38 protein-coding genes are annotated in these 42,264 nt (G+C 44.2%); 19 read left to right on the forward strand and 19 right to left on the reverse strand.

What is annotated here, in order from left to right; all coding sequences use genetic code 11:
* Positions 1-41 precede the first annotated feature (41 nt).
* The 3 genes from ED312_RS18950 to ED312_RS18960 all read right to left on the reverse strand — a co-directional run bounded on the left by ED312_RS18950 (position 42) and on the right by ED312_RS18960 (position 2,900).
* Positions 42-551: a DUF4833 domain-containing protein gene (locus ED312_RS18950; RefSeq protein WP_170164558.1), complete on the reverse strand. Its 510-nt coding sequence runs from the start codon at positions 549-551 to the stop codon at positions 42-44.
* Positions 552-723: 172 nt separating this feature from the next.
* Positions 724-1,854 carry a GNAT family N-acetyltransferase gene (locus ED312_RS18955; RefSeq protein WP_123217606.1) on the reverse strand — a complete coding sequence of 377 codons (1,131 nt, stop codon included), beginning with the start codon at positions 1,852-1,854 and terminating at the stop codon, positions 724-726.
* On the reverse strand, positions 1,851-2,900 hold the full coding sequence (locus tag ED312_RS18960) for a transporter (RefSeq protein WP_123217607.1): 1,050 nt from the start codon (positions 2,898-2,900) through the stop codon (positions 1,851-1,853). Before ED312_RS18960 ends, ED312_RS18955 begins: the two co-directional genes overlap by 4 nt.
* A 432-nt stretch (positions 2,901-3,332) precedes the next feature.
* Between ED312_RS18960 and ED312_RS18965 the strand changes: the two genes are divergently transcribed.
* The 4 genes from ED312_RS18965 (at position 3,333) to ED312_RS18980 (ending at position 9,098) form a co-directional block, all read left to right on the forward strand.
* Positions 3,333-3,614, forward strand: coding sequence for a DUF4834 family protein (locus ED312_RS18965; RefSeq protein ID WP_123217608.1), 282 nt, complete (start codon positions 3,333-3,335; stop codon positions 3,612-3,614).
* 20 nt (positions 3,615-3,634) lie between these two features.
* On the forward strand, positions 3,635-6,079 hold the full coding sequence (locus tag ED312_RS18970) for a YfhO family protein (RefSeq protein ID WP_240643142.1): 2,445 nt from the start codon (positions 3,635-3,637) through the stop codon (positions 6,077-6,079).
* Positions 6,080-6,256: 177 nt separating this feature from the next.
* On the forward strand, positions 6,257-7,516 hold the full coding sequence (locus ED312_RS18975; RefSeq protein WP_240643143.1) for a glycosyltransferase family 4 protein: 1,260 nt from the start codon (positions 6,257-6,259) through the stop codon (positions 7,514-7,516).
* Between the two features lie 115 nt (positions 7,517-7,631).
* Entirely contained in the window at positions 7,632-9,098 is a 1,467-nt protein-coding gene (locus ED312_RS18980; RefSeq protein WP_123217610.1) for an oligosaccharide flippase family protein, read from the forward strand.
* A gap of 51 nt (positions 9,099-9,149) precedes the next feature.
* Here the strand turns inward: ED312_RS18980 and ED312_RS18985 are convergent, their stop codons facing one another.
* Both ED312_RS18985 and ED312_RS18990 read right to left on the reverse strand, forming a co-directional pair.
* On the reverse strand, positions 9,150-10,346 hold the full coding sequence (locus ED312_RS18985; protein WP_123217611.1) for a hypothetical protein: 1,197 nt from the start codon (positions 10,344-10,346) through the stop codon (positions 9,150-9,152).
* A 184-nt stretch (positions 10,347-10,530) separates the two neighbouring features.
* On the reverse strand, positions 10,531-11,190 hold the full coding sequence (locus tag ED312_RS18990; RefSeq protein ID WP_123217612.1) for an ABC transporter ATP-binding protein: 660 nt from the start codon (positions 11,188-11,190) through the stop codon (positions 10,531-10,533).
* A 146-nt stretch (positions 11,191-11,336) separates the two neighbouring features.
* On the opposite strand from ED312_RS18990, the gene msrA reads away from it, so the two are divergent.
* The 4 genes from msrA to ED312_RS19010 are packed head-to-tail and all read left to right on the forward strand — an operon-like array spanning position 11,337 to position 13,449.
* The gene (gene msrA, locus ED312_RS18995) at positions 11,337-11,885 is read left to right on the forward strand and encodes a peptide-methionine (S)-S-oxide reductase MsrA (RefSeq protein ID WP_123217639.1); all 549 of its coding nucleotides are present in this window, start codon (positions 11,337-11,339) and stop codon (positions 11,883-11,885) included.
* An 8-nt stretch (positions 11,886-11,893) separates the two neighbouring features.
* Positions 11,894-12,451, forward strand: coding sequence for a DUF4269 domain-containing protein (locus tag ED312_RS19000; RefSeq protein WP_123217613.1), 558 nt, complete (start codon positions 11,894-11,896; stop codon positions 12,449-12,451).
* Positions 12,452-12,457: 6 nt separating this feature from the next.
* Positions 12,458-13,054 (forward strand): GTP cyclohydrolase I FolE, encoded by a 597-nt coding sequence (folE, locus tag ED312_RS19005; protein WP_123217614.1) that lies wholly within the window; start codon positions 12,458-12,460, stop codon positions 13,052-13,054.
* Between the two features lie 59 nt (positions 13,055-13,113).
* Positions 13,114-13,449: a hypothetical protein gene (locus tag ED312_RS19010; RefSeq protein ID WP_123217615.1), complete on the forward strand. Its 336-nt coding sequence runs from the start codon at positions 13,114-13,116 to the stop codon at positions 13,447-13,449.
* Between the two features lie 97 nt (positions 13,450-13,546).
* Here the strand turns inward: ED312_RS19010 and ED312_RS19015 are convergent, their stop codons facing one another.
* Positions 13,547-13,942, reverse strand: a complete 396-nt coding sequence (locus tag ED312_RS19015) for a MerC domain-containing protein (RefSeq protein WP_170164559.1) — start codon at positions 13,940-13,942, stop codon at positions 13,547-13,549.
* Between the two features lie 100 nt (positions 13,943-14,042).
* Between ED312_RS19015 and ED312_RS19020 the strand changes: the two genes are divergently transcribed.
* From ED312_RS19020 to ED312_RS19035, 4 genes are read left to right on the forward strand one after another with little or no spacing between them, the layout of a single operon-like run.
* Positions 14,043-14,669 carry an ABC transporter ATP-binding protein gene (locus ED312_RS19020; protein WP_123217617.1) on the forward strand — a complete coding sequence of 209 codons (627 nt, stop codon included), beginning with the start codon at positions 14,043-14,045 and terminating at the stop codon, positions 14,667-14,669.
* Positions 14,666-15,943 carry an ABC transporter permease gene (locus ED312_RS19025; RefSeq protein WP_123217618.1) on the forward strand — a complete coding sequence of 426 codons (1,278 nt, stop codon included), beginning with the start codon at positions 14,666-14,668 and terminating at the stop codon, positions 15,941-15,943. Before ED312_RS19020 ends, ED312_RS19025 begins: the two co-directional genes overlap by 4 nt.
* Positions 15,936-16,376 (forward strand): hypothetical protein, encoded by a 441-nt coding sequence (locus ED312_RS19030; RefSeq protein WP_123217619.1) that lies wholly within the window; start codon positions 15,936-15,938, stop codon positions 16,374-16,376. Before ED312_RS19025 ends, ED312_RS19030 begins: the two co-directional genes overlap by 8 nt.
* Positions 16,377-16,416: 40 nt before the next feature.
* Positions 16,417-16,839 carry a Fur family transcriptional regulator gene (locus ED312_RS19035; RefSeq protein ID WP_123217620.1) on the forward strand — a complete coding sequence of 141 codons (423 nt, stop codon included), beginning with the start codon at positions 16,417-16,419 and terminating at the stop codon, positions 16,837-16,839.
* On the opposite strand, the gene ED312_RS19040 is transcribed toward ED312_RS19035, so the two are convergent.
* The 5 genes from ED312_RS19040 to ED312_RS19060 form a co-directional block, all read right to left on the reverse strand.
* Positions 16,836-17,144, reverse strand: coding sequence for a DUF6787 family protein (locus ED312_RS19040; protein ID WP_123217621.1), 309 nt, complete (start codon positions 17,142-17,144; stop codon positions 16,836-16,838). The two genes, ED312_RS19035 and ED312_RS19040, sit on opposite strands and share 4 nt — an antisense overlap.
* Positions 17,145-17,198: 54 nt before the next feature.
* On the reverse strand, positions 17,199-17,648 hold the full coding sequence (locus ED312_RS19045) for a DUF6146 family protein (RefSeq protein ID WP_123217622.1): 450 nt from the start codon (positions 17,646-17,648) through the stop codon (positions 17,199-17,201).
* Between the two features lie 106 nt (positions 17,649-17,754).
* Positions 17,755-18,594: an OmpA family protein gene (locus ED312_RS19050; RefSeq protein ID WP_123217640.1), complete on the reverse strand. Its 840-nt coding sequence runs from the start codon at positions 18,592-18,594 to the stop codon at positions 17,755-17,757.
* 122 nt (positions 18,595-18,716) lie between these two features.
* On the reverse strand, positions 18,717-19,718 hold the full coding sequence (locus ED312_RS19055; protein WP_123217623.1) for a glycosyltransferase family 2 protein: 1,002 nt from the start codon (positions 19,716-19,718) through the stop codon (positions 18,717-18,719).
* Positions 19,719-19,797: 79 nt separating this feature from the next.
* On the reverse strand, positions 19,798-20,244 hold the full coding sequence (locus ED312_RS19060) for a type I restriction enzyme HsdR N-terminal domain-containing protein (protein WP_123217624.1): 447 nt from the start codon (positions 20,242-20,244) through the stop codon (positions 19,798-19,800).
* Positions 20,245-20,358: 114 nt separating this feature from the next.
* Here ED312_RS19060 and holA point away from each other — a divergent pair, with 114 nt between their 5' ends.
* Positions 20,359-21,363 carry a DNA polymerase III subunit delta gene (gene holA / locus ED312_RS19065; protein WP_123217641.1) on the forward strand — a complete coding sequence of 335 codons (1,005 nt, stop codon included), beginning with the start codon at positions 20,359-20,361 and terminating at the stop codon, positions 21,361-21,363.
* 125 nt (positions 21,364-21,488) lie between these two features.
* Here the strand turns inward: holA and ED312_RS19070 are convergent, their stop codons facing one another.
* From ED312_RS19070 to ED312_RS19110, 8 genes are all read right to left on the reverse strand, one after another.
* Entirely contained in the window at positions 21,489-21,893 is a 405-nt protein-coding gene (locus ED312_RS19070) for a DoxX family protein (RefSeq protein WP_123217625.1), read from the reverse strand.
* A gap of 224 nt (positions 21,894-22,117) precedes the next feature.
* Positions 22,118-24,352, reverse strand: coding sequence for an NADP-dependent isocitrate dehydrogenase (locus ED312_RS19075; protein WP_123217626.1), 2,235 nt, complete (start codon positions 24,350-24,352; stop codon positions 22,118-22,120).
* Between the two features lie 740 nt (positions 24,353-25,092).
* Entirely contained in the window at positions 25,093-25,443 is a 351-nt protein-coding gene (rplS, locus tag ED312_RS19085) for a 50S ribosomal protein L19 (RefSeq protein ID WP_123217628.1), read from the reverse strand.
* A gap of 305 nt (positions 25,444-25,748) precedes the next feature.
* Positions 25,749-26,915, reverse strand: a complete 1,167-nt coding sequence (locus ED312_RS19090; protein WP_240643144.1) for an efflux RND transporter periplasmic adaptor subunit — start codon at positions 26,913-26,915, stop codon at positions 25,749-25,751.
* A 10-nt stretch (positions 26,916-26,925) separates the two neighbouring features.
* Positions 26,926-30,198, reverse strand: coding sequence for an efflux RND transporter permease subunit (locus ED312_RS19095; protein WP_123217629.1), 3,273 nt, complete (start codon positions 30,196-30,198; stop codon positions 26,926-26,928).
* Between the two features lie 22 nt (positions 30,199-30,220).
* The gene (locus tag ED312_RS19100) at positions 30,221-31,624 is read right to left on the reverse strand and encodes a TolC family protein (protein WP_123217630.1); all 1,404 of its coding nucleotides are present in this window, start codon (positions 31,622-31,624) and stop codon (positions 30,221-30,223) included.
* A gap of 108 nt (positions 31,625-31,732) precedes the next feature.
* Positions 31,733-33,052 carry a sensor histidine kinase gene (locus tag ED312_RS19105; RefSeq protein ID WP_123217631.1) on the reverse strand — a complete coding sequence of 440 codons (1,320 nt, stop codon included), beginning with the start codon at positions 33,050-33,052 and terminating at the stop codon, positions 31,733-31,735.
* On the reverse strand, positions 33,049-33,732 hold the full coding sequence (locus ED312_RS19110) for a response regulator transcription factor (RefSeq protein WP_123217632.1): 684 nt from the start codon (positions 33,730-33,732) through the stop codon (positions 33,049-33,051). The genes ED312_RS19105 and ED312_RS19110 overlap by 4 nt, the downstream gene beginning before the upstream one ends.
* A gap of 458 nt (positions 33,733-34,190) precedes the next feature.
* Between ED312_RS19110 and ED312_RS19115 the strand changes: the two genes are divergently transcribed.
* The 6 genes from ED312_RS19115 (at position 34,191) to ED312_RS19140 (ending at position 42,253) form a co-directional block, all read left to right on the forward strand.
* On the forward strand, positions 34,191-34,772 hold the full coding sequence (locus tag ED312_RS19115) for an RNA polymerase sigma factor (protein WP_170164560.1): 582 nt from the start codon (positions 34,191-34,193) through the stop codon (positions 34,770-34,772).
* A gap of 244 nt (positions 34,773-35,016) precedes the next feature.
* Positions 35,017-35,985: a FecR family protein gene (locus ED312_RS19120; protein WP_123217634.1), complete on the forward strand. Its 969-nt coding sequence runs from the start codon at positions 35,017-35,019 to the stop codon at positions 35,983-35,985.
* Positions 35,986-36,083: 98 nt separating this feature from the next.
* Positions 36,084-39,728 (forward strand): TonB-dependent receptor, encoded by a 3,645-nt coding sequence (locus ED312_RS19125; RefSeq protein ID WP_123217635.1) that lies wholly within the window; start codon positions 36,084-36,086, stop codon positions 39,726-39,728.
* A 12-nt stretch (positions 39,729-39,740) separates the two neighbouring features.
* Positions 39,741-41,219, forward strand: coding sequence for a RagB/SusD family nutrient uptake outer membrane protein (locus tag ED312_RS19130; RefSeq protein WP_240643145.1), 1,479 nt, complete (start codon positions 39,741-39,743; stop codon positions 41,217-41,219).
* 320 nt (positions 41,220-41,539) lie between these two features.
* The gene (locus ED312_RS19135; RefSeq protein WP_123217636.1) at positions 41,540-41,776 is read left to right on the forward strand and encodes a transposase; all 237 of its coding nucleotides are present in this window, start codon (positions 41,540-41,542) and stop codon (positions 41,774-41,776) included.
* A gap of 180 nt (positions 41,777-41,956) precedes the next feature.
* Complete coding sequence (locus ED312_RS19140; protein WP_123217637.1) at positions 41,957-42,253, forward strand: DDE-type integrase/transposase/recombinase; 297 nt, start codon at positions 41,957-41,959, stop codon at positions 42,251-42,253.
* Positions 42,254-42,264: the final 11 nt, after the last annotated feature.

Raw genomic sequence — 42,264 nt, forward strand, 5'->3', positions numbered from 1 at the left:
GCAATACGGAAGGTTTTTCAGCCGGTTTAAGATTGATGTGTTTACTCTTCCATCATGACCCTTTCCGTTACCCTCTCCGAAGTTTCAAAATCTTTTCCTTCGAACAATACCCAGTCGGCCTTGACATGTACTCCTGCAGTTTTGTTTTTTATCTGTACAAACATTCTGTCCAGGTACATTTTACGGTTATTAACGGTTACGGTAACCACCGGTTTTCTATGGGAATTCAGAGTGAGATAAAGTTTTAGTTTTTTGGATACTGCCAGGTACATTTCGTAGAGGTCCGGCGCCAGATACTCCGTCGCGATACCGTATGCCAGTTTTTTTTGTGCCAGGTTTAACGGTTTTCTGATACCTCCTTCGGTATACACAATCCGGTAAGCCTCTACAGGGTTATTCCGGGCCAGGGACTTGCCTTCCATCCTGGCATCGTAGACGTAAGTATTGTGGTTATTACTGTGCTGGATATAAAAAAGCCTGGTAGGTGTTGTTTCCGGTACCGGGTAACCATTCTGGGCGAAAGAAACGGAAAAAAGGAAAAGGAAACCCAAAAAGCAGGATAATTTTATAGCCGGGCAGAAAGACGGATATCCGGATAATATTAACAGGCGAGTCGTTTGATAAAACATAAATACATTATTTAAGTTTAAGAATTTCCGTTTAATACCTCTTCTGCTTCATTTTTCTTTTCCGGATATCTTTTCTACACTTTGTGTCCACAGCTTATATCATATCCAGGGGTTTGACCCAGGTAACCCTTCGTTTGTGTTTCTTGTGCTCTTCGTAGTGTTTCCACAGGAGCTGGACCGCCATGTTTTCTTCCAGCTCAGGGTTGGATTCGACATATCGCATGCCCCTTTTCCGGAATATCTTATTCGTTTCGTTAAAAATAATGGCCGTAACCCCCTTGTTCTGATATTTCGGGTCCACCCCAATGAGATATAATGTTGCGGAAGTGCTCTTTTTTTGCGCTTGCAGGATGTGGAAGAAACCGAAGGGGAAGAGTTTGCCTTTTGCCTTTTGTAAAGCCCTGGAAAAAGAAGGCATGGTAATGGAAAAAGCTACCATCTTACCGTTTTCATCCACAATGAACTTGACAAAATCGGGATGTATGAATTTCAGGTATTTTTTTTTGTATTGCTCTATCTGGGGTTTCTGGATGGGGATAAACGATTGCAGGTCCTTGAAAGAACGGTTCATAAGGTCGAACATGTCATCGGCATATTCCACCAGCTCTGCGGAAGACTTGAACTGCAATAATCTCAGGTTATACCTTTTGAGGATAATATCCGAAAACTTACCTATTTTTTCCGGTACCGTATCGGGTATGCCGATGAGGAATTCCACCCATGCTGCGCCTTCGCTGAACCCCAATTTCCTGAAGTGTTCCGGGTAGTAGGTGTAATTGTATATGGTGGACATATTGCTAAGCTTGTCAAAGCCTTTTACGAGCATCCCGGCTTTGTCCATATGGGTAAAACCTACAGGCCCTTCAAGATATTTCAGTTCTTTTTCTTTACCTATTTCCGCCACTTTAGCCAGCAGGGCTTTTGTGACTTCTATGTCATCCACTACATCGAACCAGCCGAACCGGATTTTTTTCTTTTGTTGTTCTTCTACCTCTATATGGTTGATGATTGCGGCGATACGTCCTGCTATTTTCCCCTCTTTATATGCCAGAAATAACCACACGTCCGCGTTTTCCAGGGAAGGGTTTTTTGTTTTATCAAAAGTCGCTATTTCTTCTTTGATAAGGGGAGGGACCCAATACGGAGAATCCTTGTAGAGTTTAAAGGGGAATTTGACGAAAGCTTTCAGCTCTCCCGGTTGCTTCACTTCTTTTACGGTAATCATAAGTCTATATCGAAAGGATTTTCTTTTCTTTTGCCCTTTTTCTTTTTATTTTTTCGCTTCTGTTTCTTTGTCTTTTCGTACTTGATCTTTTTTCCTGCCTTATGATCCAGCAGCTCCGGGTTCTCTGTTTCATTCTCTTCATCTTTATCCTTGTCATCCTCCTCCAGGGGTACGGGTATATATTCGTCTTCATGATAGTCCAGACGATATGATACGCCCAGCCCGGCAAACAACCTGGAGGGAGTATTTTTTATATTAATACCGGCGGAAGCATCTACCTGTAAGTGGCTGTTTATAAGCCTGGCCGCCCCGAACCGGAAAATGCCGTCACCGTAGGTGTCACTCTTAAACCCCTGGTGCTCTGCAAAGACAGAATATCGAGGGTCCGAAAGGGAGTGGGTTAAAGTTAAGATATAGCTAAACAAAGGATCATCTCCTCCGAGCCGGTCGAATATGAAGTTGGTCGTAAATACCCAGCTTCCGGCAAAGTGGCTTTGCGTGATGAGCATGGCCTTCATGGACAGGGACGGCTCGTCCGGGTAAAACGGATTGTCCCCGAAAAGCAGGTTGGTACCGATATAGGCCGAAACGGCCGGTATAAGATCCGACAGGTGGAATGCCGTATGATCGTCACGCCAGCTGTAGAGGTTAGCCTCTCTTAACTTAGGTTCGAAGATCAGGTATTTGGCACCGACAGTATTCTGGTAAAAATTGCTTTGTCTTACCGTATAGGGAGTGGCGGAAGTATTGTAGGTTATGTTGTCCCACATATAAATACCCTGCCAGGTTATTTCAAGTCTTTCTTCGAGTACGCCGACCCTCAGGGCAAAATCCGTTCCGTATTGTTCGTTTTCCGTCCGCAGGCCGTCGTGTTTCCGTCTTTCATAAAAAACTCCCATTTCTGCCTGGTAAACATTTTTACCGGGAGCATAGGCGCTGACTGACCTTCCGGGACGATTGGAATTAATGATATCCGTATACTGTGCATACAACGGATTGCCCGTAACCAATGTCAGAATAAGTAGTTTAAGATAGAGATGTTTCATAATTGCGACTCAGGTGTTTGTGTTCGGATATTTTCCGGCACCGGGGTGAAAACCGGATTTTTAAAGGCCCCGGGATATTGTTATTGAATTAAAGGTTAAAACCTGACCCCGGTAACATCGGGATTCATTACAGTTTCTTAGTTTTCGTTAATTTTAGCTGCTGATTCACGGGTAACGGGATCAGTCCTCTAAAATTATTCCTGGTAAAAAGGATTTTCGGTTTGCTAAAAAAACAACCTGTGGATTTCCAACGCATAGCAGATTGTTTTTAAGAAAAGCCCTTATCCGCACCCCGGCCCTTAAAAATTATAACGTACGACCGGTCCCGATATTTGCCCAAATATATAGATTTTATTATTTTTTTATGAAATTGCGTCCTGTTTTAAAATAAGAGAATCGTATTTTTGACGTTAGAATAAATATTGTTTTTGAATGCAGTTACTAAGAACCATAGCATTTATTGTTATTTTTTATTACCTTTTCCGTTTCCTGGCGAGGATGTTCGGCCCCATGTTATTCCGGTATGCCTCTAAAAAAGCACAGGAAAAATACCAGGAACAACACCGGAACCGCACACAGGGCGGAGGGAGAAGAGAAATGCCGCAGGAGGGAGAAGTGGTCATAGAAAATACACCGGAAAATATCAGAAAACAAAGAACTTCAAAATCCGGTAAAAAAGTAGGAGAGTACATCGATTTTGAGGAAATTGACTAACTGAAACCAAACCTTCTTTCATGCAGATAAAAAAGATCTTGCCTCATTTTATCATTGTCCTGGTATTTATTGCAGTTTCTATAGGGTATTTTATACCCGCACTACAGGGGAAAAAAATATTCCAGAGCGATATCGTACAATTTAACGGTATGGCCAAAGAACAGCGGGATTTCATCAAAAAAACAGGGGAAGAACCTTACTGGACCAATAGTGCTTTCGGGGGCATGCCCACCTATCAACTGGGGGCCAATTATCCGCATGATTATATTAAAAAACTGGACCGGACCATTCGTTTTCTGCCGAGGCCGGCAGATTACATGTTCCTGTATTTCGTAGGATTTTACATTCTGCTACTGGTCATGAAGGTCGATTACAAACTGGCCTTTCTCGGTGCCCTGGCCTTTGGTTTATCTACCTATCTCATTATCATTATCGGTGTGGGACACAATGCCAAGGCCCATGCCATCGGTTATTTTCCCGTAGTACTGGCAGGAATACTGCTGGCATTCCGGCAAAAGTACATTTCAGGATTCCTGCTGACCGCTTTCGGGATGGCGCTGGAAATAAGTGCCAATCATATTCAGATGACCTACTACCTGATGTTGCTGGTCCTGGCACTCGGAGTAGTATACGCTGTTGAAGCTTTCAGGAAAAAAGAGGTGCCCCGGTTCCTGAAGACCTGTGGCATTCTTGTGGTCGCCGTATTTATCGGGATACTGACCAATGCCACCAACCTGCTGGCCACGCAGGAGTATGCACAATGGAGTACCCGTGGCAAAAGCGAACTGACCGTAAACCCGGACGGGTCACCGAAAAAAGATGCGAACGGACTGGATAAGGAGTATATTACACAATATAGCTACGGCATTACGGAAACATTGAATCTTTTTGTACCGCGGCTTTTCGGGGGATCGAACAGTGAAAAGCTCGGGGAAGATTCCGAAACCTATAATTTTTTATTGAAACAGGGAGTACCGAGGGTGCAGGCCCTGGATTTTGCGGAAAACCTTCCTACGTACTGGGGAAAACAACCTGGTGTAGCCGGGCCGGCATATGTGGGAGCGGTAATCTTGTTCCTTTTTGTACTGTCATTATTCCTGGTTAAGGGAAAGACCAAATGGTGGCTCCTCGCGGGAATACTCCTGTCGCTTTTACTGTCCTGGGGAAAAAATTTTAGCCTGCTGACCAATCTGATGATCGATTATTTCCCCATGTACAATAAATTCCGTGCGGTATCTTCCATACAGGTGATACTGGAATTGTGTGTGCCCGTGCTGGCCATCCTGGGACTTGGGCGGTTCTTGGACAGTTCGCGGTCTGCAGAAGAAAAAACACAGGCATTGAAATGGACAGCTATAATAATCTTCGGCCTGCTGGCACTGTTGTTTGTCGGGCGCGGCTTTTTTGACTTCAACGGGGCTGGTGACGCGGCATACCGGCAATATTACGGGAATGAGATCGTAGACAAAATAAAGGCAGACCGGAAAGCCATGTATACCGCCGACCTTTGGCGTACTTTTATTTTTGTAGTGCTCGCTGCGGGGGTTTTGTGGCTTTACCTGAAAGGAAAGTTTAAGTATATGTATGTTGTCGGCGGTTTTACGGCCCTGGTGCTTTTTGACCTGAGCGGTGTCGCCAGACGCTATGTGGACAAAGATGACTTCGTACAGGCCAAAGTGATGGATATCCCTTTCCGGGAAACTCCCGTAGACAAGGAAATACTTAAGGATACTACCCATTACCGGGTTTATGAACCCTCGGTAGGCCTTAACGGGGCCAGGACTTCGTATTTTCACCATTCCGTAGGCGGATACCATGCGGCCAAACCGGGCAGGCTGATGGAATTATTCGAGTACCAGGTGGCTAAAAATAATATGGCTGTACTGAACATGCTCAATGTGAAGTATGTGATACAGCAAAATGAGGAAGGTAAATTATACCCAGCCCGGAACCCGGAAGCGGCAGGAAATGCCTGGTTCGTAAAAAGACTGATCCCGGTGAACAATGCGGACGAAGAGATGAATGCGCTGGACAGCCTGCAGGTACGGGAAGAAGCGGTTTTTAACCGGAATGCTTTTGAAGATGTGACGGCCGTAGCGGAACGTTCTTTTGAAGTAAGCCCGGCGGCATCCATACGATTAACGGAATACCGCCCGAATTATCTCAAATACATATCCGAGAACCCGAATGACGGCCTTGCCGTTTTTTCCGAAATGTATTATCCGCACGGATGGAAAGCAACCATAGACGGCAGGGAAACTTCTTTTTTCCGTGCGGATTACGCACTCCGGGCTATGGAAGTTCCGGCAGGAAAACATACTATAGAATTCCGTTTTGAACCCGAAGTGGTGAAAAAAGGGAGTACGATAGCCCTTGCCGGAAATATTCTCCTGGGATTATTATTGTTGGGGGGAATTTTTTACGGGGTAAGGAAAAAGAGGGAACATGCGGTTGGTGACCGGTAGCGGATGTAAAGAAAATGTTCCCTGGTTTGAATGATTACCCCGGATGGGTTCGAGGTGCCCCGGCCGTATACGTATAGTATAAAATTACCTCATATCTGAAAATTTCAAATCTGTAGAATCCTGAAGAAAAAAGTACTTATCATAACTTACTATTGGCCTCCTGCGGGCGGTCCCGGGGTGCAACGGTGGCTCAAATTTGTCAAGTACCTGGGCGAGTTCGGCGTGGAACCCGTGGTTTATGCCCCTGAAAATCCGCATTATCCTGTAACGGACAAAAGTTTTGAAAAAGAAATACCACACGATATTACCGTCCTCAAACGCCCTGTATTCGAACCGTACGCCATAGCTTCGGTGCTTTCCGGAAAAAAGACAAAAGAGATAAGTTCGGGGCTTATAAGAGAGAAGAAACAGTCACCCGTCGAAAAAATACTTTTGTGGATAAGGGGAAACCTCTTTATTCCCGATGCCAGGAAATTCTGGGTAAAACCTTCCGTCCGTTACCTTTCCGGATACCTTCGCAAAGAAAATATAGATACTGTCATTACTACCGGTCCCCCGCATAGTGTGCACCTCATCGGAATGGGGCTGAAAAAGAAAAGGGGAGTGAGATGGATAGCTGATTTTCGCGATCCGTGGACCAGTATCAGCTATCACGAAAAACTGAAACTGTCGGGATCTTCCCGGCGAAAACACCAGGAACTGGAACAGGAAGTATTGAACAGGGCAGATCGTCTGCTGGTTACCAGTTTTACTACCGCGGATGAATTCAGGGAAAAGACCGGGACCCCCATAGAGGTGATCACCAATGGCTACGACCTGACGTTCACGGAAAACGTGGAGCCGGATAAAACCTTTACCATAGCCCATATAGGGTCCCTGCTTACGGAGAGAAACCCGTTGATACTGTGGGAAGCCCTGGCGGAACTTACGGCAGAGCACAAGGATTTTGCGGATAACCTGGTGCTGAAGTTTACGGGTACTGTCAGTAACGAAATTCTCAATACCCTGGAGGAATACGGGTTGAGCAAATATCTGGTACTTCCCGGCTATGTATCGCATGAAGAAGCATTAAAACTACAGCGATCTGCGCGGATATTACTGCTCATAGAAATGAACAGAGAAGAAACGCGGGGTATCATACCTGGTAAGCTTTTCGAATATATGGTGGCCAAAAGACCTGTAATTGCCATAGGGCCGGAGGGCTGGGATGTGGCCCGTATCATAACGGAAACCGGGGCGGGAACTACATTTACCTATGCAGAAAAAGGGGCATTAAAAGACAAGCTTTTCCAGAGTTACGAAAGGTTTCTGTGGAACAAGCTAAAAGTTTCACCTTCCGGTGTACAGAAATACAGCAGGAGGGCGCTGGCGAACAAACTGGCAAACCTTATCCTGGAAAACATGCCCGTAAAAGAAAACGGGGAGAGGGGATCGTAAATTCCGGACTTTTACGGAACTTTGTCCGGCGTGGGACAACCCGGATGTGAAAATCACAGGCCGGGGGCATTGCGGGTCTCACGTTGTGAGTTAAAAGCATTTACAGCCTATATTTATGGGAATAGTATTCCGTCAGACGCTTAAAAATACGGTTAATACATACCTCGGGTTCGGACTCGGGGCAGTAAATACCTTGTTCCTGTATACCAATTTCCTTACCGAGGAATATTATGGCCTGGTAGGCTACCTGCTTTCCACGGCAAACATATTGATGCCGCTTTTTGCTTTCGGGGTACATAATACCCTGGTGAAGTTTTTCTCCTCTTATAAAGAAGAGGAAGAGCGGCGGAAGTTTGTTTTTATGATGTTTATTCTTCCGCTCTCCGTTATTATACCCGTAGGATTGCTCGGCACATTGGGGTACCGGTATATCGCGGCATTCCTTTCGCAGAAGAACCCGGTGGTGGAAGATTATACATGGGCCATTTACGGAGTGGCTTTCGCAATGGCGTATTTCGAAGTGTTTTTTGCCTGGGGTAAGGTACATATGCGTTCCACTTTCGGGAATTTTATGAAGGAGGTCTTTCCCCGTGCCGTAGTGATGATATTGCTTTTCATGGTCCATTTCGGCCGGATTGAGATTGAGGATTTTGTCTTCTGGCTTACCGGAATGTACCTCCTGCGCACCGCAGTGATGGCGGTACATACCTGGACCGTAAATCCACCCCGCTTTTCCTGGACTTTTCCCGTCCGTGCCGTTTCGGTATGGAAATATTCGGGGCTCATTGTGGTAGCCGGGTCCGTTGCTGTTGTTTTACTCGATATAGATACATTTATGATCGGGCAGTACAAGATTATAAACAATGTGGCCTTCTATAATGTGGCTGTTTTTATAGCAATGGTCATTGTGGTGCCGTCCAGGGCAATGCACCAGATAACCTATCCCATTACCGCAAAACTGATGAACGAACGTCGCCGGGAAGAGCTGCAAAGCCTTTACCAAAGAAGCTCTTTGACCTTGTACGTTGTAGGGGGGCTGTTGTTCTTGTGGATAACGCTTAACATAAGTGAGTTATACAGGGTTATCCCGGGAAATTACAGCGAAGGGATTATCGTGGTATTCTTTATTGCTCTTGCCAAACTTTCCGAGAACCTGATGGGAAACAACAATTCGATTTTGTTCAACTCGGATTACTACAGGATCATACTTTTTTTCGGGGTATTTCTGGCCGTTCTTACCGTTATCCTGAACATGGTTTTTATTCCGCTGTGGGGAATTGACGGGGCGGCTTTTGCCACGCTTCTGGCGGTTTTGGTATATAACGGTACCAAAATAGGCTTTGTATATGCTAAAATGAAGTTGCATCCTTTTTCCGCAAAAACCTTAAAGACCACCCTGCTTATTATATTTCTTATACTGGTATTCGGCTTCTGGGATTTCGATTTTTATCCGCTTGTCAATATCGGGTTAAAGTCTGTTCTGATAGGGGGGGTATATCTCTTCCTGGTTTATAAACTGGAATTATCCGAAGATATCGTAAGGATAATTGAAAAAGTTTTAAATAAAAAAGCCCGCAGGTAATTAACCTGCGGACCCGATCTTTAAACCTAAAAAACTAACTAAACATTATTTTTATCCCCGGCCTCTTCCCGAAGAAGAAGTCCGTCTGGACATATTTGCTTTACTTCTTACCTGTCTGGCGGATGAAGATCTCACCTGCCTTTGAGGGGCGGCTTTTCTAACCTGGTGTGTGTTTCGCGTTTGTACTCTGGGAGCAGTATGCTGTTTCCGCTGTACGTTTCGCGAGTTGTTATTTACTCTTTGCGGAGCATTTCTCCTTACATCCGGCCTGTTTTGTACTTTGGCCCTTTGCTGTACGGAGTTCCGGCCGTAGGAGTTTCTCTGGTTTGCAGAAGAGTTCCTGTTCCGAACGGCCTCGTTCTGTTTTCTGCTGGTATTAGTCCGCTGGTTAACGCTTTTGTTACGACGCGAATCCGAATTTTTTACTGCGGACGAATTTCTTGCAGCGTTTCTGCCCGACATAGAGGCCCTTGCAGGATTGTCATTCCTGTTATAGGATGATCTCCGGGCAGTGCTCCCCTTGTTGTCCCTCTGGGCTATTTCCCTTCGTAATGAACTGTAGTCATTCCGTTTTACCCTTCGGTCGTTGGCGTATACAGATCGTCTTCTGTTATTTTCTTTATAATGATATGTTCTGCCCACGGTAGCATATGCCCTGCGGTGATTATTCCTGTAGGGTTTGTAATAACTGTATCGTACCGGGTGATAATACCTTCGGTAAGGTCTGTTATACACTATACAGTAACGCGGTAAAGGCCTGGTAAAATAACGGTGGTACGGCCTGTAAACATAACCGCGGTTATAGATGTTGATATACCCGGTAAAATGACTGAACCCCCCGTACGGATCATAGTACACATGAAGTCCGCCGACGCGGATTACCCTGTTGGTATTATAATATACATTTACGGAACCTACCCTGGATACCCGGCCGTAATAATCGTAAAATACTGGGGTATTCATTACCTGGATTACAGCTCCGTAGTCGTCATACTGCACATAGGGATCATAGTTGTAACCCGAGTTAAAACTGATGTTTACATTACCTACATTTACATTGGCGCTAACCTGAGGGTTATTATCGATGTAAAAGTCAAGTTCACCGTTAGGGAAAACGGAAAAAGTAATTCCGTCCTCTACAAAGATGAAAGCATCGTTATAAGGAGAACTGTTCACTGATCCGGTAGCGGCCTTGCCCGAAGTGAAACTAAATAATGTTGCCGTTAATAGTATCAATAACCTTTTCATAATATCCGATTTTTTTTAATGTTAAAATTCAGGTCGGCTACACGAAAATATGATCAATGAGCGTGCCAAAGATATACCGGGAGAGGGTTAAATCATCTCCAGGTGGTCCATGTTGTTGAAAAACAATCGTTTGTGGTGTTTGTTTTTTTGACAGAAAATAGAAGGGAATTTCAGCAGGAATACATCAAATAATATTGCCGTCTACCATTACCAGTTTGCGGTCTGCCATATCGGCCAGTTCCTCGTTGTGGGTGACTATAACAAAGGTTTGCTGAAATTCGTCCCGTAACCGGAAGAAGAGACGATGCAGGTTTTCTGCGGATTCGGAATCCAGGTTTCCGCTGGGTTCGTCGGCAAAGATAATATCCGGGTTATTGATAAGGGCCCGGGCTACGGCGACACGTTGTTGTTCCCCCCCGGAAAGCTCTTTCGGTTTATGGTCGTAACGGTGTGAAAGGTTCAGGAAGTCCAGTAATTCCCTGGCACGTTCTTCGGATTCTTTTCTTTGTTTTCCGGCTATATAGGCAGGGATACAAACATTTTCAACGGCGGTAAATTCGGGCAGCAACTGGTGAAACTGAAAAATAAAACCGATGTGTCTGTTTCGGAAACGCGCCAGTTTCCGGGCATTTAGCAGTTCCACGTTCACATCATTGATCAGCAGGCGGCTGTTACCGTTTTTGGTCATGCGTTCCAGGGTCCCCAGTATTTGGAGCAGGGTGGTTTTTCCCGCGCCGGAAGCCCCTACGATAGAAACCACTTCTCCTTTATTTATGTGAAGGTTCACTCCTTTCAGGACTTCGAGGTCCCCGAAACTTTTATGGATGTTTTCCGCTTTGATCATAAATGGTCTTTTTCCGTAATACGCCGCTTTATAACCCACGTTGGGTTTCTGCAAAGCCCAAAAATAACTTTTATATGGGAGTTGTGGGGAAATTTGCAAATGAATTTTTATTCTTACCTTTAGTTTTAATAATGTGGAAAACGGATATGGAAAACAAAGAATTGTCGGAAGCAATATTCGCCGGAGGGTGTTTTTGGTGTACTGAAGCCGTATTTAAGCGTCTGAAAGGCGTGGAGAAAGTGGAATCAGGATATACGGGAGGGAACATCAGGAACCCGGCATACAGGGAAGTATGTACGGGCAGAACGGGACACGCAGAAGGGGTAAGGATAACCTACAATGCCGGTCTGATAAGCTATGACGAACTTCTGGAAGTATTTTTCGCTACACACGATCCCACGACACTGAACCGTCAGGGCAATGATGTGGGAACACAATATCGTTCGGCGGTCTTTTATAAGGATGAAGAACAAAAAGAAAAAGCCGTAAATTACATAAGGTCACTGGAAAAAGAAAAAATTTACGATAGTCCTGTAGTAACCGAAGTAACGGAAGCGGGACCTTTTTATGTGGCGGAAGCAGACCACCAGGACTATTACGAACGTAATACTTCCCAACCGTACTGCCAGGTGATCATTACCCCTAAACTCCGAAAACTAAAGCATCTTTATAAGGACAAACTGGAAACGGAATAAAAGGACGAATGACGGACTTTACCGATATTACCTATCTGAAGACAGGGAGTGAAATACAGAGAAGGGCATATAAAATACTTACCATACACAGGATCCCGGAGTTGCTGGAATGTTATACACCGTTGCTGGCGGGAACAGTGCCGATAGATATAGCAGTGGAAAAAAGTGACCTGGATATATTGTGTTTTTGGGAGCATAAGGCGGATTTTATGAATAGTGTTGAAGGATCTTTCGGAAAGTACCCTGGGTTTGACATACGGAATATAAGAAAAGGAGGGAAGGATACAGTGATCGCAAACTTTGTGGCAGATGGTTTCCCGGTGGAAATTTTCGGTCAGAATATACCCGTAACAGAACAGGAAGCTTATATACATATGATAGCGGAAGAGGCATTGCTCCGGGAAAAGGGCGAAGAGTTTTGCCGTAATGTAAAGAAGCTGAAACGGGAAGGATATAAGACAGAACCCGCTTTTGGTATTCTTCTGGGGATTACCGGCGATCCGTACAGCACTTTGCTGGCCTATGGCAGAAAAATGGTAAATACTGAAAACAAAAACACAAAATAACGGAAAATGGGCTATAAGAGATTTGAAGAATACAACCTGAAAGTAACCGATGAAATAAAGAACAGTTATCATACGATTATTGCTGAACTTGGAGAAGATTCGGGCAGGGAAGGACTTCAGAAAACCCCGGAACGGGCCGCGAAGGCAATGCAGTTCCTTACCCAGGGATATCACCAGGATGCAGCTAAAATATTAAAGAGTGCCATGTTCAGGGAAGGGTATAACGATATGGTGGTCGTAAAAGATATCGAATTGTACTCCCTGTGTGAGCACCATATGCTACCCTTTTTCGGGAAAGCCCATGTGGCTTATATACCTAAAGGGCATATTGTGGGATTGAGTAAAATTCCGCGCGTCGTAGATGTTTTTGCAAGGCGGTTACAGGTACAGGAAAGGCTTACCCACGATATACTGGAATGTATCAACAATACATTGAAACCACAGGGGGTGGCCGTGGTCATAGAAGCTTCCCATATGTGTATGATGATGCGGGGGATACAGAAGCAAAATTCCGTGACCACCACTTCCGGGTTCCGCGGAGTTTTCGAAACCGTGGAAACCCGGACGGAATTCCTGAGGCTTATTGGCAGTGACCTGTCCTGACGGGCGGGTGGTACCTGAACGGTTATTATTAACAGAATGAATTTAAATACTTGGTTTGTATGACTAAAGGTAATAACGGAAAATATAAGAAACTTATCCTGGGGCTTGTCTTTGATGCTGTGGGCTACCTGTCGTATATTTTCCCCGGTTTCGGGGAATTTACGGATGTGCTCTGGGCCCCGGCCTCTGCATGGCTTATAGCCAGAATGTATAAAGGACAAACCGGGAAAATAGCGGCTGTCCTTTCACTGATAGAGGAGCTTTCCCCGGGGCTGGATGTAGTACCGACCTTTACCCTTACCTGGCTCTATGTGTATGTGTTTAAAAAAGAGAAAGGGATCGATGCGGGGACCGATAAGGAAATAACGGCCGGCACAACAGGAAGAAAGGACTGAAACGGATAAGATAAATAACTAAGCCCGGGGCCCTGTTCCGGTTTCCTGGACGGATATAGGACCTCCTTTTATATAGTTATGAGAAAAGTAGACGGGCTTAGTGTTTATGTCTGAATTTTTTAAGGTATTTCCAGTTATAATAATGGGCCATGGCAATTCCCAATGCCCCGACAGGCGTGAGAACGGCTTCCCATAATTCGTGTATTTCAAAACGGCTCAAAGCTATAAGTATAAATCCGCTTACGGCCAGTATAAGCGGTCGCTTTTTATGGTGGTACCTGGTATAAGAAGGCCATAAGGATAAAACGGCCAGGATCAGTCCGGTGCCTATAAACCCCCATTCAATGATGGGATCGGCCAGAAATGCCAGTCCTCCTAATGTTGAAAATGTGATAATAATAGGGAACACAGCACAGTGTACTGCACATAAAAGCGATGCGGAAAATCCGAGATAATCATACCAGTAACGGTAACCCACTTTATTTGAATCCATAAATGCTACTTTGTTGCAAATATATGTCAAAAAAATATAAATGCTACCAAATTGCATTAATAAAAGTGTTTGTTATCTTTGCCATTAAAAATAAACCGTAATGATTGTTACAAAAGGCCTCTGTTTCAGCTATGATAAGGAGCAGTATTTCCGGTTTCCGGATATTGAAATAGAAAAAAAGGGACATTTGCTTATGCTGGGGGACTCCGGGGTAGGTAAGACTACCTTTCTGCACCTTCTTGCAGGATTGCTAAAACCGGCAGAGGGAACGGTAAGTATAGAGGGGACGGATATTGCAAAATTATCGCATCGCAAACTGGATAAATTTCGTGGCAGGCATATCGGTATAGTATTCCAGAAAGCACAGTTTATACATTCCCTTACCGTAGAAGAGAACCTTCTGCTCATACAAAATCTCTCCGGGGCGGGGCAGGACAAAGGCCGGGTGCACGCTATACTGGAAAGGCTCAATATAGCTCAAAAGGCACATTCCAAAGGTACAAACCTCAGTGAAGGGCAAAAACAAAGGGTTTCCATTGCGGCGGCCCTGGTAAATAACCCGGACGTTATCCTGGCAGACGAACCCACATCAAGTCTTGATGACAAAAACTGCACAGCGGTCACGGAACTGCTCAAAGAACAGGCACTGCAGACCAATGCCAGTCTCGTGGTTATTACCCACGATCACAGAATAGCTTCACAATTTTCTAACAGCATCCGGTTATGAACGTATATAAATTAGGTGTTAAGAATGCTTTGGCCAATCCGTTAAGCACGTTGTTAAGCATATTGCTGCTGGTCCTCAGTATAGGGTTGATCTCATTAATGTTTCAGATTACCAGGCAACTCGACAATAAACTGGAGAAAAACATAAGGGGTATAGATATGGTTGTAGGGGCAAAGGGAAGCCCCCTGCAACTGGTGTTGTCCTCCGTTTTGCATATCGATGTCCCCACGGGAAATATAAAACTGAAAGAAGCCCGGAGGGTATCCCGGAACCCTCTGGTAAAACAGAGTATTCCGGTTTCTTATGGCGATAACTACAAAGGATACCGTATACTCGGTACCAGTAAGGATTTCCTGGAACTCTACGGGGCGGAGACCGGGGCAGGCAGGTTGTGGGAAAAACCTTTTGAAGTGGTTATCGGCGCTACTGTTGCGGATAAACTGCAACTGTCCCCCGGAAGTACATTCTCCGGCTCGCACGGTTTAATGGAGAACAGTGCGGAATCACACGATCACCACCCGTTTACGGTAGTAGGTATTTTAAAACCTACGAGTACCGTAGCTGACCAGTTGATCATCTGTAACCTGGAAAGTATATGGCTCGTGCATGACCACGGCGGGAGTGAAGAACATCAGGAGGATGAACACGATCACGAGGAACATGCTCACGAAGACGGACATGACCATGAACATGAGCATGAGCACGAAGCGCATATCCGGGAAGAGGATAAGGAAATCACTTCCCTGCTGGTAAAGTTTAAAAACCCGATGGGTATGATAACCCTGCCGAGAATGATTAACGACAAGACCAATATGCAGGCAGCCCTTCCTAATTACGAAATAGAAAGGCTGTCCAACCTCCTTAGTGCGGGCAGTAAGGCCATAACCCTTATAGCTGCGGTGATCATGCTGGTGTCCGGAATAAGTATTTTTGTAAATCTCTACAAAGCCGTACGCGAACGCAAATACGAAATGGCACTTTTGCGTACTTACGGGGCATCGCAATGGCAATTACTGCTTTCCATGCTGGTGGAGGGATTGCTCATCGGCCTGGTGGGATTTGTAGGCGGAATACTGCTGAGCAGGCTCGGGCTCCTGGTTTTAGGAGGCTATATCGAAGAGAGTTACCAATATGCCTTAGGCAGTGCCGGCATCATGAAAGAGGAGGTTTTTTTGTTTATCTTTACGATATTATTGACGATATTTGCTACGATACTGGCGGCAGTTCCCGTCTTTTATCTCAATGTATCTAAAATTTTGGCCAAGGATGATTAAGAATGTTTTTTGGATAGGTGTGTTTTGTGTCTTTGCGGTTGTATCCGGAAAGGCGCAGGAGAAGGTTACCTGGAAAGATCTGGCAGATGTTACTTTTACTTCCCGGTATTTTGATACCACGGATGATTATTTTCTGGTTCCGGATTTCGGGCCGAATGTAAAAGCACTGGAAGGAAAGGAAATATCCATAACCGGTTATTTTTTAAGCCTTTCCCCGGAAGAAGGCATATATATGCTTTCCCAGAACCCTATGGCTTCCTGTTTTTTCTGTGGAGGCGGCGGACCGGAGTCCGTACTGGAAATCAAATTTGAAAAGAAACCGGCCTTTAAAACAGATGAGGTCGTCACCATAACGGGTACATTGGAACTGAATGCCGATGATATCAACCACTGTAACTACATACTTAAGGAAGCAAGTGGTTTTGCATTGTGAAAGGAAATTCGTCAGTGATAAAGAATTTTAATTGTAATCTATGAATGCAGAAACGATACCTATGGATAAGAACGTAGAAGAGATGCTGAGGTCACATCGTTTGAAACGTACTTCGGCCCGGATAGAAATATTATCGCTGTTGCTGGAAAGCAGCCATACCATATCCTATAACGATATAAGTGAGGAATTGGGAGATAATTTCGATAAATCCACCGTATACCGTACCCTGAACAGTTTTGAAGAGAAAGGGATAATTCACGCTGTGAACGATGGTAGCGGGGGGATCAAATATGCGGTGACAAAACAGGAAAGTGAGGATGCCCATGTGCATTTCAAATGTGATAGCTGTGAGCAGACGTATTGCCTTCCGGATACAAAGATACCGCGTGTACATGCTCCGGACGGTTTCATTATAAACAGGTCTTCACTGCTTATCAACGGGACATGTAAATACTGTTCTTAAGATTTCGGGAATATAAAACCGAGCCCCATTCTACGGAGCATTTTCTTCTCAAAGTCCCAGAAAAAGCGGAATTGTCCGAACAACCACCCGAAAGTGACCAAAAGTACCTGGTAAACGGGAAAAATAAGCAGTATTCTGAGTGTCCAGTACAGAACAGGGTGCATGTTGTTTTCGTGCATTTCGAAAAAGGTAAGAAGGGGACCCGCCAGCTTTGCGGCGGACGACCCGGTAAGGGCAAAGACCACAAATATGATCAAAAGCTGAAAATTGGACTCAATTCCCCAACGCCTTTTTAATTTCTCCATACCACAGATATTATTTAAACCGGACAAAGATAATGAAGATATATAATCTTTTTGTCAGATACGCGGAATAAAGCCTGCCAGTCGCTGATTGTATTTCCGTTGAAAATAAATAAAATAGTTGTAGAGCTTATAGTTTACTTCGTAACCGTAATCAATATTAGGATCGTAATCTATGCGCATGGTATACAGGTCCGGATTATAGCGGAAAGGCTCCATTACCCTTTGATTCCAGTTGATGACATAAATGTGGTTACGGCTCTCCAGGAAGTTTTGGGAGTAATATCCTTCAGGACGGGCTACACTTTGCAGCCAGGTATTAAAACCGGGTTCTATAATGATAATTTCATATTCGAGGCTGTCATTGGAAATGGCTACAGTGTCCCCGCTTTCCGAGTTAAAGATTTCCGATTCGTCCGATGTATAGGCTATCTTCCCGGTAGTACAGGCAATAATGCCCGATATTACGGCCACGGTGATCAGTAGGTATTTAAGAAATCCCTTCATAGTATTAAAAATACAAAAAATCCGCCGGAAAAGCTATTGTAGCATCATAAAAAAGCCGTCCTCGTTACGAGAGCGGCTTCTTGTTCTTTAAAAAATATATTACGGTTTATTTACCGGACATATCTTTCATTGTGTCTTCGATCATACCGTAGAACTGATCCAGTTTAGGCAGAACAACGATTCTTGTTCTTCTGTTTCTGGCACGGCCCGAAGCGGTTTCGTTACTGTCTATCGGAATGTAGTAGCTTCTACCTGCGGCGGTCATCCTGGCCGGTGCTACGTTAAAGTCGTTTTGCAGTATACGTACCACTGCAGTAGCTCTGTGTACACTCAAATCCCAGTTGTCTTCGATTCCGGGTCTCTTGATCGGCACATTATCTGTGTGACCTTCTACCATAAATTCGAAATCGGGTTTGTTGTTTACCACTTTGGCAACTTTTCCGAGAACTTCCTTAGCTCTGTCGGTAACCGTATAGCTTCCGCTTCGGAACAATAATTTGTCCGAGATAGAAACAAATACAACACCTTTTTCCACACTGATTTCGATGTCTTCATCGTTCAGGTTACCCAAAACACCTTTCAGGCTGGTAACCAGAGCAAGGGTAACGGAATCTTTCTTGTTCATTGCATCCTGTAAACGTTGAATACGGAGATCTTTTTCTCTTAAACTTTCCAAAGATTTCTCCAGGTTCTCAGCGCCTTTTTTGGATAGCGTCGTAAGATTACCCATGTTGTCTATAAGTGCATTCTTTTCAGACCTCAGGCTTTGATTGTCTGCTTCCAGTCTGGATTTACTTTCCAGACAGGAGTTAAGCTTTACGGTCGCAGAGTTCAATAAATCCTGGGTTTCTTTTTGCTTCGCTTCCAGTTCTGCATATTTTTTTTGTGATACACAGGAAGAGAAGAAAATGGCGATACCTGCCCCTAACAAAACTATTTTTTTCATCTGTCTAAAATTTATGCCTGCATTGTTTTTATGCGGGCCTGTTTTCATGATTGTGTTTATTTGGTTTTAAAAAATGAGTTCCCAAAAGTATTAAAATCTTCTAATTATACAAGGTGTTTTTGTTAATCTTTAACTAATTTGGGGTATACTCTTACACTGGCGATATAATATGCCCAAACTACAGACTTAATAACGTAGTAATGCCCTGTCTTATTACTCTTACCCCGCTTTTTTATGGTATTTTTTAAATGATAGTAATAGCTGAGGTGAGACCGGACTATGGCAAAACAGTGCCGGAATCTCAACTGAAATACAAATCGTATTCCGGCTATGCCATCCAGTACCAGACGCATAAAAACGAGTGGTAATACATAGCCGGCAGGTGCATTTTTGGTCAGGGAAAAAAGGGAATTCCTGAAATTGAGGAATGTCTTTTTGGGGTTCATGTTGTTCAGCGTGGCGCCACCTACATGGTATACATGGCTTTGGCCCGCATACAGGATGCGGTGACCGGCATTTTTTGCCCTCCAGCACAGGTCAATCTCTTCCTGGTGGGCAAAATAGTCCTTGTCAAACCCTCCGAGACTTTCAAAGACTTGTCTGCGTATAAACATACAGGCACCGGTGGCCCAGAATATTTCGCGGGTATCGTCGTATTGCCCCTTGTCTTTTTCCAGGTGCTGAAACACACGTCCACGGCAGAAAGGATACCCCAGCATGTCTATATAACCTCCGGCGGCCCCGGCATATTCAAAGTATTCTTTGTTCTTGTAATCCAGGATTTTCGGCTGGGCTATGGCCACTTCCGGATTGTCGGCAAAGATATCCCGGAAAGGCTCCAGCCATCCCGGAGTGACTTCTATATCCGAATTGAGAAGACAAAAAAGATCGGCATTCACCTGTGCCAGTGCTTCGTTATAGCCTTTGGCAAATCCACCGTTTTCCCGGTTTTGAATGATCCGTATCTCTGGAAAGGATGTACGGAGGAAGTTGACAGAATCATCAGTAGAAGCATTGTCTGCCACATAAATATCGGCCCCGGGAGAATATTCCAGCACCGAAGGGATGAATTGTTCCAGTAGTTGTTTTCCGTTCCAGTTAAGTATTACAACAGCTATCTTCATAGGTTACAAATAGTCCCGCCGCTAAAGACGTGACCGGCCAGGGCCAACCCCGTAGTATTTTGAGTTCAAAAGTGACAAATTAACGACTATATGAGGGAATATCCTCTAAAAATATGTATTTTTCTCGGGTATAGTCCAGCCTGCAAAAGTAATGTTGCAAACCGTTGGTGACCATCAGAAAATCCGCTTTCAGGGTAAGGTTATACCTGGCGATCTGGTCAAAGGTATGCTGGGTGATCCGTACCGACGGGGCTTTACATTCCACAATCACGGTAATATGGCCCTGTGGTGTGTAGACCACTACATCATAGCGCTTTTTTAACCGGTTTACTTTTAGTTCTTTCTCTACATTGATGAGTGATACAGGGTAGTTCTTTTCCCGGATAAGCAACTGTACTACGTGCTGGCGTACCCATTCTTCCGGTTGCAGAAGAACGAATTTTTTGCGTATGGGATCAAAAATATAGGTTTTATTTTCTCTATTTTTGATGCGAAAGTCATATGTAGGAAAATTTAAGGCCAGCATGGCGCAAATATAAGGAAAAGCACGAATGGATGTCCGAAGAGGGGCGAAATGCTTTTCTTCCGGTTCCGGAACGGGACTTATGCTGCAAACTACAAATTTTTGAAGGATATATTCATGGATGAAGTAAAACGGATAGTAGGCGATATTAAAAAAGGAGATATAAGGCCCGTTTATGTATTGATGGGCGAGGAACCGTATTACATTGACAGAATTGCGGAATTTATCGAAGACAATATCCTCTCCGAAGAAGAGAAAGGGTTTAATCAGGTCATTCTTTACGGGAAGGATGTTTCCGTCGGGGATATTATAGAAAGTGCCAAGCGTTATCCCATGATGGCAGAGCGACAGGTAGTTATCGTAAAGGAAGCACAGGAACTTTCCAGGACCATAGAAAACCTGGCGCCTTATGCGGAAAACCCGCAGCCTTCAACGGTACTGGTTATATGTTATAAGTACAAAACACTTGACAAACGGAAAAAACTGTACAAAGCGGTTAAAAAGGAAGGGGTGCTCTTTGAGAGCAAAAAGCTGTATGAGAACCAGGTCGGTGACTGGATACGAAGGGTCCTTGCAGGAAAAAAGTATACGATAGCCCCTAAGGCGGCATTGATGCTGGTGGAGTTTTTGGGTACTGATCTGGGGAAGATCAACAACGAACTGGAGAAACTACAGCTCATACTTCCGCAGGGAACGGAAATAACACCCGGCCATATCGAAGAGAATATCGGTATAAGTAAAGATTATAACAATTTTGAACTCCGGAAGGCCATAGGAGAGAAGGATGTAGTGAAAGCTACCAGGATTATTAATTATTTCGGCCAGAACCCTAAAGACAACCCTTTGGTGGTAACCGTGGCACTTCTGTTTAATTTTTTCTCCCAGTTATTGCAATACCACGGATTGAATGACCACTCCCCGAAAAGTGTGGCGGGAGCACTTCGCATTAATCCGTTTTTTGTTAAAGAATACCAGGTGGCAGCGCACAATTATCCGATGAAAAAAGTAAGTGCGGCAATTGCCGTACTCCGGGAAATGGATGTTAAAGGAAAAGGGGTCGGAGCTGCCGGCATACCACAGGCCGACCTGCTTAAGGAACTACTGGTGAAAATAATGAATTAACTCTTACAATTTAATTCAAACAGGTATCGCGGTATGTATGGCCGGGCTCCGGCCCCTTTACACAGATTATTATTTAACAAAACCTCTGCATCTTTCAGTGCAGAATGGTTTAATAATTTTTTGAGCTAGGCATATGGGGATTTCTTACCCAGGGCCCCGTCTATACTGAATTTCCCCGGACCGGTAAGAGCAATGGTCGTGAAGATAACAAGGTAAAGTAATGCCATTTCCTTTTTTGCCAGCGGATCACTGCCGTGTATTACGAATGCAGCCACCATCATAGTAATAATAGTAGGCAAGGCTGCCCATCGTGTCTTGAAACCTATAATAACGAATATAGGAGCTATGAATTCACCGATCACAGCGAGAATAAGAGAAGTTTTTGCGCCTACGCCTACGGGATCTGCAAATTCTATTTCACCACCGTTCAGTAACATTTGTAATTTTCCGAAACCATGTGTCATCATCAGTGCGGAAGCACAGATTCTGAGCAGGGCCAGTCCCAGGCCAAAGGAGTTGTCTTTTTTCATGTTATAATATGTTATGGTTTGATCGTACTAAAATAGGAAATTATATTCTATGTGTTACGGATACATTTGGTGAAATAGATCACCGGGGAACTGAAAGTACGAGTGGTATATAGTGGAAAGCCCCGGTTCACCGGGCTAAGGACAGGAGCGGCAGCCAATGGATGAAGAATAAAAAAAACAGGCTACCTTTTGAGTAGCCTGCCCGGAAATATTCTGGTTTTTGATTATGCTTCCTGCAATTTGCTCAAAGCACGATTGAATATGTTGTTGGGACGCATAGCGTCGGTAGCAAGAGCTTCATCGGGAATGTAATATCCTCCTATATCTACGGGTTTCCCCTGAATGTCATTCAATCCTTTTACAATATCCTGCTCTTTGGTTTCCAGTTCGGATGCCAGGGGGGTAAATTCGGCCTGTAAATCCTTGTCTTTGGTTTGTTTCGCCAAAGCCTGTGCCCAGTAGAGCGCGAGATAGAAATGGCTGGTCCGGTTGTCCGGTTCGTTCACCTTACGGGAAGGAGAACGGTCATCTTCCAGATATTTTTCCGTAGCTTCGTCCAGGGCTTCGGCCAGTACCAGGGCTTTTTCATTATTATACTTATTGCCTAGGTGTTCCAGTGAAACGGCCAATGCGAGGAATTCACCGAGGGAATCCCATCTCAGGTGATTTTCTTCAAGAAACTGTTCGACGTGTTTCGGGGCGGAACCTCCCGCACCGGTCTCAAACAGTCCGCCACCGTTCATCAGCGGTACGATGGAAAGCATTTTCGCGCTGGTGCCTACTTCCAGGATGGGGAAGAGGTCGGTCAGGTAATCCCGGAGTACGTTCCCGGTTACGGAAATAGTATCTTCCCCGGCTTTAAGGCGTTCGAGAGTAAAATATGTCGCTTCTGCAGGAGCAAGGATACGGATATCCAGTCCTTTGGTATCGTGTTCCGGCAGGTACCGGTTTACTTTTTTAATCAGTTCCGCATCATGAGCACGGTTTTCATCCAGCCAGAAAACGGCAGGAGTTTGTGTTGCCCTGGCGCGGTTAACAGCCAGTTTCACCCAATCCTGTACGGGAGCATCCTTGGTCTGGCACATTCTCCAGATGTCACCTTTTTCTACAGTGTGTTCCATGAGGATATTGCCTGTGTTGTCCGTTACCTGTACGGTTCCGTCGGCAGGGATTTCAAATGTTTTATCATGGGAGCCGTATTCTTCGGCTTTTTGCGCCATGAGCCCTACATTAGGTACGGTTCCCATAGTGGTAGGATCGAAAGCGCCGTGTTTTTTACAGAAGTCGATAGTTGCCTCGTATACGGCAGAATAACTGCTGTCAGGTATCACGGCCTTGGTATCCTGTGCTTTGCCTTCTGCATTCCACATACGGCCGGAGTTCCTGATCATCGCAGGCATGGAAGCATCGATGATAACGTCGCTCGGTACATGGAGATTGGTGATGCCTCTGTCGGAATTCACCATAGCCAGGTCGGGGCCGTTTGCTATACAGGATTTGATTTCAGCTTCAATAGCATTTTTCTGGTCCTCCGGAAGTGATTGTACCACTGCAAGAATATCTCCCAGCCCGTTATTGGCATCAGCTCCTGCCTTGTCCAGTATATCACCGTATTTTTCAAATACCGGGGCAAAGAATACTTTTACGGCATGGCCGAAGATGATGGGATCGGAAACCTTCATCATAGTCGCTTTCATATGCAGGGAAAACAAAACACCCTGTTCTTTGGCATCTTTAACCTGTTTCTGTAAAAACGCGATCAGGGCTTTTTTGCTCAGAGCAGTACCGTCCACGATCTCGCCGTCCAGTACGGGAAGGCTTTCTTTGAGTACCGTAACTGAGCCGTCAGCCTGTTTCAGGCTTATTTTTAAGGTGTCCTTCTGTGTGAAGGTATAAGATTTTTCATTATGCATAAAATCCCCGGCGTCCATAGTAGATACATGAGATCTGGAATCCGCGCTCCATGCTCCCATGCTGTGCGGGTGTTTCCGGGCGTAGTTTTTTACGGCCTTCGGGGCTCTTCTGTCGGAGTTACCTTCCCGTAATACGGGGTTTACGGCACTTCCTTTGATTTTATCGTAACGGGCTTTTATGTCCTTGTCTTTTTCCGTAGAAGGATCGTCCGGATAATCGGGTATAGCATAACCTTTCGCTTGCAGTTCTTTTATGGCAGCTTCGAGTTGTGGTACGGAAGCACTGATGTTGGGCAATTTTATAATATTGGCATCCGGGGTTTTCGCCAGTTCACCGAGTTCGGCAAGGGCATCATTTACGCGTTGGGATTCGGTAAGGTAATCCGGGAAAGCGGCAAGAATTCGTCCGGCAAGAGATATATCCTTCACTTCGATACCGATTCCGGATGAAGCGGTAAACGATTGTATGATGGATAATAAAGAACGCGTGGCGAGGGCCGGAGCCTCGTCTGTTTTTGTGTAAACTATCTTGGGTGTTTGTGACATGATTATGAAAGGTAATTTTTGAAATAAAATTAATGGGTCTGATACATTTTAAGCGAAAGCAAATATACAATTAAATGTGGGAATGAGGGGGTTAGAGAGACCTAAAATTGGCAGGAAACATAGGCAAATTGTTATAATTACGACCGGTGGGACAGAGAGGGGCAAAAGTTGTGGGATTTTTTAGTTACGGATCGGATATTGCAGGTGGTATTGATCCGCAATCCGTAACATTTTCCCGGTTCTGGCCCGGGGGAAAAACAAAAGCCATATCACCGTTATTATCCGTTGATATGGCTTTTTGGAAATAATTGTCTGGATTCTTTAATCCCCCGGTACAAATACCAGGTTTGCAAACTCCGGTTGCCTGTCCGTCCAATCATCTCCGGTAGGAAACACTTTTACAGCAATACTGTTTTACGTGTTTCCTCATACTTTTTAAACATCCTACTCGTATTTACGAAATCTTCGTCAATCTCTTCGGCATAAAAATCCGGATTTTTAACTTTCTGTCAAACTGTAGATGGTGTATCACCATTACAATCTTTTCAGACCTTGTTCAAAAAGTATATATGTACAAGAACATTTGTATGTTTCTGTCTTATAAAATTACGAAAATAAAAGATAAAAAAGAAAAATTGGAGGGTTAAAAATCAACAACTTATAAACCGGAGTTATTAACAATAGTTAATAAAAAAGGCCATCCTATGAAGGATAGCCTTAAATTTTTCAGGTAAAATAAATTAACCTCGGACTTCTTTGATCCTTGCTTTTTTACCGCGAAGACCTCTGAAGTAGAATATACGCGCTCTTCGCACTTTACCTTTCTTGTTGATCTCGATCTTTTGGAGTGCAGGCATGTTAATCGGAAAAATACGCTCCACACCTACGGTACCGGACATTTTTCGGATGGTAAATGTTTCGGAAGCACCTGTGCCTCTTCTTTGAATTACCACTCCTTTAAAGAACTGTGTACGTGTTTTTTCACCTTCTTTAATTTCGTAATACACAGTAATTGTGTCTCCGGCAGAGAATTCCGGGAAATCCTTTCTTGTAACGAATTCGTCCTGGACAAATTTTACCAGATTTTCCATTGTTGTATCTTTTAAAAATAGTGTTTCTTCAAAGCAACATACACGTCTCTCGCCAGAGGTTGGTCTGAAATCGGGTGCAAATATAAATAATTATTTTTATAAGTGCAATACCGGGGATTTATCGGTCTCAAAAAAAGTTTAAAACTATGTACCTTGGTACATCTTCCTTTCGGGTCCTGAAAAGTTATTTATGTCACGAATTCACGAATGAATATAGGGTTGTACTTGTAAAAATATTGGTGAATTCGTGGCCAAACAGACTTTCGGTCTGCCACAAATTATGGAGTTCAAGTCCATAGGTTTGGTTATTTGACAATAGGAGACCCTGCTATACCTGCTTGATCTCTAAACTCTTCACTGGCTCTTAATATCAATGTGTCTTTTTCGCGGATATCACCGAATATTTCTGTTTTCCCGGTGCCGTTTCCGCCGACGGTAATGGGGACCCATATGGTTTTTCCCCCGGATATTTTAATAATATACATCCCTTCCGTAGAATTCAGCACGGCAGAAGAGGGGATTACGAAAGATCCCGGCCTGGATTTTATGGGAATGGAAACTTCTGCAACCATACCTGGAAGCAGCGCCCCGTCGGTGTTCCGGACATCCATTTCCGTTCGCTGGGACCGTAATCTGTTATCCAATGCCCCTGCCAAACGCGATACTTTTGCCTCGAAATGCCGGTTGGGAAGAGCCTTTACGGTAAACGCAACGGTATTCTCCCGGGAGAGATAACTGATATATCCTTCCGGTACGTTAACTACCAGGCGAAGGTTTTTCTGTTCCCTGAGTGTGAAAATGGGCAATTCGGAACCTCTTCCCGAAGGCCCTACATAAGCGCCGGGGCTTACATTCCTGGCCGTAATAACCCCGTCAAAGGGGGCTTTTATTTCCAGGTAGTTCCGGTTGGCTATAATTTCACGGAGATTTGCCTTTGCTGCTTCGAACTGGGCGAGATCGGATTCCTGTTTGGCGAATGCGATATCCAGGTCATTCCGGGATACCGTACCGGGTGTTTTGCTGGTTTCCAGGAGGCGTTCATACGTGGCTTTACTGGAAATGTACGGGGCTTCCTGCGATTTCAGGCGGGACTCGGCCGCTGCGAGCTGGGAATTGATCTCGGGAGCATCCAGTACTGCAAGTAGCTGGCCTGCCTTGACCTCGCTGCCTATATCCACTTTAAGGGTCTTAATAAAACTGTTGACCTTGGCATAGAGGTCCACTTCCTGGTAAGCCTTAAGTTCCCCCGGAATACGTATGCTGGAGGACAGGCTGTCTCTTTTGACGATAAAGGCTTCCGGTCCGTCAATACCCGTCGTGGCCCGGTCGCGGTTTTCGCCTGCATTTCCATGCCCGCAGGCCTGTAGTGCCAGGGCAATACATAAAGACAATAAGGTAATGGAACAGTTGGTACGTTTCATGGCATAACGGATAAAAGTAGAACGTAATATTTTTTTATGTGAGTAATGCATGTTTCTGTGTTTATTGCGCAAGTTTTGTATAGTGAATGCTCTCTTCGTCCTCGGGGTCCAGGGATACACTTTGCGTAGAGGCTTTTCCCTGTCCCCATGCAAAGGCCAGGGGAAGAACGAGCAATGCGGCGAAAGTAGATGCCACAAGTCCTCCGATAACGGCTCTTCCCAAAGGAGAGGACTGGTCCCCTGCGTCCCCTATGCCTATGGCCATGGGTATCATACCCACCACCATGGCAAGTGCGGTCATTACAATGGGGCGTAAGCGCAATGCGGCGGCCTGTTTGGCCGCGGTAAGGGCATCCCCGGACTCCATACGTATTTGTTCCGCATTGGTGATTAAAAGAACGGCATTGGATATGGAAACCCCTACGGACATAATGATACCCATATAAGATTGCAGGTTAAGGGTAGAGCCGCAGAGCATCAGCAATACCAGTGAACCCAGCAGTACCGCCGGTACGGTAGCCAATACGATGGCCGATACTTTGAACGACTGGAAATTGGCCGCCAGCATAAGGAATATGACGACAATGGCGACAATGAGCCCGTTTTCGAGACTTCTCATGGTTTCATCCATAGTATCACTCATTCCTATGAGGTCAACATTCAGCCCCCTGGGGAGCTCTCCGAGGGAAGCGATGGCTTTTTTTACGTCCCCCGCGGCACTTGCCAGGTCTTTGTGATCTGTATTTGCGGTAACCGTAAGTGTCGGCATAGCTCCTAGGTTATCGGTTTCTCCGTAACTGCGCCCTTCGGATAAAGTGGCAATGTCACCGAGTACCGGTCTCGAGGAATTTTCCAGGAGCGGGATCTCCAGTATTTGTTGCTGGTCCGTCATTTTATTTTCCGGAACCTGGACCTGCACACTGTAGCTGTACCCTGCCTTTTCATCGATCCATACATTTTTTTCCGTAAAACGGGAAGAAGAGGTGGAGGCTATGAGAGAGCGGGAAATGTCGCTGACATCAACGCCGAGTTGTGCGGCACGCACCCTGTCTATGTTGATGTTAATGGCGGGATAATCAATGGATTGCCCGATCTGTACATCTCTCAGGTAGTCTATCTGTTTCAGTATGCCTGCCATTTTCTTCGCATAGCGCTCATTGAGCTTTTTGTCCCTGCCAGAAAAACGGACTTCGATAGGGGTAGGTGACCCCTGGCTTAAAATTTTGTCAGTAAGTTCTATGGGCTCAAAAGACAATTTCATTTCGGGCGTCAATTTTCCGGCCATTTCCCTGACCCTGTCTTTCAGCACATCCAGATCGTCATGGCTTCCTTCTTTCAGGGCAACCTGTAATACGGATTCATGCGGCCCGGCTACCCACAGGAATATGGGGCTTATGGAAAACAGTTGCGGATGTAAGCCTACGTAAGCCGAAGTGATGGAAACATTTTCTTTGCCTACCAGGTCTTCAATACCCCGTATCAGTTTTATGGTTTCCCGTTCATTGCGTTCTATACGCGTTCCGTCCGGCATGCGGAGCCGTACCTGGAACTGTCCGCCGTTCACTTTGGGTAATACGTCACGCCCGATACTGTTCACGAGGATAACAGCAATAAGTCCTACCAGTACTATGTATCCCGTTACAATAATTTTGCGATAGGGAAGCATCCGGTCGATAAAACGCAGATAGCGCATACGGAGGCGTTCGAAACGACTGATTTTGCCGTCCCGGTTACTGTCTTCCCTTTCCACCAGCTCCGTTTTCTGATTCCAGGTATTGGTCTCGCTTTCGGCATCCAGGCCGGATTGCTGATATTCCTCGCTGTCCGTTAAAGGTTCCCCGCTCTTGTGATAATGGTGCTTCGTTTTCATCAGCCAGTTAGCCATTATGGGGACAAAGGTCTGTGCCAGGAAGTACGAAACGATCATGCTGAATCCTATGGACAGTGCCAGGGGAAGGAACAGGGAGCCGGGAATACCGCCCATGGTGAATGCCGGGGCAAATACAGCCAGTATGCAGAGCAGGATGAGCAGTTTGGGGAAAGCTATTTCCTTACAGGCATCCCAAATGGCCAGGGCTTTGGGTTTACCCATGTCCAGATGCTGGTGAATGTTCTCTATGGTTACCGTACTTTCGTCCACAAGTATGCCAATGGCCAGGGCCAGTCCGCTCAGGGTCATGATATTTATGGTTTGCCCGAAGAGGTTAAGGAAAAGTATGGCAGAAATAATGGATGTCGGGATCGTAAGGATAACGATAAGGGCTCCTCTTATGTCCCCGAGGAATAACAATACCATCAGACCGGTAAGCACAGCCCCTATAATCCCTTCATGGAGCAGGCTTTCTACGGAGTTCATCACGTAGGTAGACTGGTCGAACTCATAACTGAGGTGTACGTCTTCGGGGAGTTGCTGCTGTATCCTCGGGATGGCATTTTTCAGGTTTTGGGTGACTTCCCAGGTAGAGGCATCCGCACTTTTGGCGATGCTCAGGTATACGGAACGACGCCCGTTTACCAGGGCGTATCCGGAAGTGACGTCGGCACCGTCTTCAACAGTGGCTACATCTCTCAGGTAGATATTGTCTATTCCTCCTTTGAATAAAGGTATGTTTTCAAAGTCTTTGATAGACCTTATGGTTGTGTTTGCCGGGGTTATGTAGTTTTTATCCCCGATCCGGACATTCCCCGAGGGTGCAGTCTGATTGTTGAGCCGTAAGGCTTCTACGAGCTGGTCGGGTGTCATCTGGTGTTGCCGGAGTAATTCCGGATCGGCTTTGATGACCACTGTCCGTACGTTTCCGCCGAACGGAGGGGAAGACACCAGGCCGGGAATGGAGGTGAAGGTAGACCTTACATAAATATTGGCCATGTCCAGCAGTTCGTTGTTACTGCGTTGTTCACTGCTGAGCACCAGCTGTCCTATGGGGAGGGTGGAGGCATCGAACCGTATGATAAAAGGCGGATTGGACCCCGGTGGGAACGCGGCCTGTATACGATTGGAAAAAGCGCTTACCTCTGCAGCCGCCTGTGCCATATCCGTACCCGGGTAAAAGTTGATCTTCATCAGGGTAAGGCCCTGGATGTTTTTGGTTTCAATACTTTTTACCCCGTTTACGAAGAGAAAGATGTTGATGTAACTCTTTGCAAAAAAAGATTCCATCTGTTCGGGGGTATATCCTCCGAAGGGGTGGGAGACATAAATTACCGGCATATCCAGTTTCGGAAAAATGTCTATTTTAATATCGTTGACAGCTTTTATCCCGAAGAAGAAAAGGGTGACGACCAGGACAAGGATGGTTATCGGTTTTCGTAAGGCAAAGCGTATTAGATTCATATATTTTTAGATATAGGTGGGTTTATAACTGATCTTCGAACAAACCGAAATCTCCGGTTGCAGCCGCTTTTAGCAGGAGGGCCTGCCATACGTTGTTATAGGCGATATCCCTGTCGGTTTCTGCACGTACAAGGGCATAGAGGGCCTGGGTTACCGTGTTCAGGTCGGTAAGCCCGTTCTCATACAATACGGTTTGGCGGTGATAGGCTTCACGGGCCGCATTTACCTGTACCGGGGCTTCCTTGTAATTGTCCAGGGAGTTTCGGATCTTCTGTTCCGAATACTTTAATTGTGCTTCTATCTGTTGCCTTGCCTGTTCGTATTCATCGCGTAGTCCCCGGCTTAAATATTTCTGTGCCTTTACCCGTTGTGATCCGCGGAAAGGCTCGGTGATATTCCAGTTAATGCCGATTCCCAGTAGGTAATTAGCCCTTTTAGGTTCGATACCATCCCAGTAATTTCCAGTGAATGCTTCGTTGTCCGGCGTATAATTATGGAAAAAACCGGAGCCGCGCGTCTGTATTACCCCAACGAGATTAACGGAAGGTAAAAAGGAAGCCTTCAGGAATTTTGTCCGGGTATCGCTGTAGTTCACCCGGCTTTCGTACCATTGTAATACGGGGTGTGCAGCTGTTGCCCGGGATTCCCGGTCCAGTGTCATGGGAATCCTGGAAATGAACAGGGTATCGGGGATAAATTCGTCTGGCAGCACCCCCATTAACCTCGACAGGTTATTACTCTGCTCCTGTTCGTTGTCAATGGCTTTGGTGAGAGTTATCCTGGCATTAGAGTATTCGGCATTGGCCTGGAGAGAGTCCACACCTGCGATCAGTCCGCTCCTGGTCCTGGCTATTACAATATTGCGGAATGTCTCCGCCCGTTCCAGGTTTTTCCGGTACGAAAGTACGAGTTGATGTGCGGCAACGACCTGGAGATAGGTAGCTGCTACCTTTATCTTATGCTGAAAGATCTCCTGCTGCCAGTCTTTGGAATCGCGATCAGTCGCAGCTTCGGCAGTACGTGTTCGTTGCCTGGCCTTTCCAAAGGCAAATACTTCCCAGTTAAAACTGGCAAAGTAGAGGGAGCCGAAAGCAGCGTCCCAGTTTTCTTCTTCATATACCGGGCCGGATGAGGCCAGTCCGGAACCGCCGAAACCAAAAGACGGGCCATACAGCCCGTTTACAGTGCCATAATCGTTGCGTGCACCCACTGTTATATCCGGTAAATATGTTCTCCGGGCTTCTTTTTCCAAAGTGCCGGAAGCCTGGTAGTAAGCATTCTTTGCCTTGATACTTCCGTAGTTGTCAATGGCGAGAGAGACTGCTTCTTTGAGAGGCAGGACATCCTGTGCGTGAACTCCGGAAAGTATACAAAATGTTAAAAACAGGACAAACCTCGTTTTGTCCGGGAGATGAAACTTCTGCATCACAGCAAATAATTGATATTAGTTTAGTGCAGTAAATGAAAAGCATCATTCTGAAGCAAATTTGAAGTACCGGCCCATGAAGGGAATTTTTAGGAATTATTTATGAAATCAGGCAGGGACCGGGTCCTTAATGTTCCGCATTTCGATATCAGAGGCCTTACTCCCGGCCTTATTGTTAAAATGAATGACTAACGCGTGCCAGCCTTCGTTATAGCTATAGGTTACGGTGAAACTGTGAAGCTGGCATATCTGTTTTACTATGGATAGCCCGAGACCAATGCCCGAGTTACACTGGTCTCCCTTTTTAAAACGCATAAACAGTTCTTCCGTGGGAATTTTCGGGGGTGTCCCGGTATTCCGCATCACAAGGTGGTCCGGTGTAAGGAGCATTTCTATATTTCCTTCTTCATAATTATGCCTTATGGCATTGCTGAAGAGATTAGACAATAATATTTCGGCAAGTACGGGATGTATTTTCAGCAGTATCTTTTCGTCGAGCCTGGTGGTTATCTTTAATTTCTTTAACGAGGTACGCTCTTCATACATTCCCAGGACTTCTCTTGCGGAATTGCGGAAATCGAGCAGTTGAGAGGTCTCGAATTCATGATTCTCGAGTTTGGTGAGGAAAAGAAGGGAGCGATTGATACGAGACAGTTTGTCTATGGCCTTATACATTTCTTCTATAAGCCTGGCCTGGGATTCATCAATCCGTGTTTCCGTGAGCAACTCCATTTTACTTCGCAGTATGGCCAGGGGTGTCTGCAGTTCATGGGAAGCATTTTCACTGAACTCTTTTACCGAAGCATAATCCTCAATAGCCTTGTCGGTCATTTTTTTCAGGAACAGGTTGAGCTCTTTGAATTCTGTCGTATTGGTTTCCCGCAGTTCTAAAGTTGTTTTTCCTTTCAGGTTGAAATTTTTAATGGCTTTCATGGTATGGCGTAGCGGCGTAAAAATATATCTTGAAAGTATCCGGGCGCAGAGGAGGAGGGATATGATTATGAGCAGCATTTTCCAGAAAATGGAATGGAGCATCCCGGCCAGTATTTCACCTGATTTGGTGACATAATCAAAGGAGGATACCTGGTAATTATACCCTGCGATTTCGTAATAGGAAGTCACCCGGATCAGGCACTCTTTATTGCCGTTTTCTTCATTGTACTTGAAAGTTTCTTCTATACATACTTTGTCTTCCGGAAGGGGACCTTCAAAAGGGGTTATCTGAATAGGCCTTCCCTGGGTAAAATGATTGGTAGTATCGCCGGTCTGTATTTGCGAGGCAGCGCGATCATTGGCCCGGATCATCCTGTTTATTTCGGCCTGGTCCATGGCTTTTTTGATATTGCGGAGCCCTATGTACATGCTTATTGGTGTCACCAGGAACACCACACCGATAAACCATAAGGTTATTTTGTTGAGAAGTTTCATGTGGTAGTCGTATTGAACTTGTATCCCAGACCGTAAATGGTTTCTATATAATCCGCCCCGCCCAGGGCATTGATTTTTTTTCGAAGGTTCTTGATGTGCTGGTAGATAAAATCAAAATTGGGAAGATTATCCGTATGATCTCCCCACAGATGTGTGGCAATGGATTGCCTGGACAGCACCCGGTTTTTATTGACAATAAAATAATGCAGCAAATCGAATTCTTTCGGAGTTGTATCCAGTTTGGAATCACGGACAAAAATCTCCATGGTGTTTATGTTCAGGGTGATTTCGTTACAGGTCAAAAGACTGGCCCCTTCCGTTTTTTTCCTGCGGTACACGGCGCGGAGACGTGCGTGGAGTTCCGGGAGGTGAAAAGGTTTGGTAATATAATCATCTCCTCCGCTGTCCAGCCCGGCTATTTTATCATCCAGCGCATCCTTGGCGGAAACGATGAGAACACCGCTCATTATTTTTTCATGCTGCATGAACCGGAGCAATTCCAGTCCGCTTCCGTCCGGTAACATAATATCCAGCAGTACACAGTCATAACTGTAAAACAGCAGCTTTTCACGGGCGCTGTCGATGCTGTCGGCATGTTCACAGACAAATCTTTCGCTGACGAGGAAATCGTGAACACTTTCCGAAAGCTCTTTGTTGTCTTCTACGATGAGTACTTTCATCTGTTTATTTTTTGTTGTTTTTCAACGGTCAGATGTAACCCCTGCCTACCGGCTGGCAGGTTTGATGACCAAAATAATCATACCCTTGTGAGTCTAAAGATTCTTTTAGTCATGTTGGTTTCATGAGACATGGATCTGATTTCATAAAACACAGGCACTAAATATCTACAGAAAAACAAGGTTTGTATATACGATCAGAAGGATTGTCGCAGTAATTTCAGGAGAATAAAGTTAAGCCAAAAAAAAATACCGGAGAGAAAAAGTACGTATTTATGGGAATGTTTTATTAAATGGCATCTCTTATTGTTATTTTTCGAAAAAAACAGCGGGTTGTTTTTTCAAAAATTAAAGTAAGGAGCATGATTTTTTATGAAAAATGATGAATTAAACATTAAAAAAGAATAGAGTTTTTTGTAGTTTTAGAACCGGAAAACATAGCTGTAAAACAGGGTTATCCATTGAACAAAGCTAATTCAAATAATTTAGTATCCTTAATAAGGCAGGGAGACGAGAAGGCTTTTGAAACCCTTTACCGTCTTTATGCCAATAACCTGTTTATTATAGCCAGGTCTTATCTCCGTGACGATTTTTCTGCAGAAGAGGTAGTGCAGGGTATTTTTATAGCCATCTGGGATAAAAGAAATGAAATCCATGTTAAGGGCAATGTGGGAGGATATTTATTTAAGATGACTAAAAACAGGTGCCTTGACATTCTTCGCAAGCCCCGTAAAATAGTTTCAATGGAGGAAGAGGCTGTTCTTCTGGAAGATGCAATTAATTTTAAGGCATTGCAGGACAGGGAAGCTTCTTTTTTACTGGAGGAAGAGCTGGAAAAACGCATTGAAGAAGCCGTTGAACTATTGCCGAAAACCTGCAAAAAAGTCTTTCTTAAAACCAAAATGGATGGCCTTAATTACAGGGAAACCGCAGAGGAACTTCATATATCGGTAAAAACGGTGGAAAGCCATATGACCAAGGCCCTCAAACATATGCGCTTTCATTTAAGGGAATTCATGTCCTGTTTTCCTTTTTTCGGGTAATCGGCTATTCAGGCCCTTATCGCATTCAATCCCATAATTCTTATTGAGATAATCAACTGTTCCGGTTGGTATGGAACCGGATTTTGAACATGTTTTTTTATTTTGTTAAAAAAGGTGTGTTTTTATTATGAATAAGAACAAAATATAAAGATGAAACTTTTTTATCGGAAAATTTCACACAAAAACTCAGGGTATCCCTTTTTTTTAACGTCTTATTAATACAAGCTTAACATTTTATTGTGGTATGGAAGAGAAAACTTTAGTGAAATATATAGAGAACCGGCTGGAATATGATGAAAAACAATTGGTTATTGAATGGATAAATGCTTCGGATGAAAACCAGGAACATTATAACATGCTGAAAGCAAAACATACTGTCTCCGCGTTTAACGACCCGTTGCTCGATGTCGACAAGACATATGCCGTAATAAAAGAAAGGCGCAAAAAACGGAGAATAAAAGAAGCATTACGGTCATGGTTGCCTGTAGCGGGAGTTCTGGTTATCGGATGGCTTATGTATGATTTTTTCAATTCACCGGAGACAACTAAGAGCGGAATTGTCGACAATGTAGAAACGGGAATAGTTGAAGAAGTCACTCCGAAAGGAGTTAGCCGGGCAGTTACACTCCCCGACGGAACAGAAGTGGTTCTTAATGTAGATAGCAGGTTACGGTATTCCGGGGCTTTTCAGGGTAGTTTGAGAGAGGTATTCCTGACCGGAGAGGCTTATTTTGAAGTAAAAAGGGATACTTCCCGGCCGTTTGTCGTACATGCCGGGGATATGAATGTAAAGGTCCTGGGAACATCTTTTAATGTGCGTTCCTATTCCGAAGATGAAGATACCCGGGCAACCCTGGTGGACGGATCGGTAGAAATAGAAAGTGCTTACGGGGTTCCGGTAAGGCTGGAACCATTACAGACGGCTTTACTGGACAGGCAGGATAGGCGTATTGAGATAAAACGTGTTTCGGCGGAAGAAGCGGTTTCCTGGAAAGAAGGGAAGCTCATTTTTAGGGAAACTCTCATGGAAGATGTATTGGAAGACCTGGAGCGCAGGTATGATGTGGAATTTGTTATTCGGTCCGAAGTACTGTATAATTACCAGTATACCGGGACTTTTGATAACCTGAATATTGATGAAGTACTCCGGGTGTTAAAGATATCATCACCTATTCATTATAAAAAGGAAGGTAAAAAAATAATCTTGAACTAAGATAAAAATAAAGAAGAAGGTGCGGCAACACCTTCTTCCTGTTGAGTGTTTAATTAAACTAAAACCAGTCTTGTTTTAATCTAAAAACGTTTAAAAGTATGAAAAAAAATTATCGTTTTAAATCGTTTTACAGGCATTCCCATCCCGGTTCGGGAAAGGTACCGGTAAAACAAATGATCAGGATTATGAAGATCTATGTTGTATTGGTATGTCTGACTCTTGGGGAATTATTTGCAACAAACATCCGCGCGCAGAATATTTCTTTACGGATGGAACAACAAAATCTGTCCGAAGCGCTTGCTGCAATTGAGCAGAAAACAGATTATCATTTCTTCTACAATGCCCGTTTGGTAGATGTTTCCAAAAAAGTGAGTATTAATGTAAGCGATATGAAACTGGAGGAGGCTTTGACACAGTTACTTCACAATGTTAATATCGATTATAAGTTGGTAAAAGACCAGATTGTACTTTTTCCGAAGGGAGATACTTATGTGGTGAAAATGGTGGAGGAGCTCATTAAAGAAATTGAGGAGAAAAATTCACGAAAGGAAATAGAAAGGGTTAATCTGTTGCTTGAAAAAACCGCAAAAGGTTTAAACAGTGTAATGCAGAACATGGTGCGCGGTACAGTAACCGATCAGGACGGTATTCCCTTACCGGGAGTTAATATAGTTGTTAAAGGGACTACAACGGGAACCCAAACCGATTTCGACGGAAAATATACTATTGCTGCAAATCAGGGCCAGGTACTTGTTTTTTCTTATGTGGGACAAAAGACAACTGAGATTACCGTGGGATCTTCCGGGGTCGTGGATTTACAGATGGAAGAAGATGCCCAGGCACTGGAAGAGGTTATTGTAGTGGCGTATGGTACGGTGAAGAAAGAATCATTCGTAGGTTCGGCAACTCAAATTAACACTGAAAAACTGGAAGGAAGGTCCCTGACCAATGTTTCCCAGGCACTGGAAGGAGCTTCCCCCGGAGTACAATTTACCCCATCCAGTGGACAACCGGGAAGTAGTCCGGAAATAAGAATTCGAGGTTTTAGTAGTGTGAATCTTACTAATGAGCCTATTTATGTAGTAGATGGAGCAATATTTACCGGAGATATTGCTAGTCTGAATATGAATGATGTAGAGAGTTTTACTATTCTTAAGGATGCGGCATCTACCTCTCTGTATGGTGCCGGTGCAGCTAATGGGGTAGTTATGATAACAACTAAAAAGGGAAAAAGTGGAAAAAGCCGCTTTACATTGGATGTCAGTCAAGGGATTACTCAACGTTCTATTCCGGAATATAACAGGGTTAATCCGAAACAATATTACGAAGGGATGTGGGAAGCGTTACGCAACAGCAATGCTCTTCCCGGCGACCCGGATATAGAAGCAGCCAATCAGTTTGCAAGTGAGAATATATACAAAAACAATTTCCTGGGTTATAATCCTTTTGATGTCCCGGGGGATCAACTTGTGGGCCTGGATGGTAAAATAAATCCGAATGCTAATGTTATTTATGATGATTTGGATTGGCAAAAGGAATTGTTTAAAACAGGATACAGGAGTAATATAGATTTTTCATATCAGGGAGGAACTGAAAAAACAGATTTTTTTGCATCGATAAACTATCTCAAAGAGTCTGCCTATGTAATCAATTCGAATTTTGAACGTATTTCTGCGAGGTTAAATATTAACACACAACCATTTGACTGGTTTAAAACAGGCCTGAATATCGCAGCATCCAATTCAGTTTCCGACCAAGCGGTAGATGGAACTACCAGAAACACTTCCTTGGTTAATCCTTTCCGTACTACCAGAGCCATAGGGCCTATATACCCTATTTATCAACACGACCCCGTTACGGGAGAATACATACTAGATGATGCCGGGAAAAGGATGTACGATCATGGTGACGGTGATCAAATAAGAGGTCCCGGGGCTACTCCGGGAAGGCATCCTATCCAGGAGAACCTGCTCAATATTGACCGTGACAAGAACTTCAATATTAACACGAGGGGATATGCAGACTTTTACTTCTGGAAAGATTTTACTTTTACTACCAACCTCGCCTTTGACAAACGTTTTCATACAAATAATGACTATTGGAATAATATAGTGGGGGATGCTGCTCCTGCAGGAAGGGCCAGAAAAACTGCCTTTAATGTTCTCGGAGTTACATTTAATCAGTTGTTGAGGTATAGCACCTCTATAGATGAGCATAATATTGAAGTGCTTGCAGGACACGAAAGCCGTAAACGGGAAGTGGACCAGATCGCGGGAGGCAGGCGGAATCAGATTGTGGATGGTAATATTGAGTTCAGTAATTATGTAGATATAACAGAGCTTTCTTCTTATTTCCGGGAATTTAACAGGGAAAGTTTCTTTTCCCGGGCAAATTACGATTATGATAATAGATATTATGTATCCGGCTCTATCCGTACCGATGGTTCAAGCCGCTTCCATTCCGATCGCCGTTGGGGTACATTCTGGTCTGTGGGAGGTGCCTGGAGGTTGTCTAATGAAAAATTCCTGAAGAATGTCAGCTGGATAGACCAATTGAAACTTAGAACATCTTACGGAGAAGTAGGAAATGACGGGGGCGACATCCATACCGGAACTTCCGGGCTTTCGTTTTTTGCTTTCCGCTCTTTGTACGAATTAGGAGATAACAACGCTGCTGAAGCAGGTATAACACAACAATTGACTTCTGGTAATCCGGACTTAAAATGGGAGGCTAATGCTCAAACCGATGTAGCATTGGAATTCAGTTTCTTTAACGGCAGACTTTCCGGTGAAATAGAATATTACAACAGAACCACCGAAGATCTTATTTTTGAACGACCGGTTCCCGTCTCTGCTGGGTTTGAAAATATCCTCGAAAATATCGGGGACATGTATAACAGAGGTGTGGAAATAACTCTTGGGGGAAATATCATACGGAATGATAATTTTAATTGGCGTCTTGATGTTAATGCCTCTACTATAAAAAACCGGATTACAAGATTACCTCAGGAAGAGATAATTAATGGAACTAAAAAACTAATGGTAGGAAAATCCATATATGATTTTTGGTTGCGCCAGTGGTATGGAGTTGACCCGGCTGACGGGGCACCCCTTTTTATATGGGATCCTGAAACGTTGGATACAGATGAATATCAACAACCATTGCAAGACTCTGATGTCAGGGAAGTGAATGGCAGGTTGGTAACAACTAACCAAAACAAAGCGCTATTTGACTATTCCGGTACTTCTATCCCCGATGTATTCGGTAGCATTTCCAACGTTTTCAGATATAAAGGACTAAGTCTTACAACCCTGTTTACTTATCAAATTGGAGGAAAGACATACGATTCGAATTATCAAAGTATTATGAATGCAGGAGAATATGGGAGTGCCTGGAGCACAGATATTCTTAAACGTTGGCAACAACCAGGGGATATAACGGACGTTCCCAGAGTTGGTGTAGATGGAGCCCATAGGAATGCTGCTAATGCAGGTACCAGTAGTAGATGGTTGGTAGATTCGGATTTTATTGCACTGCGACAAGTAAATTTAGCCTATAATTTTCCTGACCATTTGGTAGAAGCCTTGGGGGTTGACGGTTTACGTATTTATATGAACGGAGAAAATCTTTTTGCAATTACGAAACGTAAAGGACTGGAACCAACACAGAACTTTAATGGTACTACACAAAACAGGTTTACCCCGGCAAGGGTATTGACATTCGGACTTAATGTACAATTTTAAAACATGACCATTATGAATTCTACTATAAAGAAAATATGTATGTCACTTATGGCAGCTATTGCTTTCAATGCCTGTAGCGATGACCATCTTGAAACGTTTCCTACAGAACAAGTCGACTCGGAATCTGTCACCTCTACTACAACTAATCTTATGGCTGCGATTAACGGTATTCACCGTTTGTTATATGTAAGACAGCAAGATTCTCAGGGACAGGGAGGTATCGGAGGAACCATGATAATCACAGATATTCTGGGAGAAGATGTGGTGTTTAATAGTACTGGCCTTGGTTGGTACGTACAGGAATATCAATGGAACAGGCATAGAGATGAAACCAGCTCGACAAACAGGTATCCTTATTACTTTTATTATCGTTTAGTGAGTAATGCCAATGTAGTTATCAATGGCGCGCATCTGGCCGAAGGACCAGATGCAGAAAGAGATGCAGCCAAGGGACAAGGGTTGTTGTACAGGGCTTTTTCCTTTTTTCAGCTGGTCCAGTTCTATGCAGATCGTTATGTTCCCGGAGCGAATAACAATCAGTTGGGAATCCCATTAAGAATTGAAGCCAACAGTGAACCATTGGCGAGAAGTTCAGTGGAAGAAGTATACTCACAAATCAATGCGGACATAGATGAGGCAATTTCTCTTTTGGACGTATACTCAAAACCAAATAATTCTCATTTGGGACTCAGTGTGGCACATGGGCTTAAGGCAAGGGTAGCCCTTGTTCAGGGAAATTATTCACTGGCTGCTCAGCATGCCGCAATAGCTAAACAAGGGTATATACTGATGTCTATGGAAAACTATCAGTCGGAATTTAATAATTATAATAATTCTGAATGGATGTGGGGAAGTCATATTGTAGATGAACAAAGTATGGGATTTGCAAATTTTGGAGCTTATATGTCCAGAAATTTCAGCTCTACGAGTATCAGGACTAACCCTATGTCAATCAATAGCGCACTGTACGATCAAATTCCGGGATCGGATGTTCGTTCGAAATTGTGGGATCCCAGTGGGGAACATGAAGATTTGGGACTGCCTTCTAATTTTGTAAGATATCCTTATACAAATCAAAAATTTATAGCAGTTTCGACATCAGACAGCCGTATGGATGTTCCCTATATGCGTGCAGCAGAAATGTATCTTATAGAAGCAGAGGCACTTTCTTATATTAATGAAGGACAAGCGAGAGAGGTTTTGTATGAACTGGTCTCTTCCCGTGATCCGGAATATGAATTATCTACAAATTCCGGAGAAGCTTTGAAAGAAGAAATTTATCTTCAGAGACGTATTGAACTTTGGGGTGAAGGATTTAGGTTCTATGATCTGAAACGTTTAAATAAACCATTGGATAGAAACGGGGCTAACCATAATAGCAGTTTGGTGGGAAACCTATTTGATGTACCAGCCGGAGGAAAACTTTGGACTTGGTTAATTCCCCGAAGAGAGCTTGATTCTAATCCATTAGTAGAGCAGAATCCTTTGTAATATTAAAAATGTATTGTACTGACAATATAGATCCAGGATCAAAAATAAAAATGATTTGCTAGGCACTTTCAGAAGTAAGCCCATTTCCTAAAAAATAAACGACGAACTCAGGTGATTGTAGTATAAATCATCTGAGTTTTTTCTTTTTTAAGGGTAATTCCAGTATTTTTAGGGGCTTATCGTGATAGAAAGGCATAGGTGTCCCTTTATTTTTGATTTTGTTTAAAGTCTGTCAGGTGGCTTGTTTGTGTTGTTACCTGGTGTAAGGCTCCCTAAAAAACGAAGCGTTATAAATTATAAAAACGTTTAAATTTAGGGTAATGAAAAAAACACGACACACCGAAACACAGATCATCAAGATCTTAAAGTCCCAGGAAGCCGGACAGTCTGTTACAGACCTCTGTTGGGAGCATGGCATCAGCCAGGTCACTTTTTATAACTGGAAGAGTAAATTTGGAGGTATGGATGCCAACCAACTCAAGAAAATGAAAGAGATGAAGGCAGAATGGTTTACTATGATCGTTTTAGATCCAAGACAGAAGATCAACAGATCATAGATGAATTAGAAAAATTGGCCGAAGCTTATCCTACTTATGGTTTTAAAAAGATGTTTTACTTGTTACGGGCCAAAGGCTATCTGTGGAACCATAAGCGAGTTTATGGGGAATGAGCCTCAACATGCGGTGAAAACGTAAGAGAAGGCTCCCTGCCCGTGTCAAAATACCTCAATCTTACCTGTGGACTGTAATATTACCTGGAGTATGGATTTTATGCAGGATACCTTGATAAGGGGGAAGAGTTTTAGAACATTTAATGTGATTGACGACCATAACAGGGAAGCTCTTATGATAGGGATTGACACTTCTTTGAGTGCCCGGCGTATTGTACGGGATCTGGATAAACTCATTCAGTGGAGGAGCACCCCTCAAGTGGTAAGGGTGGATAATGGCCCTGAGTTTACTTCAGCTGTATTTGACTCCTGGGTGGATATTCCGTCGATACTGACCCCCGTACCGGGGATGTTGACCCCTTAGAAGATTTTGGT

Source organism: Sinomicrobium pectinilyticum (genome assembly GCF_003725735.1).
Classification (GTDB): domain Bacteria; phylum Bacteroidota; class Bacteroidia; order Flavobacteriales; family Flavobacteriaceae; genus Sinomicrobium; species Sinomicrobium pectinilyticum.

What these genes read in the sequence shown, in the direction of transcription:
- ED312_RS19110 (WP_123217632.1), bottom strand. Translation starts at nt 33,732, where the DNA reads ATGAAAGTACTCATCGTAGAAGACAACAAAGAGCTTTCGGAAAGTGTT.
- ED312_RS19125 (WP_123217635.1), top strand. Translation starts at nt 36,084, where the DNA reads ATGAAAAAAAATTATCGTTTTAAATCGTTTTACAGGCATTCCCATCCC.
- ED312_RS18990 (WP_123217612.1), bottom strand. Translation starts at nt 11,190, where the DNA reads ATGATCAAAGCGGAAAACATCCATAAAAGTTTCGGGGACCTCGAAGTC.
- ED312_RS18970 (WP_240643142.1), top strand. Translation starts at nt 3,635, where the DNA reads ATGCAGATAAAAAAGATCTTGCCTCATTTTATCATTGTCCTGGTATTT.
- ED312_RS19100 (WP_123217630.1), bottom strand. Translation starts at nt 31,624, where the DNA reads ATGCAGAAGTTTCATCTCCCGGACAAAACGAGGTTTGTCCTGTTTTTA.
- ED312_RS19010 (WP_123217615.1), top strand. Translation starts at nt 13,114, where the DNA reads ATGACTAAAGGTAATAACGGAAAATATAAGAAACTTATCCTGGGGCTT.
- ED312_RS19135 (WP_123217636.1), top strand. Translation starts at nt 41,540, where the DNA reads ATGAAAAAAACACGACACACCGAAACACAGATCATCAAGATCTTAAAG.
- ED312_RS18980 (WP_123217610.1), top strand. Translation starts at nt 7,632, where the DNA reads ATGGGAATAGTATTCCGTCAGACGCTTAAAAATACGGTTAATACATAC.
- ED312_RS19075 (WP_123217626.1), bottom strand. Translation starts at nt 24,352, where the DNA reads ATGTCACAAACACCCAAGATAGTTTACACAAAAACAGACGAGGCTCCG.
- folE (WP_123217614.1), top strand. Translation starts at nt 12,458, where the DNA reads ATGGGCTATAAGAGATTTGAAGAATACAACCTGAAAGTAACCGATGAA.
- ED312_RS19015 (WP_170164559.1), bottom strand. Translation starts at nt 13,942, where the DNA reads ATGGATTCAAATAAAGTGGGTTACCGTTACTGGTATGATTATCTCGGA.
- ED312_RS19120 (WP_123217634.1), top strand. Translation starts at nt 35,017, where the DNA reads ATGGAAGAGAAAACTTTAGTGAAATATATAGAGAACCGGCTGGAATAT.
- ED312_RS19045 (WP_123217622.1), bottom strand. Translation starts at nt 17,648, where the DNA reads ATGAAGGGATTTCTTAAATACCTACTGATCACCGTGGCCGTAATATCG.
- ED312_RS19070 (WP_123217625.1), bottom strand. Translation starts at nt 21,893, where the DNA reads ATGAAAAAAGACAACTCCTTTGGCCTGGGACTGGCCCTGCTCAGAATC.
- ED312_RS19130 (WP_240643145.1), top strand. Translation starts at nt 39,741, where the DNA reads ATGAATTCTACTATAAAGAAAATATGTATGTCACTTATGGCAGCTATT.
- ED312_RS19040 (WP_123217621.1), bottom strand. Translation starts at nt 17,144, where the DNA reads ATGGAGAAATTAAAAAGGCGTTGGGGAATTGAGTCCAATTTTCAGCTT.
- ED312_RS19105 (WP_123217631.1), bottom strand. Translation starts at nt 33,052, where the DNA reads ATGAAACTTCTCAACAAAATAACCTTATGGTTTATCGGTGTGGTGTTC.
- ED312_RS19020 (WP_123217617.1), top strand. Translation starts at nt 14,043, where the DNA reads ATGATTGTTACAAAAGGCCTCTGTTTCAGCTATGATAAGGAGCAGTAT.
- ED312_RS18985 (WP_123217611.1), bottom strand. Translation starts at nt 10,346, where the DNA reads ATGAAAAGGTTATTGATACTATTAACGGCAACATTATTTAGTTTCACT.
- ED312_RS18960 (WP_123217607.1), bottom strand. Translation starts at nt 2,900, where the DNA reads ATGAAACATCTCTATCTTAAACTACTTATTCTGACATTGGTTACGGGC.
- ED312_RS19055 (WP_123217623.1), bottom strand. Translation starts at nt 19,718, where the DNA reads ATGAAGATAGCTGTTGTAATACTTAACTGGAACGGAAAACAACTACTG.
- holA (WP_123217641.1), top strand. Translation starts at nt 20,359, where the DNA reads ATGGATGAAGTAAAACGGATAGTAGGCGATATTAAAAAAGGAGATATA.
- ED312_RS19090 (WP_240643144.1), bottom strand. Translation starts at nt 26,915, where the DNA reads ATGCATTACTCACATAAAAAAATATTACGTTCTACTTTTATCCGTTAT.
- ED312_RS19095 (WP_123217629.1), bottom strand. Translation starts at nt 30,198, where the DNA reads ATGAATCTAATACGCTTTGCCTTACGAAAACCGATAACCATCCTTGTC.
- ED312_RS19050 (WP_123217640.1), bottom strand. Translation starts at nt 18,594, where the DNA reads ATGAAAAAAATAGTTTTGTTAGGGGCAGGTATCGCCATTTTCTTCTCT.
- ED312_RS19000 (WP_123217613.1), top strand. Translation starts at nt 11,894, where the DNA reads ATGACGGACTTTACCGATATTACCTATCTGAAGACAGGGAGTGAAATA.
- ED312_RS19060 (WP_123217624.1), bottom strand. Translation starts at nt 20,244, where the DNA reads ATGCTGGCCTTAAATTTTCCTACATATGACTTTCGCATCAAAAATAGA.
- ED312_RS18965 (WP_123217608.1), top strand. Translation starts at nt 3,333, where the DNA reads ATGCAGTTACTAAGAACCATAGCATTTATTGTTATTTTTTATTACCTT.
- rplS (WP_123217628.1), bottom strand. Translation starts at nt 25,443, where the DNA reads ATGGAAAATCTGGTAAAATTTGTCCAGGACGAATTCGTTACAAGAAAG.
- ED312_RS19025 (WP_123217618.1), top strand. Translation starts at nt 14,666, where the DNA reads ATGAACGTATATAAATTAGGTGTTAAGAATGCTTTGGCCAATCCGTTA.
- ED312_RS19030 (WP_123217619.1), top strand. Translation starts at nt 15,936, where the DNA reads ATGATTAAGAATGTTTTTTGGATAGGTGTGTTTTGTGTCTTTGCGGTT.
- ED312_RS18955 (WP_123217606.1), bottom strand. Translation starts at nt 1,854, where the DNA reads ATGATTACCGTAAAAGAAGTGAAGCAACCGGGAGAGCTGAAAGCTTTC.
- msrA (WP_123217639.1), top strand. Translation starts at nt 11,337, where the DNA reads ATGGAAAACAAAGAATTGTCGGAAGCAATATTCGCCGGAGGGTGTTTT.
- ED312_RS19035 (WP_123217620.1), top strand. Translation starts at nt 16,417, where the DNA reads ATGAATGCAGAAACGATACCTATGGATAAGAACGTAGAAGAGATGCTG.